The following is a 57671-nucleotide window of genomic DNA, read 5'->3' on the forward strand; positions in this document are numbered from 1 at the left end:
AATACCGTGCTGCGTCAACCCCTTCACGCTCAGCAAACTGCCCGCGGCGACGCCCGGCCCTGAAGTCGGTGACAGATCGAGCAGCGGAAGAATCGTGTCCAAAGTCCGCTCACCCGCCACCCGTGGATCGAACATGCGCAGCGGGTCGAGCGAGACAGTGGGGTTCGACAGATCGATCACGATCGCGTTGTCGATAGCGGTGGCGAAGTGCTCCCACTCCCCTACCTGGCTACGATCGATCGCGAGAAACTGACCGCCCATGTCGTGCACCAGCACCGCCATCAGTTTGAGGAAATAGGACTTCCCCGAACCGAGTTCACCGGTCACCGCGAAGGATGCCGACAGGTCGTGTAGGGCGGCCTCCATGATCCCGAAGTGAATAGGCTCGAAATTGCCGGACAGCAGATTGACGCCGATCACCGGTCCGCTGTCGTCACCGATCTGGTTCGACACGAACGGCACGAAGCCAGCCCACATATCCGAGGGCACGATGTGGGCGAAGTCGTCGTAGGCTCGCCGCGGCGGGCTGCCGGGCACGAGCATCGACCACAGGTCGACCTGGGCTCCGACAGGCGCGGTCATCTCGACCTGAAACCGCTTGTACCGTCGCTTCAGCGCGTTGACGGCATCGATGGTCTTCTCCGCCGAGGCGCCGCCCACCGCGATGACGGTGGTGAAGGTTACTTCGGACTCGCCACTGTTGACCTCGAAGTGATTGTTGTACTCGCCGAGCAGCTGCGCCTTCGACATCAAGGTGTTCTGGGCGAACGTCACCTCCTGGTCGCGCTGATCCATCTGCTCACCGAGCCGGCGTAGGCTCAGTTCGTTGTTCTTCAGCACCACCTCCGCCGGCTTGGTCGATATCCGCATCCCCCAGTCGATGGTGATGCCGTCGAATCCCTCGACCACATTGAGGAATTCGCTGCCGCCCGGAAAGTTCATGCCCGCGTAGGGGAACGAACGGGGTGTCAGCATCGCCTGATAGGACGGCGCGTAATCCGAATCCGGTTGCAAGATCTTGATCACCGGAACGAATGACGGACGCACCCGTCGCGAGCTGTCGGTTTGCGCACCCTCGTCCAGTGCCGCGGCGCGAAAGACCGCGGCGGTCGCGTCTTCCACGGTGCCGGCCCGCGTCGGCGCCACCGGATCTCCCCCCGCGCCGCGCCCGAGATAGTGCTCCCACAGCCATTGGAACAGCGCTGCCGGAACCGGTACCGGATCGAATTCGCCGCCGATCCGGGACAGAATCGTATTCGCCTGCTTCTCATAGAATTCCAGGTCCATACGTGACAAAGCTGTAGCGTCGACGGTTGCCGTACCGCCCCGCCACAGTCGCGCCAATGCCGAGCTTCCTGGATTCGCCGAACCCACCGGAATGCTCAGCAAGTGAATGCGTGTACGTGGCGCGATCGCACACACCCGGTGGTAGGAGACCACGACCTCGTCCGCGTAGTCGGGACAGTCCTCGAGATCGACACCCTCCACCATTTTGCTCAGGACGTCGAGGGTGTTCTGCTGGGCTTGGATACCGAGCAGCAGCGACCCGTCGGGCAAGTTGTTCACCAGGGCGTGGTGCGCCGACTTGACCTCGAATTTGTCACCGGCGCCGCGTAATCCGTATCCGAGCGGGTTCACGAAATAGGTGGCTGTGACCAGTCCGGCATGGGTGAACTGGAGATGGCCACGGATCGCGGCGGAGGGCTGGAGGTCGCGTCCGAACGTCATCAATCCCCTCCCGCAAGCGGAACCAGCGGTACGGAAACAGGTTCGGCTACAGCGCCGACGCCCTCCCTCGGGAGAATCAGGACCTCGGTCGCTTCGATCCACAGCGTTGCCCGCGCGGAATCCGAAGTCACCGGCATTCCCGAGGCGGAGACCGGCTTACGCAGCACTACCAGGCGGGTCAACCACACCGCTCGTGACAGCACACGGACGCCCGTGTACGGCACCAGGCCGACGGCGAATACCACCAGTACCGTGAGTCCGAGGCCGAAGCCGAAGCTCACCGCCGGATTGGCGGGCAACACCATCGCGCCCGCCGCGGTCAGCAGCAGCAACACCGCCGCTGTGGCCGCTTGTGGCAGCGTGTATGGCCCGAACGGCAGTTTCTGCCCGTTGTGCGCCTTGCCGATCATGGTGGGGACCCGCTTGATCGGGGTGTACACCTTCACCAGCACACCCATCAGTACGATCCGATGAAGGGGTAGTCCGGGACGATGCTGTTCGAGTCGGCCCGCACGAAATTGATCAGGCTCGGCAACACCCAGACCGCCACCCCGGCCAACAATGAAGACGCAACCACCAGAATTGTCTGCCCCGGTGACAGTTTCGACTGTGCCGCACGGGTGACGACGGTGAAGATGGCGATCAGCGCGATCGCGACCACCCCGCCCAAACGGACGAAGTTCAGCACTATCTGCAGGATTTGAAGCAAGCTGTACACGGATGCGCTCCTCGGTCAGTTCTGGGTCGCCGGTGGTATCCGCACCGTCGTCGAGGCTGCGGTCGTGCTGGTGCCGGCAGAGGAGTTGGGTGCGAGCTCCCGGGTCTCGTGTCCCTGCACCACGGTCACCGGATCGGCGAGAGCCGGTATCGGATCCATGGACCGCACCTGCCATTGCCCGCCGGAGCGGACCAGGGTCAGCGGGTACGCCAGCGGAGCCGTCGCGCCGCCATCGGCCTTCGGTGTCGTCAGCACCAGCACGCGAGCCTCCGACCTTGTTGCACCGCAACCGGAATCGTCTGATTGCACCGTGACCGCCTGTAACGCGGCGAACGGCGCCGGGCGCAGCGCCACGATCCCGGCCTCCGGCGACGTGTAGCGGGTGACGTCACCGGCTCCGGTCAGAAACGCGGTCAGGAAGCCCGAGGCGACCTGCGCCACCGGGGTTTCAGTGCCACAGGGTGTTCCATATGCCTGAGCCAGGTCCGCGCCGCGCGCGGGCGGGGCCACCACCGCGGGCGCAGACAAGGCGCGCAACCGGCCATCAGTCACCGAGATACCCACCCGGTAGTAATGGCGTGGTTGCTCGGCACCCGCTTTCCCGAAACGGACGGCGACCGTCACCGCCCACACCTCCAGGTTCCCGGCGGTAACCGCCCGCGCCACATGGGCGACCTCGGCGTCGGCGACCTGCCTGCCCGCGGTGGGCAGGCTCATCTGCTGCCCGAGCCCGACGAACTCGGTCAGCCGCTCCTGTTGTGCGGCACCGGAACTCACGTAGGTGGTGACGAATTCGCGGGCGAAGAAGCCCGTGAGCTGAGCACGTCCCGCCACCTTGGCCGGGGGCTCGTAAGGTGGCGCCGGGGGTTCCGAGGACAGCATGTCGAGCAGCGCGTGACCGCCGCCGAGCACTGCCAGCACGGCGAGTACCGCGATCACCACATTGTCGCGGCGGCGGCGGATCGCGAGTTGGTGCAACAGATCTGGACCTGAATCGCGCCCTCTGCCAGCAGTTTTTAGCACTCTTCAGATGTTAGGGAGATCTGCGGAGTGAGGTCTGCGACGCATTCTCAGTGGCGGGAAGACACCCGGGGCCCGCCAGTTCGGCTCACTCGACCACGTGCACTTCAGGTGCTCCGGCGGCAGCGAACCAGTCTTCCAAATGGCGGCCGCCCAAGAGCCGGTCGGCGTCGACGTAGATCGGGCCGCGCACCTCTCCATGCGCTTCGGCGATCTTCGCACCGGACAGCTGTGCTTCCGTCAAGCGAGTGGGAGTCGGACCGAAGTGACATCCGCGGAAGTCCACACCGCGCAGGTCGGACTCCCGGAAGTTCGTGGCGCTCAGCTCACAGCCTCGAAGATCGGCCTGGCGCAGATCGGATTTCACGAAACTGGCTCGGAAGAGGTTGGCACCGGCCAGGATTGCGCTGGCCGCCTCGCACCCATCCGCCTCGGCCTTGTGCAGGTGGGCAGCGGACAGATTCGCATTCCGCAGCTTAGTACCGAGCAGGGTAGCGCGGTCCAGGTCGGCCCCAGCCAGATTCACACCGTCGAGATCGGCGACCGCCAGGTAGGCGTCCGAGAGGTCCAGGTCACGCAGATCCGCACCCCGGAAATCCAATCCGGCTCCGCCGAGCGTGCCCTCTGCACTGTCATCAGTGTCGCGGACACGCAGGTAGTCCTCCAAGGCCGTCCGCGCGGCCGGGTCAGAAGGCCACGCGTGCACCTGATAGGAACGTTCCCGGAACTCCTCCACCACGCCTCCAAAGGTACTTGCTCAGTATCCGTAAATGACAACCTTGCCGGCCCATTCCGGGTGTCCGGCGAGGATCTGGCGCACGCTCTGCAATCCAGCGGCCGACAGGTTTTGCGGATCGATCATGACCATTTCGCCGGTATCGAGCTCATCCGCGACCATCCTTTCGAAATCCAGTGAGTTATAGACTCCCCGCATGGTCGGTGGCATCGGCTGACCCGCCTTCGGTCCCGCGGTCGATGGGAAGGTGTCGGTAGGCTGCTTCATATCCCAGTGCTGCTCTACTCCGTCGACAAAATCGCCGGTGTCCTTCCCGTTGTCCATCTGTGCCCGAGTCACCGGCGGCTTCAATTGACCATTGCGTTCCATCCCGAGCGCGACCTCCGCCTCTCTTCTGGACTTGGGCGTGACCTTGCCGCCATGTGCGGGGTCCTTCGCGAGCTCGTCGAGCCGGTGCGCGTATGCGACCGTTCCCGGAGTATTGCTGTCGTTGGCAGGGCTGGTTGCCTCTGGAGATCGGTGATCCGGCTGCGAATCGCCACGATGCCCCTGCGGGTCGGCTGTCCTATCCGAGTGGCTCCATATGTTACGTGCCCCCTTGGAATCGGCGTCCCGTAGTCCGGCGATGCCTTTCTTGATCGCATGCGCGAGCCCGGACACATAGTCTTTCAGAGCTCTGCTCACGTCGGTCAGTGCTGTTCGGATACGTCCCAGTATCCGCACCAGATGTCCAGATAACATTCCACCCCAGCGCAGCGGTCAAAGCTTCCGTCGGCCCGTCGCAAGCGAATGCGCAGGTGCGCCAACGGTAATCCTTCGAAATCCTGCGGCGGCTTTTTTCTCCCCACCGATGGGAATACCTGGTATCGGTCGCTCAGCTGGCCGCGCTGCGGCCGGTCAGCCAGTCGCGGACCACGTCGTCGTAGCCGATGGGCGCACCGCGGCGATCCAGTTCGGCCCATAGGTGTTCCGGGTCCAGCAATGGGGATTGTTCCGGCGCGCGCACCCATTGCGCGATCGCCAGGTGCCGGTTGGTCTGGCCCGGGTAGGGATACAGGAGCAGCAGGGTGGGGGTGTATCCGCCGCCGTGGTTGAGGACGCGCACGGTGAGGCCCACGCTGTCGCCCGCGCGGAAGCGAGTCGCCAACTCCACCAAGCGGACTCGGTCGTCGGGATGGAAGACATCCACCGGGCGGAAGAGATAGTCCCAGCGCACCCAGGGCGCGGGGTCGGTCAGCCAGTGCGCGATGGCAGCGCGGCCGAGTTGCACGAGTGCCAGGTGGGTTCCCGCGCGCCGGTGCGCCTCGCGCAGACCGATGCATTCCAGTGCGGAGACGTCCGGCGGCGCGGCGGCGTCGGGGACGTCTTCGATCAGCCACCGGACGGTCCGGGGCTGGGCGTCGTCGGATGCGCGTGCAGTGATGCGCCACCGGCTCGTTGCACCAGGGCTCGTGGTCACCGCCGCCTCGCATTGCAGCCGCTGGCCCGGGCGCGGTTCGTAGAGGAGTTCGAGCAGTTCGGCGTGCCGGGTGAACGACGGCATGCGGTGGAAGATCTCGGTGATGGAGAACGTCGGGATATGTTCGCCCGCGGGCAAACCCGGTATGGCCGCGTCCTGTGACTGGCGCAGGGTCTGGGTGCCGAGATCCCAGATGGCGCCGAGGGCGGGCCGCAGCAGCGGGACGGGCGCGGCGGTGGGACCCAGCCAGATCCGGACGGCGTGTGCGTCGTCGGCCGGTCCGAGGACCAGCCGGATCTTCAGTTGGTGCGGGCCGGAGTTGGTCGGGATCGCGATGTCGACGTCCTCGCAGCGTTCCCGGGCTGCCCGGATCGCCTCGGCGACACCGCGGGTGCTGAGGTTGTCGAACAGCGCGGGGATCTTGGTCATCTGACGCTGCAGGACGCGTTCCCAGTTGGTGAAGTCACGGGGTTGATCGCCGACCGAGGCCACCGACATGGTGTGCGGCGCCAAGGTTTCCACTGTGACCCACGGAATCACTGACCACTTCTCTCATCGCGCTCGCCGCCGCGCTCTTCCCACTACCCCCGGCAGCAGACTTAACCTTCCGTGAATGTACCGTTAAATAACGGCTCACTCAATCCTTTTCAAGCTTTCCGAGGCTTGAGCTATCGCACCCAGCGCGGTGAAGGCCAGCACACCAGCGCCCATCAACCCGGCGACATCGCCCAGATCTGAAGCCCGCGCCCGCAGACCTGGCAGATAACTGAGTTTGGGCTCCGCACCGATCGCGGCGATCAGCGGCTGCCACAGGGCGGCGCCGCCGCTTGCCACCGTGCCGCGCACTACCACGGTGTCGACATCGAGCAGCGTGGCGGCCGCGACGATCGCACGCCCGAGCGCCGCTCCTGCCCGGCCGAGCGCCGCCACGGCCACCTGGTCGCCCGCCTCCGCCGAAGTGATCAGTGCCGCAAGCGAATTCCCAGCCCACCCCTGCTCGCCAGCCCAGCGCACCAGCGCGGGCGCGGCGGCAATCGCCTGCAAGCACCCCCGATTGCCACACTCACAGGCTTCGTCGAACCCGGACACCCGGACGTGCCCGATCTGCCCGGCATTGCCGGTACGGCCCACGACCACGAACCCACCCACCATGAGTCCGCCGACCACCCGGTCCGAGACATCGATCGTCAACGCGTCCATGGCATCTCGCGCAACACCGAAATGCCGTTCGGCCAACCCGAAACACACACCATCCACCGCGAGCAGCGCCGGAGCCGAGCCGAACAGTTTGCCGACCGCCTTGACGATGCCGAACCCGGTGCGCCACTCCGGAATCCCAGGAGCGGCGACCACGCCATCGGCCATATCGATCGGGCCGGCGGCGCAGATGCCGACCGCGGCGATCGGCTCGGTGCCCGCCGCCTCCAGCATCAGCTCCTCGCACGTCATCCAGGGCGAACTCGTCGGGGCGGGCCGCTGCACCACCTCCGCCATGCCGTCGTCCACCGAGATTCGGCACGACGCGAAGCGCGCGGATCCGATCTCCAGCGCCAGGACCGTCGGAGCCTGGGCCGTCACCGGATTCACCCGCACTCCGTTCCGGTCGGCCGCAGCCGACGCCCGAGCACGAGCCGTCTTCGCGGCACCGGGACGACCGACTCCTGCTGTGGCACAAGCGGTCCGGTCCTGATGATGCGCAGCGGTCGTTGCAGATCGCCGACGCCGGTCCGGTGCCGGTCCAGATTCTCGATGACCTTGCCCTGACTGTCGTAGCCGACACCTGCCCAGATCATGGCCCGCGGGCCCTCGCCGCGTTCGAGTAAGGCGGTCACCAGCTCCCGGCATTCCCCTAGCAGCGGACAGCTCGCACAGACCTCGACGGCGGCTCGCCAGATGTCCGGAGTACCGATGTCTAGGTCCCAGTTGCCCGGCGCGTCCGCACAGGAAGGACGCCGGCTCGCAATGGGCGAATCCGAGGAAACCTCCTGTGGTACAGAAGCTCTCAGCTCGTCGTCGAGGTGGTTGCCGATGGTGCTCATAACCGTCTCCGGGGATGCCGTGGACGCACCGCGGGTAAGCGCGCGCCCAGAGTTCGGGCAAATCGTCAGGGCTGCTCGAACAGTCCCCGGAAGGCCAGCGGCTCAGCTGGTACATGCACGCTAACCGACCAGTGACCCCGCACACAAGCATCGTTACCGTTATTTAACGGCTCATTCGACTACGTAACACTTTTCTATGGGCCTTGCGCGGGTTACCGTGGAGTCATGGCGGCACAGGCGGAGTACACCATCGACGAGCTGGCGCGGGCAGCCGACACCACCGTGCGCAGCGTGCGCGTGTACCACGAGCGCGGACTGCTCCCCTCGCCCGAGGTGCGCGGACGGATCGGCTATTACGATTCCGACCATCTCGACCGTTTGCAGACCATCAGCCGATTGCTCGGACGCGGCATGCGGCTCAACGGAATCCGAGAACTGCTCGACGCCTGGGATCGCGGCGACGGGCTCGCCGACGTCCTGGGAGTGCCCGGCGAGATCCCGGAGCTCCCGCCGACCGCGGCGGACCAGCCGGCCCCGGCGCAGCACATGGACCCCGATCCGCTGCACACCTACGCGACCACCATCCCCCAATGCTGCGATCTCGCAACACGCCTCATCGATTCCGGCCTACCCGACGCCGACGCCTTCGAGGTGATCGAAGCACTGCGCGCCGATTGCGACCGCATCGCACAGCAGCATGCCGCGACGCTGTTCTTCTACTTGGCGGGCAAGCGGTTCAGCGAATCGGACGGCTCGCCGCGGGCCCGCACCAAACTGGACACCGATCTCGCCATCACCCGCCTGCTCGCCACCCGCGCCGCGGCCGAACTACTCGACCAGGCCTTCGCCCGCTATACCGAACACCCACGCGCAATGACACGCCCTCACAACAGTTCCACGCCGATCAGGTAGGGACAGAGTCCATGTGTCACTCTGCGCGCGCTCAGACCGGCGGAGTTCAGAATCGCGATCATCGCGTCGGTCATCTGATTGGAGACCACACCGGTATGCCGTAGCAGCGCGGGCGCCTGGCCGCTGCTGGCCTCCTGCGCTACACGCACCGCGGCTTCGAACAATTCTTCGCCGTCGAAATCTTCCGTCAGCCCGATCGAGGCGCGGATCATTTGATCACTCTGCCGCCATTCCACGCTGACATCCAGCTCAGCGGAGGGATGAGCGACCACCAATGCGCCGCCATAACAATGCAACTCGACATCGTCCTCGCGATGGGCCGGCAAACCGGCCATTCGCAATTCGGCACAGACATCCTCCGCGAGCCGCTTGCGCCGCGCGAACATCAAGCTGGAAACTGCCGGCGGGTTCACCTCTTCGCGCACGAGTGCATTCTATTTCGCTGGGGCACAATGTAATTCCCACCGATGGGCAGCGGCGCACCGTTTCGCACCGACACGAGACTGCCCTCACGTCCCGGCGAGCTGCTGGGGAAACCGGGACGCGAGGGCAGCGGCGCGGACCGGCTGGGGTGTAGCGCGGACCACGGCTTTCCATCAGCCACTGTCCGAGTGGCTGATCGAAACCTACTGCGGCCGAACCTGTCCAGGCTTCCCAGCAGTGGGAATATCCTTGGGGCGAAGGCGCTGGAACAGGGGAATTCTGTCCGGCATGGAACTCCAACCGATCAGTTGTGCCGCACGACCGGCCACTACCAGGCGCGACGATGTCGACGTTTAGCCATCTCGTGCTCGGCCCCTGGCACGTACGCGCCGCCGCCGACCGGCTGTCCGGAGTCGCCAACCGGACACCCGTCCTCACCTCGCGTACTCTCGACGAACGCACCGGGGCCTCGATTCTGCTCAAGTGCGAGAATCTGCAACGTGGTGGGGCTTTCAAGTTCCGCGGGGCCTATAACGCGATCGCCCAGCTCACACCTGATCAGCTGGCGCGCGGCGTGGTGACCTGGTCCTCGGGCAACCACGCCCAGGCGGTCGCGCTCGCGGCCGGACTGCTCGGCGCCAGCGCCGTTGTGTTGATGCCATCGGACGCGCCGGCAGCCAAGGTAGACGCCACGAAAGGCTACGGGGCCGAGGTGATCACCTACGACCGCTATACCGACGATCGAGTAAGGCTCGGCCGCGCGGTGGCTGCCGAGCGCCGAATGGTTGTGATACCGCCCTACGATCACCCCGCGGTAATGGCGGGCCAGGGCACAGCCGCACTCGAATTGATCGAGGACAACGGCCCGCTCGACATGCTGATCGCCCCGGTCGGCGGCGGCGGTTTGATCGCCGGCTGCGCGACCGCCGCCGCGGCACTATGCCCTGGCATAACGGTTATCGGCGTGGAACCCACCGAAGGCGACGACACCGCACGGTCATTACAGGCCGGACGCCGGGTCCGAATCCCTATCCCGCGCACCATTGCCGACGCGCAGACCACCGATATCCCCGGGCAGCTGACTTTCTGCGTCAACCGGCACCTGGTCGACCACATAGCGCTTGTCACCGACCATTCTCTGATCGAGGCCATGCGCTTCCTCTTCGAACGTATGAAATTGGTGGTCGAGCCCTCCGCCGCGGGACCGGTCGCCGCATTGCTCTCCGGCCGGGTCCAACTGCCGGGTAAACGCGTGGGCGTCATACTCTCGGGCGGGAATATCGGGATCGATCAGCTCGGCTGTCTCGTCAACGCGGGGTAGCCGGCACGAATCCTGGCGTGCCAGCGCCTTTTTCAGCACGCCGATGGTTACCGGCGAGGAAACAAAGAACCGGTCGCAGCAAAAGACCAGACAATTCGGTCTGAACGCGATACTGTCGTGCTCCTCGCTGGACGTCTGCGAAACAACCAGCGGGACAACCCCAAGGCGGTGACGTCGGCGGACGCCGGCCGAACCGAGTGCGAGCAGGTAGCAGTCGTGTCTGGTGATCAACCCATGCAGTCCCCCGCCGCGACCGAATTCGTCGGCCGCCAAGCCGAATTGCGGCAAATCGAGGAGGTGCTGGCAACCGCCGGCGCTCCGTTGCTGACGCTGGTCGGTCCCGGCGGAATCGGCAAGACGCGGCTCACCGTGGAGGCCATGCGATGCTCTGCCACCGCCGCGTCTCGCACGGTGCACTGGGCCCGGCTCGCCCGGCTCGCGCCGGATGCCGACACGGGGACGATCGCCGAGGAAGTGGTCCGGTCCATCGCGAAAAACGACGTCGCCAGCCGCTCTGCCTGGGACGTGCTGGTAAGCACGTTCACCGGCGCCGCAGCCGACCGACCACCCCTGCGTTCGGTGCTGGTCCTGGACAATTGTGAACATGTGCTCGCGGGTGTCGGACCGCTGATCGTCAATCTGCTGGATGCGATCCCGAATCTGACCGTCGTGGCGACCAGCCGCACCCCGATCGGCTGGCTGGACGAGCGCATCCTGCCCGTGCCGCCGCTGCCGACCGCGCAAGCACTCGAATTGTTCCGGAATCGCGCCGAATTGAGCGGCCAACCGATCCCCGGCGACGCGGAACACCTGGCCATCGCCGCCAGCATCTGTCAGCACATGGACAACAACCCGCTGTTCATCAGGCTGGCTGCCGCACGACTGCGACATCGGGCGCCGGCCCACGTCCTACGCGAACTCACCGGCGACTCCGAGGACAAACGCCTGTCCTGGTCCCACGGCGCGGTGCTGGGCGTCGACGACCGGCATCGCGGTGTGCACGACGCGATCGCATGGTCCTACAACCTGTGCACCGAACCTGAACAGCGCCTGGTGGAATGTCTGTCGATGTTCGCGGCGGGCTTCGAGATCACCGGGAACGAAACCTGCCATCCGGGTGCGGAATTGGACGCCATCATCGCGGTCTGCGGTGATCTGACGGGCCCGGCGGACCGGATCGAGCAGCTGCTGGAGCGCCTGGTCGAGCAGTCGCTGGTGTCCGTGCATTTCGCACCGACACATGTGCAGTTCTATCTGCTGGAAAGTGTGCGAGTGTTCGCCCGCGACCAGCTCCGGGCATACGGCGACGAGCTGGAGCCCCAGCTGCTGGCCGCGCACCGCCGCTACTACCGGGACAAAGTCATCGCCGGCCAGGCCGCCTGGTACGGAGCGGGCGAGCAGGACTGGCTGAAATGGGTGCGGTGCGCGATGGAGAACATCCTGCACAGCATCGAAACCAGTCTGAGTGATCCCGCCGAGGCCGGCATCGGGCTGGAATCCGCTGTGGCGCTCATGTCTTCACGCGCACCCTTCGTGACCGGAACCAACCGTACGATCACCCGGCTCACCGAGCAGGCGCTGCAGGCCACCCGGCTCGGTGACGCGAAACCGACCGATCTACAGCTCGCCGCGACCGCCATGCTCGGCTGGGTGGCACTGTGGCAAGGCCGGCAGGCGTTCACCGATCGGCTGCTCGACGAATGCGTGGCGGCCTGTTTACCCGCGCCCGGCACACCCCAGAATTGGCGTGCGACCGCAGCCACCGACATCGGCCTGCCCGCCCAGGTCGAGTTCACCTGGGGTATGGAGTTGCTGCTGATGGACCTCGATCCGGCGGCGGTCGACGTGCTCGCCCGCGCCCGCCTCAAGTACGCCGCGGCCGGCGACCCGGTCGGCGCCAAGATCAGCGAGATGTATCAGGCGTTGGCGCGCACCATTTTCGGCGAACCCGACGACGCGCTGCAGCTCGCCAAGGGCTATCTCGACGCGGCCGTGGCAGGCGGTATGCCGGAAGAGATCTCCCGGGCCGAGCTCACCTGGCTCGTCGCTCTCACCAAACACGGCGACCCGGATGAGGCCGAGCGAGTCGGCCGGGAATTGGTGAAACGGCACCTGCAACTCGGTGACAATTGGACCAGCAGCATGCTGGTGCACTATGTGATGGTGGCCTTGACGAGAAAGCTTGTCGCCCAAGTGGACGCGGGAACCAGCAACCGCGCCGAGCTGACCGCGGCCGCCACCCGGATCGCGCTGCTGCGAGGCGGCATCGACACCCTGCACCATTCGCAAGGCTTCGTCATCCAGGAGATGCGGTTGGTGCGCGCCGAAACCGCGCAGGCGGTCCAGGTGGCCACGGCGGTCCTCGGCTCGGATGTGTACGCCGCGACCGCACGGCGCGGCGCCGGCCTCCGGCCGGAATCGGATGAGCTGCAACGTTTCCTGCTCGGGGCGTTGGCAATGGAGAACCTGCGCGAGTCGCGCGCCGAACCGCGCGCCACACCGTCCCGCTGGTCGGAACTCTCCCCCGCCGAAGGCGAGGTCGCCGTACTGGCGGCGGCGGGCTGGCCGAACAGCGCCATCGCCGCTCGCCGCGGGAGCTCGGTGCGCACGGTGGACGCGCAGGTTGCCGCAATCCGCCAGAAGCTCATGGTGGCTACGCGATCCGATATCGTCTGGCATGTGCCCGGCAGCCTTCGCGAGACGATCCGGCTCGAGTCCGATCGCCGTCCCGCCCGCACCGCGGCTCGTTCGTAACCGCCCTCGCGATGCGGTCAGTCCTCCGGATCGCGCGGCGGCGGTCGGCGCAGCAGGCTCTGTACCCGCGGTGATCGGCACCAGCGGCGCACGGTCTCGGAGCCGCCGTTGTGGGTCCACTGGGTCACCGTCACCAGCGCCGAGCCGAGTGCCGTCCCGCCCGCCAGCAAAGCCCAATTGGTAAGTCGCGCTGTGGTATACGGCGTCTCACGAAGCCCAGGAATCGCGGGCTTGCCGTGACCTGTCGCCCATTGCAGCCACGCGCCGACATGACCGCCGAGGTCCCACGTCCGATAGGTCATCGCCTTCAGTTGCGGCCCCTTGCTGTTGATGTATACGACCGCGATCAGTACGAAGAACGCGGTCGCCACGCTGGCCGCCGCCGCCAGCCGGGCCAGCGGCTCGGTGCGCAGCCGTAGGTATGCCAGCACCGCGAACACCGTGACCAGGATCGACGCACACGCGAGAATCGCCCAGATGCCGGTGATGTGGGTGATGCCGGGTCGCGTACGTGACCAGATGTTGAGCATCTTGGTGGTCGCCTCGATCCGGCCGAAGGCGTTGGCCTGCACCTTGCCGTCCCAGCCGGAGGTCTTGATCCAGGGTTGGAACAGCAGGAAGAAGGTCACGATGCCGCCGCCGGCGCCGATGACATAGCCCCAGCTGCCGCCGACGCCGGTCAGCGCAGCACGGACTCGCCGCGCCGTGGGTTGCGCCATGGCCATCCTTCCTCGCATGGCCGGGCGCTACCGGCAGTAGTACGGATCGCAGGGTTGCCTGAACATGCCCGGACAATCCCGGTCACCCGGCCAGCCGTAGGGGCGCCGTTCGAATCGGGGTCCCGCGTTGCTGCCTTCGCCGCCGAACAACCGCCAGGGTTTGGGGTGGCGCGGGTGACCGAATCCGAGATCCTCCATGCCGTATCCGTCGTAACCCCAATGCCCGAAGGCCCAGGTTCCCGGCTCGCCCGTCGCGACAACGCCCGCGGGTTCCGCGGCCGCCGCGGCGTTCGGCGCCAGCGCGATCGTGAGCGTGGCCGCCAATCCCGCCAGCGCGCAGGTCGTTACGCGGGCCGGCGCTCGCCAGTTGGTGATCATGTAAGTCTCCTGTGCTCGGGTCGGAGGAAAGCCGCCCCCGGCCCGGAGGGGGCCGGTGGGCCGGAGGCGGCAATGGCGAACCAGCCATGCCACGCGTAGGTAGGGATCCGCGCGGGCTTGCTGGACTCGGAGTCGATGAGGGTGGCCCCGAGCCGCGCTGTGCACGCGGGATTACGTCGTGTCGTCACGGCCGAGACCTGGCCTGTTCGGCCTCGGCGCTCGGATGGTTCGTCCATGGAGAACCGTAACAACAAGGGGCACAAGGCTGTCCGGACGAAGTTCCCACTCCCGGGAAGAGCTGGTCCGCACAGCCGAGACCCCCGGGACGGCGGACTCACCTTCCCGGGGGCGGATCGATCCAGCCGCGGCAACGTCGCGTCGCCCTCGTCGCCTGCCGGGGGTACAACCGCACGGATCCGATGAGGGGGATCCCGACCTTGCCCGGCACGCCAGTTGCTTCACGATGGTGTCCCCGAGGGTGCCGGGGAACGGCTGGCTCGCGTGCAACGTATCAACCGGCGTACCCCCCACTGTTGCCATCGCTGGCAAGAGTCCGGCGTCAAGATTCGGAAACGGTGCAGTCGAGAAATGGCGCTCACCAGCGGCGGAGGGCGGATAATCAGGGTGCCGTCGGTTCGTATCGCGACGCGGAGGTGTTTCAATGCGGAGAGCGGCAAAAATAGTGGTCACGGCCATGTTGCTCGGCGCGCTGGCTTCCTGCGACACCGCCACAACGCCGCCCGGCGGGGGTGATCCCGGAGGTCCGGTGATCGAGGAAACCGGCCAGGCCGGTACCAGCACCAGCACCGGCACCGGTGACGGTCAAGGGGAAGGCAGTGGCAACGGCAATCGGGGCGGAGTCGGCGTCCAGGGCATACCCATCGATCTAGGCCCGCAGAATTTCGGCGAGGGCGTGCCCGTCGAGTCCGTCGAAGCCGCGATGCGCAGCCGGATCGCCACCGCCTGCCAGGCCGCGAAACTCGCAGCGGACTGTGTCAAGGTCGGTCGGCAGCTACAGAACTCCGCGCCTACCCCCAGCTGTTTCCCGGGTCCGGACAACCCGCAGACCGGCGCCTTCCTCGCCTACGTCGGGATGAGCAAGCAGCTGCCCGCGGCCGGTGAGGGTCCTAAGGCCGAGATCAATTCGGGGGAAACCTTGCTGATCTATGCCAAGCAATGTCAGCCGGACGAGGTCATCGAGACCGACACCGAGACGACGCCGCCGACCACGACCACCGGGGCCGAGACAACCACGACCGAGCCGACGACGACTACCAGCCCCCAGCCCAGTGGCTGACCAACCACCGCCGGAACGGCAGCCCCGCACACCCGCCTCAGCCGCCGATCTGTCGCACTGGGTGCAACTGGTCGCGCAGTTCGTCGCCCCTGCCACACTGTTGGCGGGCTTGCTGTATTACTGGGGGTTCTTCCACGCCAAGGGCTTCTGCGCGTACTTCGGCGTGGACTCGACGTCCCTGGGCCTGACCACCACCGACTACGTCATGCGCAGCGCGGACGGCTTGTTCATTCCGCTGGCGACCCTGGCCGTGGTGGCGCTGGCCGTCCTGTGGGTGCCCGCGGCACTGCCGCGGCGGCTCCGTGACGGTCCGCGCCCTCGCTGGCTGACGATCACCGTGACAATCATCGGGGCCCTGCTGCTCCTGAACGGCCTGTCTCAGCTGCGGTTCAACACGCCGCTGAATCGCGGGGTCGGTGTCGCACCGTTCTGCCTGATCATCGGCCTGCTGATGCTGTGGGGCGTCGTCCGCGCCCGGCGCGCCCGCTTCGCCGAGACCACCGGCACGCCGCGGCCGATCACCACCCCCTTCGAGTGGGCCCTGATCTTCCTGCTGGTCGGCGGCAGCTTCTTCTGGGGAGCAACCGCCTACTCCCTGGAGGTCGGCCGGGGCCGCGCGGTCCGGCTCGAACAGGCCCTGTCCAACGCCGCGACTCTCACCCTTTACACAGAGAAGGCCATCGATCTGGACATTCCCGGCGTCCGCGCAGTCCCCTGCACCGACCCCGGCTCGGCGTACCGCTACCGCTACGACGGCCTCGTCCTGGTGATGAGCACCGCCGACACCTACCTGATCCTGCCCCGCACCTGGACCTACCGGAAAGGTACCGCGATCGTCTTGCCGCGCAACGGCGTCGGCGCGCTGCGCCCCGAATTCACCCGAACACCGGCCGCCGCCCCCACCTGCTGAACCGCTAGAAGCCGAAGGCTTGGCCGACGAGCTTCCAGACGGCGAGGGCGCCGAAGGTCAAGAGGTATTCCAAGCCGTACAGGATTGCCATGTGCGAGAGGTCCTTTCGGGAGTCAGGTGAAGTGGCTGTCGATCTGGTCGATGGTCTGCATGCCGAAAAGGTCTGTACCCCAGCCGTAGATGTCGGTGATGAAGCGTTCCATGCCACAGTCGGTCGGCTGGTAGCTGACGTCCGCGCCCTGGGCACGGTAGGTCTCGGCCAGCTCACGGGCGTCGCGCGCCGGGACCAGGGACATGGGCGAGTCGTCTTTCGCGCAGGAGGCGATGATGACCTTGCCCTTCGGGGTGCCCGAGCGGCCGAGCACGTTGTCGTCGAAGACGTGCTGGAAAGCCGGTTCGTCGGCCGGGCTCAGGCCCGAGTGGAACAGCGAACGCAAGGGCAGGTACGGCGTGCCGAAGTACGCGGGGACCTGGCACTGCGTGCGGAAGACATCGGCCAGCGCCCGGCCCGCGGGGTTGAGCTTGGCGTCGACCTGCATTTCGGGGTACCAGGGCTCCAGGCCGAGCAGCGTCGCCAGCGCGAAACCGGAACCGATCGAACCGTCGGCCACGCGCATGAATTCGCGCGGCTTCACGACCATGCCTTCCAGCACAGTCGATTTGATGTCGAGTTCGGGAGCGTAGTCGGCGGCCATCTCGGCCGCGAACGCCGAACCCACACCGCCACCGGCGATTCCGAACAGCGCCACTTGCGCCTCGGGGTTCAGCCCGGCGTCGGGAAGGCCGAGCGCGGCCCGCACACCGTCGAGTTGGGCATGGCCGCCGAACTTGCCCGCGAACACGCCGTGCGGCTTCTTGTCCGCGTCGTTGCCGACGTCGGAGATCATGACGGCGTAGCCCTTGTCGAACATCATCGCCAGCGGCCCCAGGGCGGACCAGGAGGAGCCGTCCAGCGGCGCGCCGCCGGTCCACTGGGTACTCGGATGACAGTTCCAGCCGACGCTGTCGTTGGCCTCCTGGTAACCGATCACGTGGCGCTGCGCATTCGGTTTCCCGTCGACGGGCAGGAGCAGGACGCCGGTGCTGATGAACGGCTTGCCGTCGTTGCCGGTGGTGACGTACATCAGTTTGTAGCCCTCGACATTGCCGGGGCTGACACCGCTGAAGATCACCTTGACCTTCTTGGATTTCAGGATGTCACCGGGCTTTTCGGCGCCGGTCAGCGCCGGTTCCGCATAGAACGGGTCGTCGGCCATGAGCGCTTCGAAGGACTCCTGCGCCGAGGGCTGGGTGGCGCTGTTCAAGGCCGCGAGGGTGAAGCCGTTGAAGATGCGCTCCGGTCCGGGCGTCGAAGGCGGCACCTCGTCGGCCGCCGCGACGCTCACGGTGCCCGCGGACAACGCCAGTGCGGCGGCGAGCACGCCGAGCCGCTGGGTGATTCGTCTCATCTCAGCCCTCCTGGTCGATCGGTGTCACCCTGAGCTGCCGGGCCGCGGAGATCAGCAGCTGCGGAATGTTCAGTAGCGGCCGCTTCGACTCCAGCTGCACCGGATACGGCACTCGCATAGCGGCTTCCAGTGCGGGCCACTGAGATTGGACCTGGAACTGGTATTTGGGCAGCAGTTCGGTGGTGATGTAGTCCCAGCGCGCGTCCAGCACCGACCAGTTCCAGTCCGGCAGCGGCAGGGTCAGCAGGCCGGGCCGGCCGTCGGGGAGGCTGACCGGCATCTGGACCGGATGGAACTCCCGCGGCGGCACGACCCCAGCCACCGACGGCGACCCGGCCGCGCCGCTGAGGTAGGTGATCGCCTCGCCCACGCTGCCCTTGTAGCCGCGCACCTGGTCCCACTGCGCGCTCACGGCCGAGTCCTGTTCCCGGCGCAGCAGTGCGCGATTGCCCGCGGCGACACGGTTTTCGTCACCGGAGGCGACATCGCGCCAGGCGCTCATGATGTCCGGGCCGAACAGTCCGGCCGCCTGGAACTCCTCGAGCGCCGGCAGTCCCGCGGACGCGTAGGCGTCGTGCATGGGCATCAGATCCGAGAAGATGTTCTTCTGCATCACCAGGATCATCCCGTTGATGTAGTTCAGATCCTCGGGTGTGATGTGCGGTCCGGCTTCGGCCAGGGCGGCGAGACCGGGCGGCAGCATGGCCACCGCCCGCGGGCCCGCCGCGTTCCGCACCGCGCCCAGCACCGTACGCGCCGCCTCGGAGATACCGGGCAAATCGTAGATCGTGCCGAGCAATTCGAAATCGACCAGCCCACCGCCGAAATCGGCGCCCACCTGGCCACCCATTCCGGCCCAGCGCAATTCACGATGATCGAGCTGAAGGTTCTCGTAGTATCGGTAGGACTTGATCAAGTTCTCGCGATTTGCCGCGACCCCGGCCCGCGGATTCCAGGACCGCAGCTCGATGCCCGCTTTGCTGGTCGCGTCGACCAGCCAGTACTGGGACAACAGCGCCGCATAGCGAGCGGGCGCGATACCTCGAGCCCGGGCGCTGTTCAGCAATCCGCGCAGGGTCTCGGCATCGTAGGGCAGTGCGGGGTGCACTCCGCCCGGACCACTCGCGGCATCACGGTTGACCAGCGGCAAGTCCAGGTAACGGTCGAGCTCCGCGGTGGCGCCGGCCGGAGTGGCCGCCACGAGACCCAGTCCGATCGCGGCCGCCAAGCTCAGCGCTGCGGTCCGCAGCGACGCGCCGATTCGCATCTAGTCCAGCCTTTCTCATGGATGGTCACAGCTGCTGTCGCTAGACGTTAGCTCAGGTAACGAGTACGTAAACACGCAGATCAGGCCGTACCCGCGTGGCGATAGGCAATCCGCAACAGCGCGGCAGCGGTCGAATCGCCTGGTGATCACCCGATTCGACAGCGGAGGTCCGGGGCGGTGCGCAGGGCGGCTTTCATGAGATAACTCACCGGCGTTCCGTTCCACGATTCGCCGCCGCGGTTCCGTTAGTCTGCAACTCCTCCGGGAATTCCCGTGGTGTGTGCGGGCAGACCGGCCGACGTGAACGAGGGAAGCGGCGAACCTTGTGGTTCCGCAAGACCGATGAACCGGCCGTGACCAGAGCCATGCTCGTCGTGGGCGGCCTCGCCGCCGCGGTCGTCCTGGTATGGCACGGGTATGCGATACCGCTGGGCAATCCCTACTACGGATTGTTCGCCAATGATCTCGACCTGGAGGTCTATCGCGCTGGCGGCGAAACCTGGCACAGGCGTGCCGATTTGTACGGTGGACCGGTCGTCTACGAGATGGAGTTCACCTATCCGCCCTTCGCGGCCCTGGTGTTCGTGCTGCTCACCCTGGGCCCGCTGGCGGTGGTGAAAGTCCTCTGGTGGGTGGCGACCATGGTCGCGCTCGTGCTGCTGGTCTGGCGCTGCCTGCGCAGTCTGCGCTATCGAAACTGCCTGTACACCTGGATGTTCGCCCTCGAGCTCGCGGTGGTGTGCACCGCGCTCGAGCCGGTACGGTCCACGATCTGGCTCGGGCAGATCAACGTGTTCCTCGTGCTGGCGGTGATCTGGGATCTCACCCGCGATCCGTCGGCGCGGCTGCGTGGCGCCGGGGTCGGCATCGCCGCCGGGATCAAGCTGACGCCGGCCTTCTTCCTGGTCTACCTCGCCTGGACCCGCCAGTGGCGCACGCTGGCGGTGGCGGCGACGACCTTCGCCGCCACCATCGCGATCGGTTTCGCCGCCCGTCCCGGCGACGCGAAGACGTACTGGGGCAGCCGCGTCATCACCTCGGCGCGCGTCGGCCCGGTCGACTCGCCCGCGAACCAATCGGTCAACGGCTTTCTCGCGCAACTGGCGCGCTTCCTCGAATTCGAACCGTTCGCCGTGCGCACCGCCGACGCCGTGGTGTACGCGCCGCCGAACTGGCTGTGGCCGATCATCGCCGCGCCGGTCGCGGCGCTCGGCCTGATCGCCGCCGGGCGCGCCTACCGCGCCGGGCACGCGCTGCTGGCGACGACGCTGGCCGGGATGACCTCGGCGTGTGTCTCGCCGTTCTCCTGGGGCCACCACTGGGTCTGGCTCGTCCCGCTGCTGATTCTCGCCCTGCACCAAGCGCTGTCCGCCCGGTCGCCCTGGTGGTGGGCGGCGCCGACGCTCGTCGGGCTGGTCTCCTTCTGCTGGTGGTGGAACTACACCGAGCTCGAACCGCTGTACGGCGCCGACCACCCGATCGGTATCGGGCTGTTCATGCTCCCCCGCGACGACATTCCCGCATGGTGGTCCTACCTCGCGGTCCCGCTCTACGCGGGCTGCTATCCGTTGCTGCTGATACTCACCGCGCTCGTCGTCCTGCGCCGGTACCGGGGATCCACGAACGCGATTGTCCGCGAGTAGGTCGTTCGACCGATGTGCCTGGTCCGGCGGGCGCAGACCATGGAGCCACCACGTCGGATCGACCGTGTGCGATGAACCTGCCCGGGTCCCACCACGTATGCCTTGTATGCGGCTCGAGGGACTTGCTCGAGGAGAAGTGTTGCCAGGCAGATCGATTGACATTCCCGCCGCGGGGCGGATCCTGCTCGCGCTGCTCATGCTGCAACGATTCGTGTGCGTCGTCGCCCTGTTCACCAGTACCGCGCCGGCTGTCCCCGAGCTCGCCGGGCTCACCGTGCTCTGGAATGCCGGTTTGGTCGGAATCGCCGCCGCCCGTGGCACATTCGCCCGCTGGATGGTCGCCGCCGATCTCGCGCTGGCAGCGGCCTGGCTCGGCCTGACCGCGTGGTCCGGCCGGGGCGAGTGGGCGCACGCGGTGGTGGTGATCGGATTCGCGCTCGCCCTCGGCCTGAGTGCCCGCCATCTGGAACGGCTTTCGACGCCGAGGGTGCTCGGTCCGGCACAGTTGCGCCTGCTGCACGACACCGCCCTGGCCACGCTCGCGGCGATCGCCGGCGGCCGGGTCGAACAGCACTCCGAGCAGCTGCGCGCGCGGGCCGCGCAGGATGTCGCCCGCATCCGGCGGGTCCTGCTGGCCGACGACCACCGCACCGCGCCCGGCGACCGGCTGGCCACCGCGATCGCCAGGGCCGAAATGCTCGGCCTCACAGTCCATTACCGGCACGCCTCGGCCCTGCCCACACTGCCCGGCGAGGTGATCGCGGCATTCGCGGGGGCCGCGGAAGAGGCGCTGAACAACGTTGCCGCACATGCCGGCGTCACCGAATGCTGGCTGACGGTATCGCGGGAACGCCGACAGGTCGTGGTGCGGGTGGTCGACCGGGGACGCGGCTTCGATCCGGACCTCGAACCACCCGGTTACGGCCTGAAACACTCGATAGCCGAGCGTATTTCGGAGGTCGGCGGCACCGTCCGCCTGTCCGGCGTTCCGGGCGCCGGTAGCTGTGTAGAGCTGCGATGGCCCCGGTGATCACGGTCGCCATCGTCGACGACGACCGCATGCTGGTCGAGGGACTGCGCAGCTGGGTGCGGGACGCTCCGGACCTGCGACTGGTGGACGCCACCGGCACGGTGGCCGAATTACTCTCCGGCGCTTCGGATCCCGATGTCGTCCTGCTCGATCTGATGCTCCGGGACGGCTCGGAGCCGACCGAGAACGTGCGGCAGCTGGTCACGCCGGACCGGCAGGTCCTGGTGGTCAGCGTGTGGTCGGAACCGGACCTGATCGTCGCGACCCAGGCCGCAGGCGCCCGCGGATATCTCACCAAGGACCGGGGATTCGCCGCGCTCGCGGAGGCGATCCGCGAGGTCGCCGCGGGCGGCGTCGCCTACTCGCCCGAGCTCGCCGCCGCCGTCCTCGACGACGAGGACGGTAGACGCCGGCCCCGATTATCCCCGCAGGAGCGCGCGATTCTCACCGCCTACGCCTCGGGCATGACGCTGGAAACGGCCGCCCGCCATGTCGGCGTGAAACCCGGAACCGCCAAGACCTACCTCAGCCGGATAAAAGCCAAATACAACGAGGCTGGGCGGCCCACTTACACCAAACTCGATCTGGCGCAGCGGGTCCGGGAGGATTGGCCGCGGCTGTAATCCCTTTGTCGTCCGAATGCGGGACATGCGGCGCGGAAATCCAGCCTCTACCGTTGTTCTCATAAGGCCGATTGGTCGTCATCTTCGAAAAGATAGTGAAAGGAGGTGCTTCGACATGGAGATCACTCTGCGTACCCGCAAGATCAGCGTCGCCAGCGTTTCGCACGAGGGCTGATAGCGCACCTTCCGCTGCTGGGCGCACGCACTGGCGCCCAGCAGCGGACTATCACCGAAACATACACCACCCCAAAGCCTTCCGATCCTGACCGAAACAAGGAACGCCTCCCTCATGTTCGACGAGAAAACTATCAAACCTGTCCTGAAGCACACGTCGCCGCTTTCCGCCAGGGACGGCGTGCTGTATATCGGCGGTTACGGCGAGGCCGTGGAGATCCCCGATCCGGACGGCGCGATCGAGCGCCTTTTCGAATTGCTGGACGGCACGCGGAGTCTCGACGAAATTCATGAAACATTGGCCTCCCGATACCCGATGATCACCCATGCCGACGTGGCGGACGCGGTTCACCAATTCGACGAGGCCGGATTTCTGCTGGACGCTACGCAGACCGCCGAAGGACAACTGGACGACTATGAATTGGCGCGCTGGGAACGAAATGTCAACTTTTTCGGTTCCTACGCCCATCTCGCGGACAACAAATACGCGATGCAGCGGAAGTTGCGCGATACCAGGGTGACGCTGCTGGGGCTCGGCGGGCTGGGCACCCACCTGCTGCTCGACATGGCGGCGATGGGCGTGGGCCACGTGCGGGCGGTCGAATTCGACACGGTCGAGCTGTCCAACCTGAATCGGCAGATCCTGTACCGGGACAGCGATATCGGCAAACCCAAGATCGAGGCCGCGCTGCCGCGGGTGCGGGAGTTCAATCCCAGAATCGAACTGGAGGCCAGGCCCGGCCGGATCGAGTCCGTCGAGGATGTGGTGCGCGCGGCGGCGGGCTCCGATGTGGTGATCTCGGTGGCCGATCGGCCGAAAATGGAGATCGCCCGATGGGTCAACGAGGGCTGTGTCCGCGCCGGAGTCCCGCTGATCACCGGTGGCTTGGAAACCCAGCGGGTCGTCTACTACACGGTCCTGCCGGGCCGGACTGGCTGCGTCGAATGCTGGCGCTCCGGCGTCCAGCGCGAGGACGACGTGTCCACGGCCCTGCTGCAAGAGAAACGCGATCGGCGGATCAGCGGCGACAAGGCCGCGTTCTGTCCGCTGGTCACCATGACGACCGGCCTGTTGATCGGGGAACTGACCCGGCTTGTCACCGGGATCGCGCCCCTGACCGGCACTGGGCGGTTGATGGAGATGCGTTTCGACGACTTCGTCCTGCGCCCGGCCGAGCAGTGGGAGCGGGTCGCGGGCTGTCCGGTCTGCGGATCCGCGCAGGCCGCGCGGCGCGCGATGGCGGCCGCGGGTTCCGCCCGCTGAGAGTGAATCGGGCCATGGGACACCGCTATTACCTCCTGCTGACCGGGTACCTGGTGTCCGCGCTCGGCAACTGGATCTACCGGCTCACACTGCCGCTGCTGGTCCTGCATCTGACCGGGTCCGCCCTGCATACGGCGGCGGTCTACGCGATCGAATACGCGCCATTTCTCTTGTTGTCCTTACCGGGCGGGGTATTCGCCGATCGCTTCGACCGCCGCCGGCTGCTCGTGACCGGCGACCTGGCGGCGGGCGTGATCGCCGCCGTCCTGGCGGTCATTGTGATCACCGGATCGCACGCGCTCTGGCCGCTGTATCTCGCGGCGTTTCTGCTGGCGTGCGTCGAGCCGATCTACCATCCCGCCTTTCACAGCTGGCTGCCGGAGCTGGTGGACGAGGACGACTTCGCCAAAGCCAACAGCTGGATGCACAGCGTCGACAATCTGACCATTCTCGCGGGTCCGGCCGCGGCGGGCGCGCTCATCGGGCTGCTCGGGTACAACGCGGCCATCGTGATCGACGCGGCGACGTTCCTGTTCTCCGCCTGCGCGATCGCGCTGATCCGGCGATCCCCGGCTACGCCCCGCAAGCCGGTCGAAAAGAGCACGGCAGCACCATCATCCAGCATGCGCGCCGAGATCGGCGAGGCCGCGCGGCACGTGTTCAAGGAAAACCCCGTCCTGCTCGCGGGGTCGCTGCTGTTCACCGGCACCAATCTGGCGATCTGGATCGTGCAGGCCAACTTCGTGTATTACTTGACCGCGTACCGGGGCTTCAGCCCCGCCGTCATCGGCGCGGTGCTGGCCACCCAAGGGGTCGGTGCGCTCATCGGCACGGCGATCGCGCCGCGGCTGCTGGCTCGATTCGCGCCCGGCCGGTTGATCTTGGCCGCGACCGTCGGAGCGGGCCTTGCCACCCTCGCCCTGATACCGCTGCGCAGTCCCCTGCTCATCGGCATCGCCGGTGCGTGCGCGTTCGCATTCGGTTCGGTGAATGTGGTGTCCTGGTTCACCTTCCGGCAGCGGATCGTGCCGCAGCGGTTGCTGGGCCGGGTCATCGCGGTCACCAGAATGCTCGCGTTCGCCTCGATTCCGGTGGCGGCGCTGCTCAGCGGCGCGCTCGAGGACGCGCTGCGGAACATGTACATCGTGCTCGCGGTCGGCGGGTTGCTGCGGATCGCGGTCGCCGTCGCCGGCTTGCGCACACCCTTGGCTCGAGCGGAGAAGCGGTGCGCGCCAACACCATCGATGTCGCGGTGATCGGGCTGGGGCCGCGTGGACTGTCGGTCCTCGAGCGGCTCTGCGCCAACGCGGCGGAATGCCTGGACGCGGGAGTGGCGCTGACGGTGCATGTCGTCGACGAGCACTTGTTCGAGGGCGGACGAGTCTGGCGGATCACGCAGCACCCGGAAATGTTGATGAATACCGTTGCGTCCCAGGCAAGTATGTTCCTCGACGACAGCGTGGACTGCGCGGGTCCGGTGGTGCGTGGACCGAGTCTGCACGAGTGGGCGCATTCGGCGGCGATCGCCGAGTTGCCGGAGCGGCTGCGTGCCGAGGCGGCGCGGCTGGGCGCGGATTCCTATCCGTCGCGGGTGCTGTACGGGTATTACCTGCGCTGGACCTTGTGGCATGTCCTCCGGTCCGCTCCCGCCACCGTGACCGTCGTGCTGCATCGGAACAGGGCTGTCGACCTCCGTGACGGGCCGGCCGGCACACAGGAGATCGCGCTCGATTCCGGCCGGTCGGAACGGCGGTGGCTGCGCGGTCTGGATGCGGTGGTGCTGGCCCAGGGACATCTGTCGCACGAACTGGACGGGCCCGACGCGGCCCTCGCCGAGTTCGCCGAAAGCCATGGGCTGCACTACATCCCGCCCGGCAACCCGGCCGAGGCCGACCTCGCGGGCATCGGCGCGGGCGACAGGGTGGTCCTGCGCGGATTGGGCCTGAACTTCTTCGACCACATGGCGTTGCTGACGGTCGGACGCGGCGGGCACTTCGCCCGCGACCGGGACAGCCGGCTGGTCTACCATCCGTCCGGGCTCGAGCCCCGGTTGGTAGCCGGGTCCCGGCGCGGGGTGCCGTTCCACGCGCGCGGCGCGAACGAGAAGGGTCCCTACGGCAGGCACACGACGAGGTTCCTCACCCCTGCTGTGATCGACCGGCTGCGCGCGTCCGCCGACCGGGGCGCGCCGGCCGATTTCCGCCGCGACATCTGGCCGCTGCTCGAGCTCGAAGTGCGCGCTGTCTACTACGCGGCCTTGGTGCGGCAGCGTTCCGGTGCGCGGCGAGCCCGAGCGTTCACGGACGAATTCGTTTCCAGGGCAGTGCGTCGCACCCACTGCGGGATATCCGGTGTACCGGAGGACAATGGAGTTCAGCGGCTGCTCACGGAGTTCGGCATCGACGAGAGCGTCCGATGGGATTGGGCTGCCATCGAAACACCTTACGGCGCAGACGCTCTGGCCTGCACGGCCGACTATCGGCGCTGGCTGCGCGGTCATGTCGACAATGACGTCCGGGAGGCGACCCGCGGAAACGTCCGTGGGCCACTGAAAGCCGCCTTGGACGTGCTGCGGGATCTGCGCAATGAGATACGTCTGCTGGTCGACCACGGCGGCCTGTCCGGCGACTCCTACCGAGACGATCTCCAGCGGTGGTACACGCCGCTGAACGCGTACCTGTCGATCGGGCCGCCGGTCCACCGGATCGAGCAATTCGGCGCACTGCTCGACTGCGGGCTACTGGAGGTGCTCGGGCCGGGGCTGCGGGTAGCCCCCGGTCCCGACGGCCAGTTCCTGGCCCACTCGACCGAGATACCCGACATCCGCGTCCGCGCAACGGCTCTCATCGAGGCGCGCATGCCGGGCAACGACCTGCGCCGGACGACCGATCCCCTGCTCCGGTCCCTGCTCGCCCGCGGCGAATGCGCGCCCTATCGGATACCGATCCGCGGTGGCGGCTGGTACACCACCGGCGGCATCGCTGTCACTCGTGGCCCCTATCGCCTGCTGGATGCCCGGTATCGGCCGCATCCGCACCGATTCGCCTTCGGCGTACCCACGGAGACCGTGCACTGGGCGACGGCGGCCGGCGTCCGGCCCGGGGTGAACTCGGTAATCCTCAGCGACGCGGACGCTCTCGCGCGTGCCGCACTCGGAGTCGCCGATCGCAGTAGTCACCCGCCCGCGGCGGAGTTCGTCACGCCCTGACCGGGAAGGATCCCGAAAGACATGCCCGACAACGGATTACTCGCCCCAGCGTGGGCCGGAACGGGCGTGTCCGCGCTCGTAGACGATCGCGCTCTGCTGACCGCATTGCTTCGCACCGAGACCGCCCTGGCCGACGCCCAAGCCGAACTGGGTTTGCTCCCAGGCACTTCCGTGGCCGCTCTGCGTGCCGTGACGCCTGCTGACCTCGATCCGATCGCGCTGGCCGCAGGCGTGCGTGCGACCGGAAATCCGGTCGTGGCCTTCGTGCGGCAACTCAGCGCGGCCGTCGCGGCCCGCGATCCGCAGGCCGCCGAACACGTGCATCGCGGCAGCACCAGCCAGGACATCCTGGACACGGCGTTGATGGTGTTGTCGTCGGTCGCGCTGGATCGGATCCACGCCGACCTCGAAGCCTGCGCACACGCACTGGCTCCGCAGGTTGAAAAGCACCGGGGTACAACGATGGCCGGGCGCACCCTGACCCAGCACGCGGTACCCACCACCTTCGGCTTGAAAGCCGCGGGCTGGCTGCATCTGGTCTTGGACGCCACCGAGCGAGTGCGCACGACACGCACACTTCTGCCGGTGTCGATCGGCGGCGCGGCCGGAACCCTGTCCGCCTACCGCGAATTCAGCACCGGCAGCGATCAGGGTGCCGCCGCGCTACGGCTCCCCGGACTGGTCGCCCAGCGGCTCGGCTTGGCCGAACCACTCATCCCCTGGCACGCGCTTCGCACCCCGGTCGCCGACCTCGCCGCCACGATGCTGCTCACCACCGGCGCCCTGGGCAAATTCGCCGCCGACGTCCTCGTCCTCAACCGGACGGAGATCGCCGAAGTCACCGAGACCCTGGCGCCAGGGACCGGTGTCTCCTCGGCCATGCCCCACAAACAGAACCCGGTCCTCGCAACCTTGGTGGCCACCGCCGCCCGCCAACTCCCGCCCCTCGCCCTCGTTCTGCACCAGTCCCTGGTGGTCGAGGACGAACGCTCCGCCGGCGGCTGGCACGCGGAATGGCAACCCCTGCGCGAGTGCCTGCGCCTCACCGCCGGCGCCGCCGCGAACGCCGCCGCCCTCGCCCGCAACCTCACCATCGCACCCACCCGCATGCGGGCCAATCTGCGACGCACCCACGGCGCGGTCACCGCCGAACGCGTCACCGCGATCCTCACACCCCACCTCGGCAAGGAAACCGCACGACGCTTGCTGGCCGAAGCGAGCGCCACTGCCGACCGTGACGGCCGCGAGCTCTCGGACTTCCTGCGAACCATCCTCGACAGCGCCGGCCTCGACGGCTACGACCCGAGAGAACTCTCCGACCCGGCGCACTACACCGGGTTCGCGGCTGAGCTCTCCGACCGAGTCCTGGACCGATACCGGTCTGCCCTCGGCCGGCAACCGCCCGGATGACCATCGACCGACAACCGCCTGGATGACTGCGTCAGAGCAGTCGCACAACCAGCGCGACGGCGATCAGAGCGGCATCCGCGTCCGGGGCCCCGTCGGTGCACGGTCGTGCCGGGCGTGCTGCTCGAGGCCGCAGCGGGGTCGCTGGAGTCGTGGACCAGGTCCGCCGCACCGCGAAGCTGTCGGACCCCCTGGGTACTGTCGACCTTGATCTGCGGAGTGAGAAGGGTTGGGCTGGGGCATGGTTGAGGTGACGACGGTCAGCATTCCAAGGTATGCGCACGGGTATCCGGAGGTGGCGTTCGGCGGGTATGTGGCCGGTGTGCTCGCCGCGCATTCCGAGGATCCGACCGAGTTGCGGGTCGACTTCCGGGCGCCGGTGCCGATCGAGCAGCCGTTAACGATCACCGCTACCGAAAGCGGTGGGCGCGCGCTCACCGATGCCGACGGTCTGCTGCTGGCGGAGACCGCGAAGGCGACGGTGGGCATCGTCGTCCCGGCCGCACCGTCGTGGGCGGACGCGAAGGCGGGCACCGCGGCGGCACTCGAATCGCTGGAGCGCCCACGCACCGACTGCTACGGCTGCGGTGTGGAGTGCGAACCCGGGCGCGGAATGCGGCTGTTCAGCTCGAAGGTGCCTGGTCACGACCTCATCGCCGGTGCCTGGACACCGGCCCCCGAATTGGGTGACGCCGACGGCAATCTCAGCACCGAGCACGTCTGGTCGCTGCTCGACTGCCCCGGTGGCTGGGCGGCGATCACCATGCTCGGCATGCAGCCGGGCGCCGTCACCGCCGCTCTCACCGCCACCCAGTTGCAGCCGGTTTCGGTTGGCGTGGAGTACATTTCGTATTCCTGGGCAGCCGACCGCGATGGCCGTAAATACACCGTCGGCGTCGCGCTCGCCACCCCCGGCGGCGACCTCTGCGCAGTCGCCGAGGCGCTCTGGATCCAACCGCGCCAGCGCTGAGGCCTAGCCGCTGACTTCGACGCAACGCCTAGCTCCGCCGCGAGCCTCGCGCCGGTCAGAACAGGAAGTGGGAGGCGGCTCCTGCGAGGATGCCGCCCAGGGCTGGTCCGACGACCGGCACCCACGCGTAGCTCCAATCACTGGAGCCGGCCGGGTGGGCGGTTCCAGGGTCGGCTTGCGGGTGGGCGGCGCCTGGATCGACCCGTGCGCCGACCGGAATCGGGGTCCGAGCGGTGCGGCCGACCGGCAGGACGGCGTGTGCCAGCCGCGGGCCGAGGTCGCGGGCCGGGTTGATCGCGTATCCGGTGGGACCGCCCAGGGAGGCGCCGATGCCGACCACCAATAGCGCGACGGCGAGCGGCCCGAGCCCGGAGGGCGTGTTTCCGAACGACAGCACCACGAGCACCAGCACGAACGTCGCGATGATTTCGGTGAGCAGGTTCCAGCGGTAGTCACGGATTTCCGGGCCGGTCGCGAATACCGCGAGTTTCTTGGCGGCGTCCGGTTCGGCGTCGAAATGCTTCTTGTAGGCGACATAGGCCAGGCACGCGCCGACGAACGCGCCGGACAGCTGGGCGGCGATGTAGGTCACCGTGGCTTGGAATGTCACCGGAATACCCGGCGCGTAGTCGGTGGCGCCGCTGGTCAGAATGCCGAGGGTGACAGCCGGATTCAGGTGGGCGCCGGTTTTGAAAGCCAGATAGACGCCGGCCATCACGCCCAGCCCCCATCCGAAGTTGATCAGCAGCCAGCCGCCGTCGAATCCCTTCGAATTAACCAGCAATACATTGGCTACCACTCCGGCTCCGAGCAGAACCAGCACACCCGTACCGACCGCTTCGCTGACGAACAACGATCCGAGACCCATCGCTCCTCCGTTCCGCACGCACGCCAACAGACACAGCGAAACGACAGTAACCCCAATTGCTAATTAGCTAACATTCAGCACGCGCGTGGCGGCGCGGAATTCAGGAGTTTTCGGTAAATCGATACCACGCGCCGTCGAACGATTCGTACCCGATCCCCGGCCCCTGCGGCCGACCCAGCACCGGCGGCGGGCCGTCCGGGAAGTAGGCGAAGCCGGACCGATCCAGATCGGCCCCCTCGGTGTAGAACAGGCACCCGCCGTCACGGCGTTCGATGAAGCGGACCAGATAGACGCCCAGCCGGGTGCGCTCCCCCGGATGCACGCACTCGACCGCCTGGTCCTCCAGGATCCCGCGGGTGATCTCCCACCCCGCCCGTTCTGGAATCTCGTACCAGACCAGCACGGCCAGGCCCCCGATGAACAACGGCGCTGCCAGGCACAATTGGATTGCGTGATACCGCACCAGGCCGATCAGCCCGAGCGCGGCCGAGACCAGCCCGAACCCCACCAGCGCCGCCCACAGCAGCGCCTTGGCGACGAACGTGCCCTGCGCGGCGAGCACCCAGCACAACGCCAGGCACAGCACCACGACGACCAGGATGAGCAAGCCCATGACGCCGACGAACCAGCGCGGCGTGCGAACACGCTCGCCACCAATGCTCATGCCCACAACATACGACGGCGACCGGGGCCACGCATGAGAAAACCCCCGGGCCGAGGCCTCGAATGAGGGTACAGACCAGGGGGTTTCGCCGAGATTTGATCAGCTTGGCGTCACAGCGGAGGGAATCCCGCGGAGCCGGTGGCCATCCAATTCCAGAATGCCGCAACGCGGTTGGTGATCAAAGCGACAATGTCGAGCGCGGTGCTTCCCATGTTTTCCTAACCTCGAGCGATCTCTCTAGCAGCGACCAGGGTAACGGATCGCATTAGCACCTGCTCAACCACACAAACTGCTACCACCAGAAGGTCTCTACCTCCCAGTGCTGCAATGTGCCCGGAGTATCGCAGTGCGCCCAGGAGTGCTGGCCGTTCCACATGACCGGACCGCGGCGTTCATAGGTGGCCCAGCTACTGCCGAACCAGCCCCACCAATGTCTGCACTGAATCTTCACCTGGTGCGGGACCGGCCAATAACACGTCGAGTACGCCGCGCTGTTGTTGACCGGATGCGCCGAGCACCCTGGCTGCCATGGCTCCGCCTGGACCGGCGCGGCACCCATGACCGCCCCCGCGCCGAGCAGCGTTGCCGCCGACGCACCTACCACCATTCGTTTGATGAGCGACCTCATCTCGAGCTCCCGCCAGCGTGGGGCTCGACGCCCCTGACAGGTCCCACGCGGTATTCGAAGTTCGGCGGCGTACCGCCAGTAGACGACAAACCACCCTTACGTGACTTACGTCACATACCGGCCGGTTTGCGTTACAGGGATGCGCGCTACTGCGCCGAATCCGCCGCCGCCCGCAGCCACTCCCCGACTTCCTGATCCAGGTCGCCGGGTTTCCGCACTTCGAGGTGATGCATCCAGCGTTCCGGCGCGGGATGCGCTACCTCTTTGAATCGCTTGGATTTCACTTCGCGGTCCAACACGAACGACACCACTACCTCCGCGTCCGGATTCTTCAGGTACTGGCCGGGCAGCCAGAGAAAGGCGAAATTCCGCTTTCGACGGAAGGCAATCTGACTCTTGGTGACCCGAATGTCGTAGGAACCGGCGTCCGCCAAGATCGAACAAAGCTTCTTATAGACAGCCGCCGCGGTGGCGTGCCCGGCGAGGTAGTCCTCGGGAGTCGCAGATTTGTCTGCCATGTCGAGCGAGCGTAGCCGGACACGGAAATTGACGTGCCCGGTTACTCGCACGTGTGCCACAGTGGCGCACGTGACCGACGACTACCGGGCGTTGAACAAGGCCAACTGGGACGAGCGAGCGCCGGCACACGCCGCGTCGCCCGACTACTACGTGGATCGTTTCCTCCGCGAAGCGGACTTCGTCAGCGACGTGGTGCGATTCGATCAACCGCGGCTCGGGGACATACGGGGACTGCGCACAGTTCACCTGCAATGTCACATCGGTACGGACACGCTGTCGCTGGCGCGGCTCGGGGCAGAGGTGACCGGGCTCGATTTCTCACCGGCGTCCCTGGCGCAGGCTCGGCAGCTGGCCGAACGCGCCGGTACCCCTATCGAATTCGTGGAGTCCGACGTCTACGATGCCCGAACCGCGCTCGGCGCATCAGGTTTCGACTTGGTCTACACCGGTATCGGCGCGCTGTGCTGGCTGCCGAGTGTGCGGCGCTGGGCCGAGACGGTGGCGGGACTGCTGCGCCCGGGTGGGCGGCTGTTCCTCCGCGAAGGACATCCGGTGTTGTGGGCAACCGACGAAACCCACACCGAAGCACTGGTTCTCGGCTATCCGTACTTCGAATTGGCCGAACCGATGGTGTTCGCGGACCAAGGCACCTACGTCGAGACCGATGCCGAGTTCACCGCCACCACGACCCACGAGTGGAATCACGGGCTGGGCGAGATCGTCACGGCGCTGCTCGATGCCGGCCTGACCCTCACGGGCCTGACCGAGCACACCAGCGTGCCGTGGAACGCACTGCCAGGGCAGATGAAACGGGGCGACGACGGCGAGTGGCGGCTGTCGGCGCACTCGGAACGCCTGCCGCTCAGCTACACCTTGCAGGCAGGCAAGCCGGCTTAGCCCTCACGCGTGCCTTGGCAACTGCACCATGGCCCGCAGACCACCGTCCGGGCGGGGTGTGAGAGTGAGGGTTCCCGCGTGTGCCTGGGCGACGCTGTCGACGATCGCGAGGCCGAGACCGACACCGGAATGGCCGGAGCGGATGCGTTCGGTTCCGCGCTGAAACGGTTCGACCAGTGTGGAAACCAGCTCGGGACTGAGCCGGTGGCCGGTGTTCTCGACGGTGAGGACCACGGTGCCGGGGTGCAGGCTCGTCGATATCCACACGGCGCCGTGTTCGGCCAGGTTGTGGACGATGGCATTGTTCACGAGATTCGTCGTCAGTTGCAGCAGTAGGGCATGCGAGCCGAGGGTGGGTGCCAGGTCTCCGGTGGTCTGCAAGGTGACGCCGTGTTCCTCGGCTAGGAAAAGCAGTGCTTCCACCGCTTCTTCCGCGATCAGGGACAGGTCGACCTGTTCCCGGGTGAAATACCGCTGATCGGCGCGACTGAGCAGGAGCAATGCTTCGGTGAGGTCGATCGCCCGAGTGTTGACGGCGTGTAAGCGGTCGACCAGTTCGCCGGTATCGCGGGCGCGGTCGGTACGGGCGACATCGAGCAGCGTCTGCGTGATCGCCAGTGGAGTGCGCAGTTCGTGGGAGGCGTTCGCGGCGAATCGCTGCTGCTCGGCGACGTGCGCCTCCAGGCGGGCGAGCATGTCGTCGAAGCTGTCGGCGAGTTCGCGGAACTCGTCGGTGCGGCCCGGCAGCCGGATGCGGTGCGCGAGTGAGCCGTTCGCGGCCAGGCGAGTGGCGGCGGTGATGCGAGCCAGCGGGGTGAGCATCCACCCGGCCAGCAGCCAGCCGCCCACGAGCCCGAACGCCAGCAGGAACGCGAGCACGATGGCAACGAATGGCGTGAATGCGCTCAGCAGTCTGGAACGCGCGATCCAAAAATCGCCGGTCGGGGTGGAGATCCAGTTCTCCGGCAGGAAGTACAGGTAGAAGACGCAGACGGCGGCGAACAACAAGATTCCGGCGACCATGATGAAGCCGGCGTAGCTGAGGGTGAGTTTGAGGCGAACACTCAAACCCGGGGCTCGGTCCACGATCTCCGCCCTCACGTGCTGATCCGGTATCCGACTCCGGCCACGGTGGCGATGATCCACGGCTCGCCGAGGCGTTTGCGCAGCGCCGAGACGGTGATGCGCACGGCGTTGGTGAACGGGTCGGCGTGCTCGTCCCAGGCCCGTTCCAGGAGTTCTTCGGCGCTGACGACCCCGCCTTCGGCGGCGACGAGAACGTCGAGCACCGCGAACTGCTTCCGGGTCAGCGCGACGTAGCGGCCGTCACGGTAGACCTCACGGCGGAACGGATCCACCCGCAGGCCCGCGATCTCCCGCACGGGCGGTCGGTTGTGGGCACGGCGGCGGTCCAGTGCGCGGAGCCGCAGGACGAGTTCCCGGAGTTCGAAGGGTTTGGTGAGGTAGTCGTCGGCGCCGAGCTCGAACCCGCTCGCCTTGTCGTCGAGCCGGTCGGCGGCGGTGAGCATCAGGATGGGCAGGCCGCTGCCCGAGCCGACGATGCGTGCGGCGATCTCGTCGCCGGAGGGCCCCGGGATGTCGCGATCCAGGACAGCGATGTCGTAGCTGTTGACGCTCAGCAACTCCAGCGCGGTGTCACCGTCGCCGGCGATGTCGGCGGCGATCGCGTCCAGGCGCAGGCCGTCGCGAATGGCTTCGGCCAGATAGGGTTCGTCCTCGACTACCAGTACACGCATAGATTCCCGATTCTCCCAGTCCGAAGATATCGCGGGCGTATTGGAAATCGCATACGGGCCGGCAACGGCGCGCTGCCTTCACTGAAGGCATGCACACTAACCAACCAGCGACCTACCGGCTCCCAAGAGCCGCCGTCGCTGCCCTTGTCCTGGCCGGCGCGGTCTCCATCGGCGTCCTCGTTCATCAGGCGATCCGTGTCGAGCACGAGAATCCGTCGACAGCCAACCTCGACCCCGAACTGCGCGGCGCACTGCGCGAGGCGGCCGTGGATGCCGCGGCCGACGGGGTCGAGCTGGTCGTGAACAGCGGCTGGCGTTCCGCGGCGGAACAGGAACGGCTGCTGCGTGCGGCGGTTTCCAAGTACGGCTCGGCAACCGAAGCTGCCCGCTGGGTGGCCACTCCCGCCACCTCCGCGCACGTCTCGGGCGAGGCCGCCGACATCGGGGCCGCGGGCGCGGCGTGGCTGTCCGAGCACGGCGCCAGATACGGGCTGTGCCAGATCTATACCAATGAACCCTGGCACTTCGAATTCCGGCCCGAGGCCGGCGAGCACGGTTGCCCGCCCCGGTATGCCGACCCCACCCAGGATCCGAGGATGTGGCAGTGAGCATCGATTCCCTGCCCGCGCGACCCAGCGGACAGCTCCGGAGCGAGATCGCGTTCCGGTTCCGCATCCTCTACTTCGGCATGTTCTGCCTGCTCAACACCTACATTCCGATGGCTTTCCTCGGCCTCCTCAGCCGCTGGACCCGCCGGTACCACGGACCGTCCGACATGGCCCTCACCGACCCCGTCACCGGCTGGGTGGGCAACGCGCTCTTCGGGATCGACGCGGTGTCGCACCGGGACTCGGCGGTCGGTGATCAGGCGGCCTCCTGGGTGCTGGTGTTCTGCCTCGCGGTCGTGGCGGTGGCGCTCACCGCGGTGTGGACGGCCCTCGACCGGACACCCTCCCCGCGCTTGCGGGCCTGGTCCACGCTGTTCCTCCGGCTGTGCCTGGGCGGTCAGATGGTGGGTTTCGGGTTCGCGAAACTGATCCCCACCCAAATGCCCGCCCCCACCCTGGCGCAGCTGTTACAGCCCTACGGCGACTTCAGCCCGGCCTCGGTGCTGTGGCTACAGGTCGGCAGCTCCTATCCCTACGAAATGGCCCTCGGCGCAGCCGAAGTCGTGGCCGGACTGCTGTTGTTCGTCTCCCGCACCGCCATCCTCGGCGCAGCGGCGAGTGCGGCGTGCACGGCCCAAATCCTGCTGCTCAACCTGACATTCGACATTCCGGAGAAATTGCTCGCCGCGCACTTGCTGCTGATCAGCCTGCTCCTGCTCGCCCCGTACCTCCGTCGGCTGGCCGATGTGCTTGTGCTGCAACGCGGTTGCGCGCCCCTGCGGCAACCCGCGCTGTTCACCGAGCACCGGCGAAACCGGATCACGATCTGGGTAGTGGCGGCGATCGGCCTCTGGGTGGCGCTGGGCAGCGGTTACGACCGCTGGATCGTCTGGCACGAACAATCCGGCGCGGCCAGCCCCAAGTCCGAGCTGTACGGAATCTGGGACGTGCACGACTTCACTCTCGACGGCCGGCCGATACCGCCGCTGACGACCGACGAGACCCGTTGGCGGCGGCTGGTTTTCGATGATCCGCAGGCGGCCACCTACCAGCGGATGAACGGCGATCTGATCCCGGCGCAAGCCACGTTCCGCCCAGGCGGCCGGCTGGAACTCAGCACAATCACGGACCCGGCCGGTCCGTCAGCAGCCTTCGCGACGCTGTCGGCCGAGCGACCGACCCCGGACCGGCTGATCCTGCGCGGAACGCTGAACGACCGACCCGTGATCGCCACGCTGCACCGCGTGGATCCGGACAGTTTCACGCTGCGCAGCCGCGGCTTCCACTGGATCCAGGAGTACCCCTACTTCCGCTGATTGCCCGGGCACCGACGATTGATTATTGACAGGGCGATCTTCAGAGGCGAAGCTAATCGTCACCAACGGTGGGAATACCGGCGGTCACCAGGGCAATGTCGCTCGCGAACCAGGTGCTCAGAGGCGGCAATGACTGTTGTGAAAAGGCGGACAGCCGCCGGTATGACCGCCGTGCTCGGAGCAGTGGTGCTGCTCGCGGGTTGCGACAGTGCGACGCCCGATACTTCCGGCTCCCGCGTCACCTTGGGCGCCGCACTGGCCGCGTCTGCCCCACACCCCGATTGCCTTGCACCGCCACCGATCACCAATCCCGACCTCGCTGATTTCGCGGCAGCTCTCCAGCTTCCGGCCGAGGCCTACACTTTCGCGGTTCGATTCGGCGCCAGTGCCCACATCTTGCACGTCGATCTGTGCGTCCCTGCCGCCGAGAGCATCGACGACTTGCGGGCTCCGGCGACGTCGGTCGCACACGCCCTCAAGAAGAACAGCCTCGGTTCGCAAATCGACATGCTGGTCGTCACCGACGCGGGTGGCGTACGCGAGAAATACAAGTCCTATCTGGTCGACCGAAGTTTCCAAACCCATTCCTGGGACGGCACGCCGGCGGAGGAAGCGATGTGGGAGATCTACAGTCTGCCCTGACAACCGGCCATCAGTGCGGGCCGGGCTGAACCCAGCGACGCAGGGCGTCGATCGTGGATTCCGGTGAGGTGTTGAAGCACAAGCGGATTCCGGGGGCGATTTCCGTGGCGACGTTCACCAGTCGTTCGAACAGCAGCGTGTGCTCGGGCGCCATGCGGACTCCGGCGCCGATCATGGCGACCCGGAATGTTCGGCCCGCGGCGCACTCGCGCAGCTTCACCTCGGCGGCAGCCGGATCGCTGGGGACCTGACAGGAGACGAGGTCGAATCCCGCTGCGCGCAACGCTGATTCACCGGCTTCGATGCGCGCGGTGAGGGACGCCTCGTCGATACCGGGGTAGCGGCTGTAGTCGACGGCGCTGGGGTGCAGGCCGATCGACAAGACAGTGCTCGAATTACTCTGCTCCACTGGGTGATCCTCCGACTCCGCCGCGAACACGAACACTGCCAAACCTAGCGCCGAAACCATGAGCGCGATCGCCGCCGCCCTCACCACGGGACCACCCCGTTCCGATCGAAGAATCCGCCGGTGGGCCCGTCCGGGCCGATGGACGCCAGCCGGACAATGGCGTCGGTTCCTTCCGTGACCGATTGAAACCCGTTGTGGCCGTTGAGCTCCGTCGCGGTGTATCCCGGGTCGACGGCGTTGACTCGGATATCGCTCAAGGCGTGGGCATAGCGGGTTGTGAGCATGTTCAGGGCCGCTTTGGTCGTGGGGTAGCCGAGGGCGGGCGGAACGAGGTCTTGCCATCTCGGGTCCGTCAGTGTCGCGATCGAACCCATGCCGCTGGAAACCATGACGATGCGCGGATGCACCGAGGTGCGCAGCAACGGCAGGAAGGCGTGGATCACGCGGATCGATCCGAAGACATTCGTTTCGAAGACCTCGCGCACCTCGTCGACCCGGGTATCGGCCGGATGCGTGCTCGGGCCTCCGATTCCGGCATTGTTGATCAGGACATCGAGGCGCCCCACGGCCGCCCGCACCTGGCCCGCCGCCGCGGCGACCGATTCGTCCGAGGTCACGTCCAACGGGACGAAACGACACGCCAGCCCCGCCTCGGCCAGTTCCGCCGCCGCCCGGGTGCCGCGCGCGGCGTCGCGGGCGGCGAGGAACACGTCCCAACCCGATTCGGCCAGCCTGCGCACAGTTTCGCGGCCCAATCCCTTGTTCGCTCCGGTTACCAGAGCAGTCGTTGTCACCATGGCCCGAGCCTCACACCGGCGGGCCCGTCACTCCAGGGCCGGTGCGGCATGGGACCGGCAGTACCACCCCCGCCGATCGGTCCTGCGGCAGGCTGGGACGGTGGATAGAGCCGAGTTGGCCATGGTGCTGCGCACCGCGCGCTCCCGCATCACACCCGCCGAGGCCGGGCTGGCGAGCGGATCCCGCAGGCAGGTGCCTGGACTGCGGCGCGAGGAGGTCGCCCAATTGGCCGGACTCAGTGTCGATTACATTGTCCGGCTGGAGCAGGGGCGCGGCCCGAAACCGTCCGAGCAGGTGCTCGGCGCGCTGTCCCGGGCGCTGCGAGTGGGCGACGCCGACCGGGATCTGATCTTCCGGCTCGCCGGCGCCGATCCGCCGCAGGCCGGCCGCATCCCCCTGGTGATCCGGCCCAGCGTGCTGCGCCTGCTGGACCGCATGGCGGATCTGCCGGCCTTGGTGCTGTCCGCCAAATCCGATGTGCTGGCCTGGAATTCGCTGGCGGCGGGACTGTTCGGCGACTTCTCCGCGCGACCGCCCGCCCAGCGCAACCTGCTGTGGCAGCGCTTCCTCGGGACGGGACCGGACCGGCTGGTCATGACCTCGGCGGAGGAAGCCGACCATGCCGTCGACTGCGTCGGCTGCCTGCGCACGGTGCAGGCCAAGTATCCGAAGGATCCGGGCCTGGCCCGGCTGATCACCGAACTCCGGACCGGCAGCCCGCGATTCGACGAACTGTGGCGGGCCGGGCGGTCCGGGCGGCTGCGCAGCCGCGCCGCGACCATCGCACACCCCGACCTGGGCGCCCTCACCCTCGACTGTGATGTCCTGCTGGTGCCCGAAGCCGATCAGACCGTCGTGGTCTACTCCGCCGCGCCCGGCACGCCCGCCGCCGCGGCACTGGATCTGCTCCGCGTCACCGGCCTCGAACGATTCAGCCCGCTGTGACCGCCCGTCGACGCTCCGGCCGAATTGCGGGCACTCAACGCACCGCCGCCGGTTCGAACTCCGGCAGGAACTCGTAGCGGGCCGAATCCACCCGGCGCACCCGGCTGTCGGGGGTCAGCGCCAAACTGGCCAGTGCGCGATCGACTACCGGCTCCCAAATCTTGGGTGCGTCCCAACCGGCGTCGATCAGGATTTGCCCGACCTTTTTCGCGGTTCCGACACCCAAATGGCCGGAACCACCTTCCAGCACCCCCGCGATCAGCTGCTTCGCCTCGGAGATCGACTCGATCGGGGCGCGCCGGTATAGGCCGTGGCCGACATGCATCACGCCGCTGTCGGGATTGGCGGACAGGTCCCGCAGAATCGCGGTGACCCGGTCGAGGCTGTCGGCGCGGGCCTTCCAGCCGTCCTTGCGGAGGAGGTCGGCGATCCGCGCCGGCGTGTGCGCCTCATTCGGATTCCGGTGCATCGTCACCACGATCCGGTCTTCCAGATTCAGCGTCGCCGTCGTCGGTTTGGGGTGCGCGATTCCACCGCGCGGGTTGCGCTGCCTGGAGGTCCGGCGAATTGCGGTGGCGTGCTCGAGTTCTTGGTCGCGGGATTCCGCTTCCAGGCCGCGGGCTATCCGCCCCATGCGGGCGCACAATTGCGCCAGTTGCGGATCTGGGACCGGCCGTGCGCCCAGCGCCGCCAGCGCCTCGTACAGATTGCACAGGTTCGTCAGATCGGCTTTGACCTGCTGCAAACGCGATTCAGCCACTTCATCGAGGGTGATCGACGCCTCTGCTGGCTCGGAATCAGTCGTCGAATCCACGCTGTGCAAACCTCTTCTCGATTGAACTGATGTGGTCGGCGCACATCCGACCACATCCGCGGGATGGTCTCTGGGCGGCGCGCCGCCTGCACAATCGGAAACATGGTCGCTCACTCCTCGAATCGCGTAGATACCCCGTCACCCGCCCAGACCTATGGCTCATATCTGGCGCTCGACGATGTGCTCGGCGCGCAGCATCCGCGCTCGGACGAACACGACGAGATGTTGTTCATCGTCATCCACCAGGTCTACGAACTATGGTTCAAGCAGCTGCTGCACGAATTCGCGCACCTGCAAAGAAAATTGGCCGCCGGGAACACCGCGCACGCACTGCATACGCTGCGCCGGATACTGAATATCCTCAAAGTGGTCGTCGCGCAGATCGATGTGCTGGAAACCATGACGCCGCGCCAGTTCACCAGTTTCCGGCTCCGGCTGGAAGCCTCGAGCGGCTTCCAGTCCGCGCAATTCCGCGAGGTGGAGGCGGTGCTCGGACGCCGGGACGCCGGGGCGTTCGCGCATTATCCCGAGGGCGGTGCCGCCCGGGCGCAGATCCTCGCCGCGATGGCCAGGCCCTCGCTGTACGACTCGTTCCTGCGCTATTTGGCCGAGCAGGGTTATCCGATTCCGGTCGAGCGGTTGGAACGGGACGTGCGGGTCGCCGCCGGGCCCGCGCCCGAGATCCAGGAGATTCTGCTGACCGTTTACACCGATGACGGTGGACCGGCACAGGTGGCCGAACGATTGGTCGATCTGGACGAGGGACTACAGGAGTGGCGGTATCGGCACGTGATGATGGTGCGCCGCACCATCGGCGACAAGCCGGGGACGGGTGGTTCCTCGGGTGCGGAGTACTTGCGCGGCACCCTTTTTCAGCCGGTGTTCAGCGATCTGTGGGCTGTCCGGAGCCAACTGTGATCACCTTCGACGGCCTGCGTCGCAGTCCGAATGCGCTGTCCGCGTTCTATTCTCGATTCCGGGTCGGCCAGCGCCTGCTGCTGACCGGGCATTCGCATCAGGCTTGGCCCGATATCGCGCTGCGCGGGCAACTGGAGGCCTTCGACGATGCCGCCGACGCGGTGGACGGCAAATGGGAGCGGGCTTTCGGCAAGGCCGAGCAGGTGCGTGCCGGATTCCGCCGGATACTCGACGACCCGGCCGCGGAACTCGCCCTCGGCGCCAGCACGCACGAATTGGTGGTGCGCTTTCTGTCCAGTGTCGACCTGCCCACCCGCCCGCGACTGGTGACCACGGCGGGCGAATTCCACAGTGTGCGCAGGCAACTGGCGCGGCTTGCGGAGGAAGGCATCGAGGTGATCCGGCTGGCGCCGGACCCGGTCGACACCCTCGCCGCACGCCTGGCCGCGGCCATCGACGATCGCACCGGCGCGGTGCTGGTGTCGTCGGTTCTGTTCGAAACCGCGCGCATCGTGCCCGGACTCGGCGAACTCGCGGCGGCCTGCGTTCGCCGCGGTGTGGAACTACTCGTCGACGCCTACCACGCGCTCGGCGTGACACCGTTCTCCGTGCCGGAACTGGGCCTGGACTCCGCTTGGCTTGTCGGCGGTGGCTACAAGTATCTGCAACTGGGAGAAGGCAACTGCTTCCTGCGGATACCGCCGCACGCACTGTCCGCGCGCCCGGTGATCACCGGCTGGTTCGCCGAATTCGCGGAACTGGCCGGACCGGTCGAGGACCAGATGGTCACCTACGCGCCCGGGGCGGCCCGCTTCGCCGGCTCCACCTACGACCCGACCAGCCACTACCGCGCGAGCCACGTCTTCGACTTCTTCGCCGAGCAGGGCCTCAGCCCGGATTTCCTGCGCCGAATATCGCTGCACCAGAACGAATTACTGGCCCGGCTGTTCGACGACCTGGACGCGAAGCCCGACCTGATCACCCGCGACCGCACGGCCGCCCGCTCCCGCTTCGGTGGTTTCCTGGCCTTGCGCACTCCCCGAGCGGCGGAACTCCACCGCGGCCTCGCCGACCACGGCGTCCGCACCGACTTCCGCGGCGACTACCTCCGATTCGGCCCCGCACCGTACCTGTCGGACCGTCAACTCGAGGCCGCGATAGCCGCGCTCGGTGCGGTACTGCGTGATCCAGCGCGGAACTAACGCATTTCCGCGAGGCGATGGAGTTGCCCTTCGTGGATGTCGTTCACCCACTCCCAGCCGGGCGCGACCGATGCGCCGACCCTCGGATCACTGGGGACCCGGGCGTCACGCAGGGCTGTCACGTACGCCAGGTCCTGTTCGATCCGCGCGCGGACCTGATCGCCCACGCCGACCGAGCCGTGACCGGGGATGACGACATCGACGTCGTCCGCCGCACCCGCGAGCAGCCGCAAGCCGGTGAGGTAGTCCTCGATGGGATTGTCGGCGGCCAAATCGAGCATCGGGACGAAGAGGTCGGAGAGCATGTCACCGGCGGCGAGAACACGGTGATCTTCGATCAGCAGCGCCGCATGGCCCTCGGCATGCGCCGGATGCTCGATGATCCGAATCTCGGGGCCGTCCCAGGGAATCCGCGCGGTCCCGGCAGGCAAACCCGCGATGAGGCCGAATGGTTCCAGCGGAATATCCTCGGCGCATTCCGGCGGTAGCCCCTCGGTGACGCGGTCTTTCCAGTCCGTGTCCGACCGCAGTTCCCGCATGAATTCCGCGCAACGGGCCGTACCGTAGCGCGGCGCCGCACCGAATTCGTCATGCCAGAGCACGTGATCCCAATCCGGATGCGTCGCAAAGCCCGCAACGACGGTCTGGCCCATCTCGCGCAGATCATTCGCCAGACAGACCATCTCCGTCCCCGTAATCCCCGGATCGATGAGCAGCACGCCATCCCGGCCCTGCACGACAACAGTGTTGTTCTGGAGTAACTCGCTCTGATGGACGAACACACCCGCCGCGACCTGCCTCAGCATGGCGCACCTCCCACATAGGGTTTGCCTCCGCTTATCCCGCTCATATCGAGTGAGACTCCTCTGAGCAACGAAACTCATCGGGCGGCGACGTGTCAACCCAACCCGGACCGGGCGATGACCTTGGTGATGCTGATACGAACTGCGGTGAAACCTTCCTGTACGAATGATTCCGCCACCGCATCTGGAGGTTGAGCGGGGTATTAGGTGTCGATTTCAGGAATGGCGGAGGTGCCGGTGCAGCGCCGGAATGACCGTGTCCCACACGGCGGGCGGTGGGATCTCGTGACCCAATCCCGCCAGGCGCACGAGATGGGCCCCGGGGATCATTCGCGCGAGGGCCGCACCGTGCGGGAGCGGAAACATCGGGTCGTCGGCGCTGTGCAGGACGAGCGTCGGCACGCGGATCTCGGCCGGGTCCACCGCAGGGCCAGAGGCGGCGTGGAAGTGGTTCGCCATCGACGACGCCATGTTGCGAGTGCGGGTGACTTCCAGGGTTGCCAGAGCGCGTACGCGCTCCTCGTCGAGGCCGAGCGGACCGGCGTACGGCCGTTCGACCTCGACGCGATAGTCGATGACCGCGGCGAGGTCGCTCCAGTCGATGTCCGGCTCGGGCTGCTCCCAGGTGGCAGCCACCTGGGGAGCAGGCGGCGGCAGCGGGCCCGGGTCGCCGCCCGCGGGGCTGGATTCGATGAGGGTCAGGGTGCGCACTCGCTCGGGCGCGCGCACCGCGAGGTGCTGGGCGATACCGCCGCCCATCGACATGCCGATCAGGTGCGCCTGTTCGATGCCCAGGGCATCGAGGATGCGCAGCGGGTCGGTGGCGAGATCCTCGCCGGTGTAGCCGGGACGGCCCGGTTCGGAGCTGCTCGACCGACCGGTATCGCGGTGGTCATATCGGATTACTTGGAATTCGCCCGCGCCGAGCCGTGCGCAGAAGTCCGGGGTCCACCAGTCCATCGACTGGGCGCCGCCCGCGATGAGCAGGAGCGCCGGAAGACCTTGGGGCCCAGAGCGTTCGATCGCCAGCTCGACGCCGTCTAGTTCGAGGATCTCGGTGTGCGGCTGAGTCGGGTAAGTCGTCATGTGGACGAGCCTAAAATCGGTTACTCATTATGAAAAGCGATGATTAGCGATCAAAGCAATCGCTTATCCTAATGCTTATGGTCGACGTCGAGTTACGCCATCTCAGAACCATGGCGGCCGTCGCGGAGGAAGGAACGTTCGGGCGCGCGGCCGGACGGCTCGGTTACACCCAATCCTCGGTCAGCCAGCAGATCGCCGCGCTGGAGAAGGCCGTCGGAGGCGCGGTGTTCGACCGGCCCGGCGGCCCCCGGCCGGTCCGGATCACGCCCCTCGGCGAAGTGGTTCTGGCGCACGGACGCGGCCTGCTCACGCAGGCGACAGCCCTGGCCGACGCCGTCGATCGTTTCCGCGCGGGCAATGGCCGGATCGACATCGGCACCTTCCCGGGGGTCACCAAACTGATCTTGCCGGGAGTATTGCGGCAGCTACTGCAGGAGCACCCGGGCTGCGATATCCGGCTCTCGGAGGTGGACCCGGACGATCCGCAGATCGGCGACCTCGATCTGTTGTTCTACGACGACCGCATCGCGGGCGACGTCGAGCGCGTCGAACTGCTCGACGAGCACTACCTGCTGGTCGCCGGAACCGGGGCGTACCCCGCCGGCCCGGTCCCGGTCGAACTGCTCGACGGCGCGCCGATGGTCGCCTGGCCGTCCACCTACCACCAAAAATGGTTGGAGCGAACGCTTCTCGGCCACGGCGCCCGGCCACAGATCGTTTTCCGGACCACCGGCCACGACACCATCATGGCGATGGTGCGCGCGGGCATCGGCTCGGCGGTGCTGCCGGCCCTCGCCCTGCACGGCTCGGAGGCCCAATCCGATAACCGGCTCAGCATCCACCGCCTGCAACCCTCCCCTGCCCGCGAGATCTCGTTGCACTGGTCGGCCGAACGCGCCCAATCACCCCTGGTCGCCCGAGCCATCGCCATCGCCGTCGACGCCGCCGCGGAACTGGCCGGCCAGCTGTGACACCAGCGAGCTAGTCGATCCGGCCGAGCAGACGACGGAGCTCGTCGCGGGTACCGATGCCGAGTTTGCTGTACACCCGGGCCAAATGATTGTCGATCGTCCGTTTGGCGACCCCGATGTCCGCGGCGATCTCCCGGTTGGTCCGGCCGGACAAGGCCCGCACGGCGATCTCGCGTTCCCGCGTGGTGAGCGCGAAATCGTCACTCTCCCCGGGCATTGGGGATACTCCCGGGCAGCGGTCGCCGATCGCGACGGCGAAGGCCCGGCAGCGTCGGGCCGAATCCGCCTTGCCGCGGTCGCGATAGTGGCGGGACGCTTGCCGGTACACCTCGGCCGCGATCGGCAATCGGCCCGACTGTTCGAACTCGGCCGCGACAGCTTCCAGCGCCACGGGATCGCGCGCGACCAACGCTTCGGCATGCCGGAAACACCGGTGCACCGGATGCCCGGGATCGGGTTCCGCCGCCGCGAGGGTGCGCAGCCGGGCCACCGGCGCGTCGCCGCCGAGCCGCACCAGATCGTGCAATGCGAGCACTTCCACCGCGTACGCCCCGGACCAGCGGGCGCGCTCGGCGACGGCCAGCGCCTGCGCCTGCGCCGCCTGCACCGCCCCCTGAGCGGCCGACACCCAGGGCCGCGCGAGTTCGGCCCACAAGGTGAAGACCCGTCCCGGAACCCACTCGTGATCCGGGAGGCTGGCCAGCGCGGCGGCCCCCGCCGCGTGCTCACCCGCCATGGCCGCCACACAGGCCTGTTCCCCGGCCAGCAGACCGTAGAAGATCCGCCCGGCGTTGGAGGTGGGGCTGTACAGCGCCCGCGCCTCGCTCAACCAGCGCCCGGCCTCATCGATCCGGCCCGCGAACCGCGCCACCTGCGCATTGCCCACCGAGGACAGCATGATCGCGAAATCCCAGCCGAGCCCCAGGGCGGCCCGGTGGGCCTGCCCGGCCACCTCGGCCGCGGCCTCGAGCCGGCCCTCGAGCAGCCGGCGCTGAGTCCGCAGCAACGCCACAAGCGGGGTGATCCACGGCAGTTCCGCCACCTCGGGCACGCCCCGCGAATCCAGTTCCGCCGCAACGCTTCCCGCGAGCCATCGGCCGCCGAAAGTAGCCGTCAGCTCGGCGGCCACCCCGAGTTTCGGCGCCGACTCGGGATCCGCCATGCGCTGGGTGTCCTCGGCGATCGCGTCCTGCGCCTCCAGCAGGCCACCCGCCAAACCGTGCAGCAACGGGTACAGCCCGGCATGCTCCCGGCCGATGAGGACCGCGGCGGAATCCGAGTCCGCGACGCTGCCGAGCTCCTTCATCGCGCCGTCGTAGTCCCCCAGCCCCCAGAACAGCGTTTCGGCGCGGGCGATCGTCGCACCGGCGCGCTGTTCGGGCTGGTCGGCGCGGCACGCGACCGCGTCGATCAGGGCCAGCAGTTCGGTGTGGCGTTCGCCCGCGATCAGCACCCGCCACAAGGTGACCCCGGCGAGATGCATCTGCTCGAACTGCCCGGCCGACAGCGCGGCGGTCACCGCTTCCCGGGCCAGCCGCTCGGCCAGCGGCAGGTCGAGGATCGACCACGCCCGCTGGGCGGCCGCACGCAGCACATCCATGTCCACCGCCACCCCCGCGTCCAGCCGCCAGCGGGCGATCTGCAGCGCGTCGTCCGCACCGTTCGTCCCGGCGGCGGCGAGGGCTTCGCTCAGTTTGCGTTTCGCGTGCCTGGTGCGCAGCGGGGGGCAGGCCTCGCGCAGCGCCTCGGCATAGAGGGGATGGGCCAGCCGCACCGAGGTCCGGCTGCCGTCCTGCAGCACCTGCAACAGGCCCTGCCCCTCCAGGTCCAGCAGCAGGTCCTCGGTCACCAGCCGGGTCAGCACGTCGAGGCTCACCGGTTCGGACAGCGCGACGAGCTCCAGCGCCCACTGTTGCTCCACGCCCAGGTCGCCGATCCGGGATTGCACCAGCTCCGTCAGCCGCGGGGCCGCCAGCCACGGCCCGTGCCAGATCCACACCCCGTTGACCGGCGAGAGCGCGGCGCTGTCCAGGCCGGAGGTCACCAATTCCCGCAGCAGCAACGGGTTTCCGCCGGTCAGTTCGCGCAGACGCTGCACGGTGAGCACGCCGACCTGCCCGTCCAGCGCCTGTTCCAGCAACTCTTCGATCTCATCGCCGCACAGGGCAGGCAGCTCGACGCGCCGGACCAGACCTTCGGTCCACAGCGGAGCCAGATCGCGGGTGCCCGGTTCGCCGGAGCGGGTGACGGCGAACAGGAACGCGTCGTGGGCGCGCACCAGCTGACGCAACACGGCCACCGACGCGAGATCGAGCAGATGCGCGTCGTCCACGATCACCACCGCGCGCCCGCCCGCGGGCGCCGCGGCCAGCCGTCTGGCCAGTTCGGTGATCAGTACGCTCTGCCCCGGCGCCGGGGTCGCCCGGCCTTCCAGATACATCGCCAGCGCGCCGAAGGCGACATCGCTGGTCACCGACGTCGCCGACACGGTGCGGACGACGTACTCGGTGCCCGCGAGCCGGTCGGCGAATTCCCGCGCCAGCCGGCTTTTGCCCACGCCCGCCGCGCCGGCCACGATGAATCCACTGTCGTGCGGGTCCCGAAGGGCCCCGATCATGTTGTCGAGCTCGTCCTGCCGACCGACGAACGGCCACATGTGAACCCCCGGTGATTCGCATCAGTTGATGGAGAAACTTTTCCATTTCGATGCACCCCAAGCCGCGTCCCCGAGGGGCTGCGACTTGTCCCGCTTGGCATATCCGCCCCTGCCCCCGCCGCGTTACTCAGCGCCGCGGCGACGACGCCGAGCCGGATTTGAGTATGCCCATGCTCATGTGCTCACCCCTCGTCTGATCGACGATTTTCCCTGGTGCCGGATCGACCGAAACGAGGAGTTGACATGCATCGAGGACCAGATCGGGACTGTGCCGTGACCGATATCGCGATCGTGGGAATGGGGTGCCGCTTTCCTGGAAACGTCAACGGCCCCGGCGAGTTCTGGCAATTCCTGGTCGGCAAGGGCGACGGCATCGTCGACATGCCCGCGGACCGGTGGGATACCGATCTGTTCTACGATCCGGACCCGGACGCGCCCGGACGCATGTACACCAAGCGCGGCGGATTCCTGGAATCCCCTTGGGATTTCGATCCGGAGTTCTTCGGCATCTCGCCCCGCGAAGCGGTCAGCATGGACCCGCAGCAGCGGCTCCTGCTCGAGGTGGCGTGGGAGGCGCTCGACGACGCCGGCATCGCGGGCCGGGTGGGTGGCCGCCAGGTCGGGGTGTACGCCGGCGGCTTCATGGTCGACAACCTGGTCCGCCGCCACCTGCCCAGCGGGCGGGTGGCGATCGACAACCACACCCCGACCAGCGGTTCGCTGACGATGATCTCGAATCGGCTGTCCTATGTCTTCGATCTGCGCGGCCCGAGCATGACCATCGATACGGCGTGCTCGTCCTCACTGGTCGCGGTGCACGAAGCGACCCAGGCCCTGGTCCGCGGCGAGTGCGAGGTGGCGCTGGCCGGCGGGGTCAACGTCATGCTGCACCCGGAAACGTTCGTGTCCATGTGCAAGGGCCGTTTCCTGGCTCCCGACGGTCGCTGCAAATCCTTCGACGCCGACGCGGACGGTTACGGCCGCAGCGAGGGCGCCGGCATGCTGGTGCTCAAGCCCACCGGGGCGGCGCTGCGCGACGGCGACCGGATCTACGCGGTGATCCGGGGCACCGGGTCGAATCAGGACGGCCGCACCCCCGGGATCACCGTGCCCAATCCGCAGGCCCAGCGGGAGCTGGCCGAGCGGGTGTGCGCCGCGGCCGGGATCGATCCGGCCGATGTCGGTTACGTCGAGGCGCACGGGACCGGTACCGCGGTCGGCGATCCGATCGAATTGTCCGCGCTGGGGGCGGTTTTCGGCACGGCCGCGGGCCGCGAGTCCCCGCTGCCGGTCGGCTCGTTGAAGGCGGGCATCGGGCACATGGAGGCGGCGGCCGGTGTCGCCGGTGTCATGAAGGCGGCGCTCACCGTTTTCCACCGCACCATCGCCCCGCAGGCGTGGCTGCGCACCTTGAATCCGGCCATTCCGTTCGCCGAGTTGAACCTGCGGGTGCCGACCGACACCGAGCCGTTTCCCGAGGACGGAACGCGAGCGCTGGTGGCGGTCAACGGTTTCGGTTATGGCGGAACGAACGCGCACGTCCTCGTCGAGGAGGCCCCGCAAGCCCATCCGGCTACCCCGCGCCGGCAACCCGCTCGGGTACTCCCGCTGTCCGGGGCCACCGAAGCCGCGGTGCGCGCCGTCGCGAGCCGGCTCGGCAACCTGGTGGCCGGCGGGGCGGACGCGGGCCTGGTCTGCGATGCCGCCTGGACGCGCCGGGCGCACCATCCGGTGCGCACTGCGGTGACCTACACCGACGGCAAGGATCTCGCCGACCGGCTCGCCGCGGTGGCGGCCGGCGCCGGAGCCCTGGGTAAGCCGGTCGTCACGCCCGGCACCGAGCCGGTGTTCGTCTTCAGCGGCATGGGGCCGCAATGGTGGCGCATGGGCCGCGACCTGTTGCTCGCCGGTGGCGTGTTCGGCCGGACCGCGATGGAGATCGACGCGGTGTTCAACGACATCGCGGGCTGGTCGATCGTCAAGGCGCTGCTGTGCGACGAGGAGAACTCCCGGGTCGAGCGCACCGAGGTGGCGCAACCAGCCAACTTCCTGATCCAGGTGTGCCTGGTCGCCGCGCTGGCGGAGCTGGGCGTGCGCCCGTCGGCGATCGTCGGGCACAGCGTGGGCGAGGTGAGCGCGGCGTATGTCAGTGGCGCACTGAGCCTTCGGGACGCGCTGCTGGTGAGTTACCACCGGTCCCGGCTCCAGGCCCGGACCGCGGGCACCGGCGGCATGTTCGCGGTGGGCCTGACCGAAACCGAGGCGCTGGACTGGCTGGCGGACCGGTCCGACCTGTGCCTGGCCGCGGTCAACAGCCCGTCCTCGAGCACCCTCGCCGGCCCGGTGGACTCGCTGGAGGAGCTGCGCGAAAGTCTGGAACAGGCAGGCATTTTCGGTAAACGGCTGCGCGTCGAGGTGCCGTATCACAGCGCTCTGATGGATCCGATCCTCGGCGAGCTGGAGACGGTGCTGAGCGGCGTGCGGACCGCCGAACCCACGGCGGACCTGTACTCCACGGTGACCGGGACCCGGGCCGCCGGGACCCGGTTCGACGCCGCCTACTGGCGCGACAACGTGCGTGAACCCGTGCGGTTCGCCGCCACGATCGGGGCCCTGATCGAAGACGGCCATCGCGTGTTCCTCGAGGTCGGCCCGCACCCCGTGCTCAGCGGCAATATCCGCGAAATCCTGTTGCACGCCGGGGAATCCGGCACCGCGATCCCGACGCTGCACCGCAAACAGAACGACGCCGACAGCCTGTGCCGAGTCATCGGCGAGCTGTACACCGCAGGGTGCCTGGACGGCACCGAGACGCCGGGCAGCGGCGCCGGTCCCGCGATCCATCTGGACCTGCCGGCCTACCCCTGGCAGCGCACCCGGCTCTGGCATGAGGATCCCGCGGTCGAGCGGCTGCGCACCGGAACCCCGGACAGCCGCCCGCTGCTCGGCGAACGGCTCGACGCACAGGCCCCGGAATGGGAGACCGAGCTGTCCAGCGTCCGGCTGCCGTGGCTGCCCGAGCACGTCGTCGACGGCGTGGTCCTGCTGCCCGGCGCGGCCTACCTCGACGCCGCGCTGTCCGCCGCCGACGCGCTCACCGACCACCGGAGCCTGACGATCGAATCGGTGCGCTTCCGCAAGCCGCTGGTCGTCGACGCACACGACATCCCGCGCCTGCGTATGGCGATCGACGCGAGCACGAACCGGTTCACAGTAAGTTCTCGCGGTGCCGCCGCGACGGACTGGACAGTCAACTGCACGGGCCGAATCGTGGACGGGCTCATGGAATCTCGCAAATGCGAGGTCCCCGAGGACACGGGCCACCTCATCACGGGCGAGGAGTTCTACACCCGGCTCGCCGACCGTGGGCTGGCCTATGGCCCCGCCTTCCGCCGCATCGCTGAGGCCCGGGTCGATACGGACACCGTAGTCGCGACGATCGAACCGCCCACCGGCGCGAAGAACGGCCACCTCGCCCACCCCACCGTGACCGACGCGGCGCTCCAGTCCGTCGCGGCCCTCGCCGAACTCCCCGACGGCGCGGTTGTTCCCGCGAAAGTCGATGCCGTGCGGTGGTTCTCGCCGCTACCCCGCCGATCGATACTCGCGGTGGCACGACGCCTGCCGGGTCCGGTCCTGCGCGCCGACGTCGCCCTCTGCGATTCCGACGGTGTCGTATACGTCGAATTCGTCGGAGTCGAGTTCGCCCGCCTAGCTCCGCCGATCGCACCGATCGACCGGCTCGACCCATTGTTCTACGAACTGGTGTGGGAGCCACGCGAGGCTCCGCACGAACAAGTTGCCGCATCGCCCTCCGAGGGGGAAACCGCGGTCGTGATCGCGCTCGGGGAGCCCACCCGGGCGCAGGCGATCGCGGCGGCGTTTCCGGGTTCTCGATTGGTCGCCGGAACAGACACCGGGGTCGCGCCGGCGGTCCGGGATGCGCTGAGCGACAACGGGATCGAACGGGTCACCGTTGTCCTGGTGCCCGCGCCGGCGCAGGCCGATTCGGGCGAACCCGCGACCTCGACCATCGATGCCGTGGCCGGTCTGGTCGCGGTCGCGACGGAGGTGCAGAGCGTGGTGGATGAACTCGCGGCGGCCGATTCGCCGCAGGCTGACGCCGTTCGCGCGGTTGTGCTGACCGAGCATGCCGTCTGCCTGCCCGATGATCATCATGAGCCCGATCTCGTGCACGCAGCGCTCGCCGGTGCCCGGCGGGTGTTGTGCAACGAGCAACCCGGCCTGCACTGGCGGCTGCTCGATGTCGCGCCGGGACACTCCGCGCGGGACGTCGTCACCGAATTGCGTGGCGGCGGAATGCCGGAGAACAGCGACGCGGACGAGGTCGCGCTGCGGCACGGTGCCGCCATTGTTCCGCGGGGACGCCGGACGCTGGCCGACCGGTTGCGGCCCTACGCCGAGAGCACCGTCAGCCCGGACCCGGAGGAGTCGTTCGTACTCGAGGCTCCCGAATCGGGGCTGCTCACCGATCTGGCGTTGCGCGCCGCGGAGCGCCGGGACCCACAGGACCGCGAGGTCGAGGTGCGGATGGACGTGCTCGGGTTGAACTACAAGGACGCGATGAAGGTGCTCGGTGTGCTCACCGCGGAGGACTTGCGCGGCACCTACTTCGGCACCGAGCTGGGCATGGAAGGGTTCGGGCAGGTCACGCGGGTCGGCTCGGAGGTCTCCGAGGTCTCCCCTGGCGACAAGGTCTTCGTCTCGGCGCGTGACATGTTCCGCCGGTACGTCACGGTATCTCTGGACCACGCCGTCGTGAGCCCGCTGTATCCCGGGGCCCGCCCCGAGCACGCCGGTTCGCTGCTCCCGCTGTTCACCGCGCACTACGGCTTGTACCGGGCGGCGGGTGTGCGGGCCGGTGACACGGTCCTCGTGCACGGCGCGGCCGGCGGTACCGGGCTGGCCGCGATCCAGGTCGCCACAGCGTTGGGCGCCCGGGTGATCGGCAGCGCGGGCACCGACGAGCGCCGGGCGGTCGCGCTCGCCGCCGGCGCGCACGAGGTGGTCAATTCCCGGTCGCTGAACTTCGTCGACGACGTCTTGCGGCTCACCGAGGGCCGCGGCGCCGATGTCGTGTTCTCCTCCGCTCCCGGGGAGACGCTGCGCCAAAACCTGCGGGTGGCCGCGGAATTCGGCCGGATCATCGAGATCGGCAAAGCAGACATCTACGGCTCCGGGGCGATCGATCTGCGCCCGTTCGACCGCAATCTGTCGTTGATCGCGGTGGATATGGACCGGATGTTCCAGGCCCGCCCGGAGCTGACCCGCGCGGTCACCGCCGAAGTGCTGGCCCGGCTCGACAAGGGCGAGTACGAGGCGTTGCCGACGACGATGTACCCGGTGTCGCGGCTGTCGCAGGCCTTCGAGAGCGTCGCCCGATCCCGGCACACCGGGCGGGTCGTCGTGGATCTCGACGGGGCCCCGCGGGTCCGGCCGCGCCGGCCGGAATTCGTGGTGCGTCCCGACGCGACGTACCTGATCACGGGCGGATGCGGAGCCTTCGGCCTGGCGACCGCGCGGTGGCTGGCGGCCCGCGGCGCCGGCCACCTGGTGCTCGCGGCCCGCCGCGGCGCGGCCACCGACGCGGCCCGAGATCAACTGCGGGCCTGGGCATCCGCCGGTATCGACGTCACTGTCGCGCAGGTGGACGTGGCCGACCTCGACCAGGTGCGGACGCTGGTGCACACGATCCGCGACACCATGCCGCCGCTGCGCGGGGTGTTCCATACCGCGGGCGTCCTCGACGACCGCCTGCTCGGTGCGGTCACGCGGGATTCGCTGCGCCGGGTGGTGGAGCCGAAGGTGCGCGGCGCGTGGAATCTGCACACCGCCCTCGACGACGCCGGGGTGCCGGTGGACGCGTTCGCGCTCTACTCCTCGGTGTCGGCACTGGTCGGCACCGCCTCACAAATCGGTTACGCCGCAGCCAATTCCGCCCTCGACGCCCTCGCCGCGGTGCGGCAGTCGCAGGGTAAGCCGGCGCTGTCGGTGAACTGGGGCGCGCTGGCCGGCGGCGGCATGGCCGCGTCCACCGAGGAGATCGAGCGCTATCTCGACCTGATGGGGATGCGCCCGATCGACATGGATTCCGCCGCCGAGCTGCTCGGTGCGTGCTTGAGCCTGGACGCGCGCACGGGCGGCCTGCTCGTCGGCGATATCGACTGGAGCGCTTGGGCGGCGGCCAATCCGGCGTCCGCGACCTCGACCCGGTTCGCCGATCAGGTGGCCGCGGCCGGCCAGGACGTCTCCGGCGCCGACGCGCTGCGCGCGGAATTGCTCGCGATGCCGGTGGAGCAGCGCGGCGAGGTGCTGAGCTTCGTGCTCGCCGAGCAACTCGCCGCGGTACTCGGGATCTCCGCGGACGCGATCGACATGTCGGTGCCGCTGCCCGATCTGGGCTTGGACTCGCTGCTGTCGGTGGAACTGGCCAGCCGGGTCGTCACCACCCTCGGCGTGCAGGCCTCGGCCCTCGAATTCAGCCGCGGCACCGGAATTTCCACGATCGCACGCCGGATGGCCGCGGGGCTGTCCGGCGACTCGATGAGCCCGCGAAAGGTGAGCTGACATGGTTGTCGACGCGAAAAGTCTGGCCCGTGACCTGCTGTCCAGACACGCCAAACCGGCCTTGGAGCCGGTCCGTCCACCGGGCGGCCGGGGCCTGGACGACCACCCGGAAATCCGTGCGGCCCTGGCCCTGCGCGGCCGGGCGACCGCCGCGTTCGCCGATCGCGGTCTGCCGAACCCGTTCTTCCTGCCGCACACCGGCGTCAACGGTGCCACGACGGGCATGCTCGGCGGCGAGGTGGTGAACTTCTCGGGATACAACTATCTCGGGCTGGCCGGGGATCCGCGGGTCACCTCCGCCGCGAAGCAGGCGATCGACGTCTACGGCACCTCGGCATCGGCCAGTCGTGCGGTGGCGGGCGAGATTCCGCTGTACGCGGACCTGGAACGTCGCCTCGCCGGCGCCTACGGGACCGGCGACGCGGTGATCACCGCGAGCGGATACCTCACCAACGCCGGCCTGCTCCCGTTTCTGCTGGGACCGGGCGACCTGGCCGCCTGTGACGCGCTGGTACACAGCAGCATCGTCTCCGGCACCCGCTGGGCCGGGTGCCGGCGAGCCACCTTCGCGCACAACGACCCCGACGCGCTGGATCGGTTGCTGGTCCGGTCCCGCGGCAGTTTCGGGCGGGTGCTGGTCGTCGTCGAGGGCGCGTACAGCATGGACGGCGACGTGGCCCGGCTCCCGGAGTTGATCGCGGTCGCGCGCAAGCACGACTGCCTGATCATGGTGGACGAGGCGCACTCGTTCGGCGTGCTCGGCGATCAGGGATTCGGCGTGCGGGAACATTTCGGCCTCGCCGCGGACACGGTGGACCTCTGGATGGGCACGCTGTCGAAATCCTTGGCGAGCTGCGGTGGATTCCTGGCCGGCGACGCCGAGCTGATCGCGGCGATCAAGACGCTCGCCCAAGGGGTTTCGCTGTTCTCGGCGGCCCCGACGCCCGCGCAGATCGCGGCCGCGATCGCCGCCTTCGACGTGATGGTGGCCGAGCCGGACCGCCTGACCCGCCTGCACGGCAACGCCGCGACGATGGCGTCGGCCTTGCGCGCGGACGGCTGGGATACCGGGGTGAGTGCCGGAACCGCGATCATCCCGGTCATTCTCGGCGCGGAGGACCGGGCGATGGCGACCTCGGGGCGTCTGCTCGCGGCCGGTATCTACGCCGCTCCCCTGGGTTATCCGTCGGTCGCCGAAGGCGCGGCCAGGATCCGGTTGTTCATGTCGGCCGACCACACCGCCGAGCACATCGACCAGCTGGTCACCGTGCTCGGCGCCGGATAGCCCGTCCGGCCTCGGCCCGAATTCGTCTGGGGGACACCATGTTGCTGGGCAGAGCGGCCGAGGCCACGCGCTTGCTCGACCTGATCGAGCGGGCGCGGCGGGGGCGCAGCGGTGTCGTGGTGGTGTCGGGGGAACCCGGGGTGGGCAAGACCGCGCTGATCGACTTCGCCGTGCGCCAGGCCGCCGGGCTGCGTATCCGCCAGGTGCGTGCGGCCGAGGCCGAGCGCGGATTGCCCTTCGCCGGGTTGTCGGCACTGTTGCGGCCGTGGGAATCGGAGATCGACGAGCTGCCGCCGGTGCAGGCGGCGGCGCTGAAGGGTTCGCTCGCGCTGGGACCGGCGGTCGCCGGCGACCGGTTCGTCATCGCCGCGGCTACCCTGGGATTGCTGACCATGGTGGCCGAACGACAGCCGATCCTGCTCGCCCTGGACGACTTTCACTGGATGGACGAGGCCTCGGCGGAGGCGGTGCTGTTCGCGGCCCGCCGGCTCGACCGCGAGGGCATCGCGATCATTCTGAGCACCACGGCACCGATCCCGCCGTGGGAGCGCGTCGAACTGCCCGGGCTGGATGTGCGCGCCACCGCCGAGCTGGTGACCGCGCACAGCGGGCAGCCGATCGCACCCGGCGTGGCCGAACAGCTGGTGGCGGGCACCGCGGGCAATCCGCTGGCGCTGATCGAACTCGCCCGGCTACTCGATCCGGCGGTGCTGGCCGGGACGGCGCCGCCGCCGGATCCGCTGCCGGTCGGCCGGGCCACGACCGCGCTGTTCGCGCCGCGGCTGGCCGCGCTCGATCCCGGCGGGCGGGCCGCGCTGCTGCTGGCGGCGCTGACCGACACCGACGTCGACGTGATCAAGCGGGCCGCGGCCGGTCTCGGCCTGGCGGACAGTGCCGCAGCCGGTTTGGATCACGACGGCCTGGTCAGCTTCGAGGCGGGCCGAGTCGTGTTCGCCCATCCGCTGATCCGCTCGGCGGTCGTGGAACAGGCCTCCTCGGCCCAGATCCGCGCGGCGCACGGCGCGCTGGCCGCGGCGCTGGCCGATTCCGCCTGCCCGGAACGCCGCGCCTGGCATCTGGCCGAATCGGTCCTCGGCCGGGACGAGCGCATCGCCGGCGAACTGGAGCGCATGGCCGACGGCATGCGCGACAAGCGCGCCTTCCACCTCGCCTCGCACACCTACGAACGCGCCGCCGAGTTGTCCTCCGATCGGTCCCGGTATGCCCGGTGCCGGTTCCAGGCGGCCGGCGCGGCCTGGCAGGCCGGGGAGTTCGCCCGCGCTCGCGATCTGGTCGCACCAGCGGGAATCGTGGGGACGGCAGGGGCGGAGCTCGCCGAAACCAAATGTGTGCTCGGCGGCATCGAGCTGTTCCTCGGGCATACGGGCAGCGCGCGCCGGCTGCTCGCCGAATCGGCCGCGCACTATCGGCCGCTGGACCTCGAGGTGGCCATGCAGCATCAGCTCGACGCCGTGCTCGCCGCCTACGTCGGCGACGACTTCGCCGCCGCCGCCGAACTCGCCTTGGCGACCGAGAGCTGGGGTTGCCGGCACCCGGCCCTGACCGGGCTGGCCCGGCTGCTGGCCGGGGTCGGCGTGCTCGCCTGCGGTGATCCCGAGCGCGGCGCGCGGCTGCTCGCCGACGCCGTCGGCACCCCGGAGCTGCTGGGGGGCGCCGGGTTGTCCGGCCGGCACGCGATCCACGCCGCGCACGAACTGGTCCGGATCGGACTTCCGCTGGCCGCCAAGGGGATTCTCGATCCGATCGTGGAGCGCATGCGAGCCGAGACGGAACTGGGCATGCTGCCGTACGCGCTGCACGTCGCCGCGGTGGCCGAGGCGCGGACCGG

Annotated in this window: 50 protein-coding genes (2 of these 50 running past the window's edge); 24 read left to right on the forward strand and 26 right to left on the reverse strand. The window is 68.0% G+C overall.

Annotated elements, in window-relative coordinates; translation table 11 throughout:
• From AB0M14_RS33510 to AB0M14_RS33550, 9 genes are all read right to left on the reverse strand, one after another.
• On the reverse strand, window positions 1–1728 hold the 5' portion of the coding sequence (locus tag AB0M14_RS33510; protein ID WP_365002660.1) for an ATP-binding protein. 801 nt of this gene lie to the left of the window's left edge; only the first 1728 of its 2529 coding nucleotides appear in the window; its start codon is at window positions 1726–1728; its stop codon lies beyond the left edge, outside the window.
• Complete coding sequence (locus tag AB0M14_RS33515; protein WP_365002663.1) at window positions 1728–2186, reverse strand: hypothetical protein; 459 nt, start codon at window positions 2184–2186, stop codon at window positions 1728–1730. Before AB0M14_RS33515 ends, AB0M14_RS33510 begins: the two co-directional genes overlap by 1 nt.
• Window positions 2186–2446, reverse strand: coding sequence for a hypothetical protein (locus tag AB0M14_RS33520; protein ID WP_365002666.1), 261 nt, complete (start codon window positions 2444–2446; stop codon window positions 2186–2188). Before AB0M14_RS33520 ends, AB0M14_RS33515 begins: the two co-directional genes overlap by 1 nt.
• Before the next feature lie 15 nt (window positions 2447–2461).
• Window positions 2462–3424, reverse strand: coding sequence for a conjugal transfer protein (locus AB0M14_RS33525; RefSeq protein WP_365002669.1), 963 nt, complete (start codon window positions 3422–3424; stop codon window positions 2462–2464).
• 130 nt (window positions 3425–3554) lie between these two features.
• A complete protein-coding gene (locus tag AB0M14_RS33530; RefSeq protein WP_365002672.1) occupies window positions 3555–4205 on the reverse strand; it encodes a pentapeptide repeat-containing protein in 651 nt (216 codons plus the stop codon).
• Window positions 4206–4223: 18 nt separating this feature from the next.
• Window positions 4224–4886: a hypothetical protein gene (locus tag AB0M14_RS33535; RefSeq protein ID WP_365002675.1), complete on the reverse strand. Its 663-nt coding sequence runs from the start codon at window positions 4884–4886 to the stop codon at window positions 4224–4226.
• Between the two features lie 190 nt (window positions 4887–5076).
• The gene (locus AB0M14_RS33540) at window positions 5077–6201 is read right to left on the reverse strand and encodes a GAF domain-containing protein (RefSeq protein WP_365002678.1); all 1125 of its coding nucleotides are present in this window, start codon (window positions 6199–6201) and stop codon (window positions 5077–5079) included.
• Between the two features lie 93 nt (window positions 6202–6294).
• A complete protein-coding gene (locus AB0M14_RS33545) occupies window positions 6295–7248 on the reverse strand; it encodes an ROK family protein (protein ID WP_365002681.1) in 954 nt (317 codons plus the stop codon).
• Window positions 7245–7700, reverse strand: coding sequence for a hypothetical protein (locus tag AB0M14_RS33550; RefSeq protein WP_365002684.1), 456 nt, complete (start codon window positions 7698–7700; stop codon window positions 7245–7247). The genes AB0M14_RS33545 and AB0M14_RS33550 overlap by 4 nt, the downstream gene beginning before the upstream one ends.
• A 225-nt stretch (window positions 7701–7925) precedes the next feature.
• Between AB0M14_RS33550 and AB0M14_RS33555 the strand changes: the two genes are divergently transcribed.
• Window positions 7926–8612, forward strand: a complete 687-nt coding sequence (locus AB0M14_RS33555) for a MerR family transcriptional regulator (RefSeq protein ID WP_365002687.1) — start codon at window positions 7926–7928, stop codon at window positions 8610–8612.
• Here AB0M14_RS33555 and AB0M14_RS33560 read toward each other — a convergent pair.
• A complete protein-coding gene (locus tag AB0M14_RS33560; RefSeq protein ID WP_365002690.1) occupies window positions 8585–9037 on the reverse strand; it encodes a hypothetical protein in 453 nt (150 codons plus the stop codon). The genes AB0M14_RS33555 and AB0M14_RS33560 overlap by 28 nt on opposite strands.
• A gap of 341 nt (window positions 9038–9378) precedes the next feature.
• Here AB0M14_RS33560 and AB0M14_RS33565 point away from each other — a divergent pair, with 341 nt between their 5' ends.
• Both AB0M14_RS33565 and AB0M14_RS33570 read left to right on the forward strand, forming a co-directional pair.
• On the forward strand, window positions 9379–10356 hold the full coding sequence (locus tag AB0M14_RS33565) for a pyridoxal-phosphate dependent enzyme (RefSeq protein WP_365002693.1): 978 nt from the start codon (window positions 9379–9381) through the stop codon (window positions 10354–10356).
• Window positions 10357–10572: 216 nt separating this feature from the next.
• Window positions 10573–13110 (forward strand): AAA family ATPase, encoded by a 2538-nt coding sequence (locus AB0M14_RS33570; RefSeq protein WP_365002696.1) that lies wholly within the window; start codon window positions 10573–10575, stop codon window positions 13108–13110.
• 17 nt (window positions 13111–13127) lie between these two features.
• Here the strand turns inward: AB0M14_RS33570 and AB0M14_RS33575 are convergent, their stop codons facing one another.
• Window positions 13128–13829: a hypothetical protein gene (locus AB0M14_RS33575; RefSeq protein ID WP_365002699.1), complete on the reverse strand. Its 702-nt coding sequence runs from the start codon at window positions 13827–13829 to the stop codon at window positions 13128–13130.
• 27 nt (window positions 13830–13856) lie between these two features.
• On the reverse strand, window positions 13857–14207 hold the full coding sequence (locus tag AB0M14_RS33580) for a hypothetical protein (RefSeq protein WP_365002702.1): 351 nt from the start codon (window positions 14205–14207) through the stop codon (window positions 13857–13859).
• Between the two features lie 661 nt (window positions 14208–14868).
• Here AB0M14_RS33580 and AB0M14_RS33585 point away from each other — a divergent pair.
• The gene (locus AB0M14_RS33585) at window positions 14869–15504 is read left to right on the forward strand and encodes a hypothetical protein (RefSeq protein WP_365002705.1); all 636 of its coding nucleotides are present in this window, start codon (window positions 14869–14871) and stop codon (window positions 15502–15504) included.
• A complete protein-coding gene (locus tag AB0M14_RS33590) occupies window positions 15497–16414 on the forward strand; it encodes a hypothetical protein (protein WP_365002708.1) in 918 nt (305 codons plus the stop codon). The genes AB0M14_RS33585 and AB0M14_RS33590 overlap by 8 nt, the downstream gene beginning before the upstream one ends.
• Window positions 16415–16527: 113 nt before the next feature.
• Here the strand turns inward: AB0M14_RS33590 and AB0M14_RS33595 are convergent, their stop codons facing one another.
• Window positions 16528–17862 carry a lipase family protein gene (locus tag AB0M14_RS33595; RefSeq protein ID WP_365002711.1) on the reverse strand — a complete coding sequence of 445 codons (1335 nt, stop codon included), beginning with the start codon at window positions 17860–17862 and terminating at the stop codon, window positions 16528–16530.
• Between the two features lies 1 nt (window position 17863).
• A complete protein-coding gene (locus AB0M14_RS33600; RefSeq protein WP_365002714.1) occupies window positions 17864–19129 on the reverse strand; it encodes a hypothetical protein in 1266 nt (421 codons plus the stop codon).
• 353 nt (window positions 19130–19482) lie between these two features.
• On the opposite strand from AB0M14_RS33600, the gene AB0M14_RS33605 reads away from it, so the two are divergent.
• The 8 genes from AB0M14_RS33605 (at window position 19483) to AB0M14_RS33640 (ending at window position 29448) form a co-directional block, all read left to right on the forward strand.
• Window positions 19483–20772 carry a glycosyltransferase 87 family protein gene (locus AB0M14_RS33605; protein ID WP_365002717.1) on the forward strand — a complete coding sequence of 430 codons (1290 nt, stop codon included), beginning with the start codon at window positions 19483–19485 and terminating at the stop codon, window positions 20770–20772.
• A gap of 139 nt (window positions 20773–20911) precedes the next feature.
• Window positions 20912–21802, forward strand: a complete 891-nt coding sequence (locus AB0M14_RS33610; protein ID WP_365002720.1) for an ATP-binding protein — start codon at window positions 20912–20914, stop codon at window positions 21800–21802.
• On the forward strand, window positions 21790–22425 hold the full coding sequence (locus tag AB0M14_RS33615) for a response regulator transcription factor (RefSeq protein WP_365002723.1): 636 nt from the start codon (window positions 21790–21792) through the stop codon (window positions 22423–22425). Before AB0M14_RS33610 ends, AB0M14_RS33615 begins: the two co-directional genes overlap by 13 nt.
• A gap of 289 nt (window positions 22426–22714) precedes the next feature.
• Window positions 22715–23863: a ThiF family adenylyltransferase gene (locus AB0M14_RS33620; protein WP_365002726.1), complete on the forward strand. Its 1149-nt coding sequence runs from the start codon at window positions 22715–22717 to the stop codon at window positions 23861–23863.
• Window positions 23864–23877: 14 nt separating this feature from the next.
• On the forward strand, window positions 23878–25119 hold the full coding sequence (locus AB0M14_RS33625; protein WP_365002729.1) for an MFS transporter: 1242 nt from the start codon (window positions 23878–23880) through the stop codon (window positions 25117–25119).
• Window positions 25089–27071 carry an FAD/NAD(P)-binding protein gene (locus tag AB0M14_RS33630; protein WP_365002732.1) on the forward strand — a complete coding sequence of 661 codons (1983 nt, stop codon included), beginning with the start codon at window positions 25089–25091 and terminating at the stop codon, window positions 27069–27071. Before AB0M14_RS33625 ends, AB0M14_RS33630 begins: the two co-directional genes overlap by 31 nt.
• 21 nt (window positions 27072–27092) lie before the next feature.
• On the forward strand, window positions 27093–28481 hold the full coding sequence (locus tag AB0M14_RS33635) for an adenylosuccinate lyase family protein (protein WP_365002735.1): 1389 nt from the start codon (window positions 27093–27095) through the stop codon (window positions 28479–28481).
• A gap of 238 nt (window positions 28482–28719) precedes the next feature.
• Entirely contained in the window at window positions 28720–29448 is a 729-nt protein-coding gene (locus AB0M14_RS33640; RefSeq protein ID WP_365002738.1) for a hypothetical protein, read from the forward strand.
• A gap of 55 nt (window positions 29449–29503) precedes the next feature.
• On the opposite strand, the gene AB0M14_RS33645 is transcribed toward AB0M14_RS33640, so the two are convergent.
• From AB0M14_RS33645 to AB0M14_RS33660, 4 genes are all read right to left on the reverse strand, one after another.
• Complete coding sequence (locus AB0M14_RS33645) at window positions 29504–30316, reverse strand: MIP/aquaporin family protein (protein WP_365002741.1); 813 nt, start codon at window positions 30314–30316, stop codon at window positions 29504–29506.
• Between the two features lie 100 nt (window positions 30317–30416).
• Window positions 30417–30980 (reverse strand): hypothetical protein, encoded by a 564-nt coding sequence (locus AB0M14_RS33650; RefSeq protein WP_365002744.1) that lies wholly within the window; start codon window positions 30978–30980, stop codon window positions 30417–30419.
• Between the two features lie 292 nt (window positions 30981–31272).
• Window positions 31273–31608, reverse strand: coding sequence for a hypothetical protein (locus AB0M14_RS33655; protein ID WP_365002747.1), 336 nt, complete (start codon window positions 31606–31608; stop codon window positions 31273–31275).
• Between the two features lie 146 nt (window positions 31609–31754).
• Window positions 31755–32126, reverse strand: a complete 372-nt coding sequence (locus AB0M14_RS33660; RefSeq protein WP_365002750.1) for a DUF5655 domain-containing protein — start codon at window positions 32124–32126, stop codon at window positions 31755–31757.
• Between the two features lie 70 nt (window positions 32127–32196).
• Between AB0M14_RS33660 and AB0M14_RS33665 the strand changes: the two genes are divergently transcribed.
• A complete protein-coding gene (locus tag AB0M14_RS33665) occupies window positions 32197–33024 on the forward strand; it encodes a class I SAM-dependent methyltransferase (protein ID WP_365002753.1) in 828 nt (275 codons plus the stop codon).
• A 3-nt stretch (window positions 33025–33027) separates the two neighbouring features.
• On the opposite strand, the gene AB0M14_RS33670 is transcribed toward AB0M14_RS33665, so the two are convergent.
• Together AB0M14_RS33670 and AB0M14_RS33675 are read right to left on the reverse strand one after the other, a co-directional pair.
• On the reverse strand, window positions 33028–34125 hold the full coding sequence (locus AB0M14_RS33670) for a HAMP domain-containing sensor histidine kinase (protein ID WP_365002756.1): 1098 nt from the start codon (window positions 34123–34125) through the stop codon (window positions 33028–33030).
• Window positions 34122–34781, reverse strand: coding sequence for a response regulator transcription factor (locus AB0M14_RS33675; RefSeq protein ID WP_365002759.1), 660 nt, complete (start codon window positions 34779–34781; stop codon window positions 34122–34124). Before AB0M14_RS33675 ends, AB0M14_RS33670 begins: the two co-directional genes overlap by 4 nt.
• An 89-nt stretch (window positions 34782–34870) precedes the next feature.
• On the opposite strand from AB0M14_RS33675, the gene AB0M14_RS33680 reads away from it, so the two are divergent.
• The 3 genes from AB0M14_RS33680 (at window position 34871) to AB0M14_RS33690 (ending at window position 37347) form a co-directional block, all read left to right on the forward strand.
• On the forward strand, window positions 34871–35389 hold the full coding sequence (locus AB0M14_RS33680) for a D-alanyl-D-alanine carboxypeptidase family protein (protein WP_365002762.1): 519 nt from the start codon (window positions 34871–34873) through the stop codon (window positions 35387–35389).
• Between the two features lie 80 nt (window positions 35390–35469).
• Entirely contained in the window at window positions 35470–36705 is a 1236-nt protein-coding gene (locus AB0M14_RS33685) for a DoxX family protein (RefSeq protein ID WP_365003041.1), read from the forward strand.
• A gap of 162 nt (window positions 36706–36867) precedes the next feature.
• Window positions 36868–37347 carry a hypothetical protein gene (locus AB0M14_RS33690; protein WP_365002765.1) on the forward strand — a complete coding sequence of 160 codons (480 nt, stop codon included), beginning with the start codon at window positions 36868–36870 and terminating at the stop codon, window positions 37345–37347.
• A gap of 10 nt (window positions 37348–37357) precedes the next feature.
• Here AB0M14_RS33690 and AB0M14_RS33695 read toward each other — a convergent pair whose 3' ends face one another.
• Both AB0M14_RS33695 and AB0M14_RS33700 read right to left on the reverse strand, forming a co-directional pair.
• The gene (locus tag AB0M14_RS33695; protein ID WP_365002768.1) at window positions 37358–37756 is read right to left on the reverse strand and encodes a hypothetical protein; all 399 of its coding nucleotides are present in this window, start codon (window positions 37754–37756) and stop codon (window positions 37358–37360) included.
• Between the two features lie 80 nt (window positions 37757–37836).
• Window positions 37837–38553 carry an SDR family NAD(P)-dependent oxidoreductase gene (locus AB0M14_RS33700; RefSeq protein ID WP_365002771.1) on the reverse strand — a complete coding sequence of 239 codons (717 nt, stop codon included), beginning with the start codon at window positions 38551–38553 and terminating at the stop codon, window positions 37837–37839.
• Window positions 38554–38653: 100 nt separating this feature from the next.
• Between AB0M14_RS33700 and AB0M14_RS33705 the strand changes: the two genes are divergently transcribed.
• Window positions 38654–39499, forward strand: coding sequence for a helix-turn-helix transcriptional regulator (locus AB0M14_RS33705; protein WP_365002774.1), 846 nt, complete (start codon window positions 38654–38656; stop codon window positions 39497–39499).
• Window positions 39500–39533: 34 nt separating this feature from the next.
• Here AB0M14_RS33705 and AB0M14_RS33710 read toward each other — a convergent pair whose 3' ends face one another.
• Window positions 39534–40259 (reverse strand): hypothetical protein, encoded by a 726-nt coding sequence (locus tag AB0M14_RS33710; RefSeq protein ID WP_365002777.1) that lies wholly within the window; start codon window positions 40257–40259, stop codon window positions 39534–39536.
• A 156-nt stretch (window positions 40260–40415) separates the two neighbouring features.
• On the opposite strand from AB0M14_RS33710, the gene AB0M14_RS33715 reads away from it, so the two are divergent.
• Window positions 40416–41231: a tryptophan 2,3-dioxygenase family protein gene (locus AB0M14_RS33715; protein ID WP_365002780.1), complete on the forward strand. Its 816-nt coding sequence runs from the start codon at window positions 40416–40418 to the stop codon at window positions 41229–41231.
• Complete coding sequence (locus AB0M14_RS33720) at window positions 41228–42433, forward strand: hypothetical protein (protein WP_365002783.1); 1206 nt, start codon at window positions 41228–41230, stop codon at window positions 42431–42433. Before AB0M14_RS33715 ends, AB0M14_RS33720 begins: the two co-directional genes overlap by 4 nt.
• On the opposite strand, the gene AB0M14_RS33725 is transcribed toward AB0M14_RS33720, so the two are convergent.
• The gene (locus AB0M14_RS33725; RefSeq protein WP_365002786.1) at window positions 42430–43239 is read right to left on the reverse strand and encodes an MBL fold metallo-hydrolase; all 810 of its coding nucleotides are present in this window, start codon (window positions 43237–43239) and stop codon (window positions 42430–42432) included. The two genes, AB0M14_RS33720 and AB0M14_RS33725, sit on opposite strands and share 4 nt — an antisense overlap.
• A gap of 213 nt (window positions 43240–43452) precedes the next feature.
• On the reverse strand, window positions 43453–44322 hold the full coding sequence (locus tag AB0M14_RS33730; protein WP_365002789.1) for an alpha/beta hydrolase: 870 nt from the start codon (window positions 44320–44322) through the stop codon (window positions 43453–43455).
• Between the two features lie 77 nt (window positions 44323–44399).
• Between AB0M14_RS33730 and AB0M14_RS33735 the strand changes: the two genes are divergently transcribed.
• Window positions 44400–45293, forward strand: coding sequence for a LysR family transcriptional regulator (locus AB0M14_RS33735; protein ID WP_365002792.1), 894 nt, complete (start codon window positions 44400–44402; stop codon window positions 45291–45293).
• 10 nt (window positions 45294–45303) lie between these two features.
• Here AB0M14_RS33735 and AB0M14_RS33740 read toward each other — a convergent pair whose 3' ends face one another.
• A complete protein-coding gene (locus tag AB0M14_RS33740; protein ID WP_365002795.1) occupies window positions 45304–47949 on the reverse strand; it encodes an AAA family ATPase in 2646 nt (881 codons plus the stop codon).
• Window positions 47950–48192: 243 nt separating this feature from the next.
• Between AB0M14_RS33740 and AB0M14_RS33745 the strand changes: the two genes are divergently transcribed.
• The 3 genes in view from AB0M14_RS33745 to AB0M14_RS33755 are tightly spaced (at most 38 nt apart) and all read left to right on the forward strand, a layout consistent with a single transcriptional unit that may run on beyond the window.
• Entirely contained in the window at window positions 48193–54537 is a 6345-nt protein-coding gene (locus AB0M14_RS33745; RefSeq protein WP_365002798.1) for an SDR family NAD(P)-dependent oxidoreductase, read from the forward strand.
• Window position 54538: 1 nt separating this feature from the next.
• Window positions 54539–55822 carry an aminotransferase class I/II-fold pyridoxal phosphate-dependent enzyme gene (locus AB0M14_RS33750; protein ID WP_365002801.1) on the forward strand — a complete coding sequence of 428 codons (1284 nt, stop codon included), beginning with the start codon at window positions 54539–54541 and terminating at the stop codon, window positions 55820–55822.
• A gap of 38 nt (window positions 55823–55860) precedes the next feature.
• A protein-coding gene (locus AB0M14_RS33755; protein WP_365002804.1) for a LuxR family transcriptional regulator crosses the window boundary here: on the forward strand, window positions 55861–57671 show its 5' portion. Its footprint extends 970 nt past the window's final position; the window shows 1811 of its 2781 coding nt (coding positions 1–1811); its start codon is at window positions 55861–55863; its stop codon lies off the right edge, out of view.

Source organism: Nocardia sp. NPDC051832, from assembly GCF_040681285.1.
Lineage (GTDB): Bacteria > Actinomycetota > Actinomycetes > Mycobacteriales > Mycobacteriaceae > Nocardia.

What these genes read in the sequence shown, in the direction of transcription:
- AB0M14_RS33555 (WP_365002687.1), top strand. Translation starts at nt 7,926, where the DNA reads ATGGCGGCACAGGCGGAGTACACCATCGACGAGCTGGCGCGGGCAGCC.
- AB0M14_RS33550 (WP_365002684.1), bottom strand. Translation starts at nt 7,700, where the DNA reads ATGAGCACCATCGGCAACCACCTCGACGACGAGCTGAGAGCTTCTGTA.
- AB0M14_RS33715 (WP_365002780.1), top strand. Translation starts at nt 40,416, where the DNA reads ATGGTCGCTCACTCCTCGAATCGCGTAGATACCCCGTCACCCGCCCAG.
- AB0M14_RS33700 (WP_365002771.1), bottom strand. Translation starts at nt 38,553, where the DNA reads ATGGTGACAACGACTGCTCTGGTAACCGGAGCGAACAAGGGATTGGGC.
- AB0M14_RS33620 (WP_365002726.1), top strand. Translation starts at nt 22,715, where the DNA reads ATGTTCGACGAGAAAACTATCAAACCTGTCCTGAAGCACACGTCGCCG.
- AB0M14_RS33600 (WP_365002714.1), bottom strand. Translation starts at nt 19,129, where the DNA reads ATGCGAATCGGCGCGTCGCTGCGGACCGCAGCGCTGAGCTTGGCGGCC.
- AB0M14_RS33680 (WP_365002762.1), top strand. Translation starts at nt 34,871, where the DNA reads ATGCACACTAACCAACCAGCGACCTACCGGCTCCCAAGAGCCGCCGTC.
- AB0M14_RS33745 (WP_365002798.1), top strand. Translation starts at nt 48,193, where the DNA reads ATGCATCGAGGACCAGATCGGGACTGTGCCGTGACCGATATCGCGATC.
- AB0M14_RS33635 (WP_365002735.1), top strand. Translation starts at nt 27,093, where the DNA reads ATGCCCGACAACGGATTACTCGCCCCAGCGTGGGCCGGAACGGGCGTG.
- AB0M14_RS33750 (WP_365002801.1), top strand. Translation starts at nt 54,539, where the DNA reads ATGGTTGTCGACGCGAAAAGTCTGGCCCGTGACCTGCTGTCCAGACAC.
- AB0M14_RS33565 (WP_365002693.1), top strand. Translation starts at nt 9,379, where the DNA reads ATGTCGACGTTTAGCCATCTCGTGCTCGGCCCCTGGCACGTACGCGCC.
- AB0M14_RS33660 (WP_365002750.1), bottom strand. Translation starts at nt 32,126, where the DNA reads ATGGCAGACAAATCTGCGACTCCCGAGGACTACCTCGCCGGGCACGCC.
- AB0M14_RS33580 (WP_365002702.1), bottom strand. Translation starts at nt 14,207, where the DNA reads ATGATCACCAACTGGCGAGCGCCGGCCCGCGTAACGACCTGCGCGCTG.
- AB0M14_RS33675 (WP_365002759.1), bottom strand. Translation starts at nt 34,781, where the DNA reads ATGCGTGTACTGGTAGTCGAGGACGAACCCTATCTGGCCGAAGCCATT.
- AB0M14_RS33650 (WP_365002744.1), bottom strand. Translation starts at nt 30,980, where the DNA reads ATGAGCATTGGTGGCGAGCGTGTTCGCACGCCGCGCTGGTTCGTCGGC.
- AB0M14_RS33690 (WP_365002765.1), top strand. Translation starts at nt 36,868, where the DNA reads ATGACCGCCGTGCTCGGAGCAGTGGTGCTGCTCGCGGGTTGCGACAGT.
- AB0M14_RS33585 (WP_365002705.1), top strand. Translation starts at nt 14,869, where the DNA reads ATGCGGAGAGCGGCAAAAATAGTGGTCACGGCCATGTTGCTCGGCGCG.
- AB0M14_RS33515 (WP_365002663.1), bottom strand. Translation starts at nt 2,186, where the DNA reads ATGGGTGTGCTGGTGAAGGTGTACACCCCGATCAAGCGGGTCCCCACC.
- AB0M14_RS33725 (WP_365002786.1), bottom strand. Translation starts at nt 43,239, where the DNA reads ATGCTGAGGCAGGTCGCGGCGGGTGTGTTCGTCCATCAGAGCGAGTTA.
- AB0M14_RS33730 (WP_365002789.1), bottom strand. Translation starts at nt 44,322, where the DNA reads ATGACGACTTACCCGACTCAGCCGCACACCGAGATCCTCGAACTAGAC.
- AB0M14_RS33625 (WP_365002729.1), top strand. Translation starts at nt 23,878, where the DNA reads ATGGGACACCGCTATTACCTCCTGCTGACCGGGTACCTGGTGTCCGCG.
- AB0M14_RS33685 (WP_365003041.1), top strand. Translation starts at nt 35,470, where the DNA reads ATGTTCTGCCTGCTCAACACCTACATTCCGATGGCTTTCCTCGGCCTC.
- AB0M14_RS33640 (WP_365002738.1), top strand. Translation starts at nt 28,720, where the DNA reads ATGGTTGAGGTGACGACGGTCAGCATTCCAAGGTATGCGCACGGGTAT.
- AB0M14_RS33735 (WP_365002792.1), top strand. Translation starts at nt 44,400, where the DNA reads ATGGTCGACGTCGAGTTACGCCATCTCAGAACCATGGCGGCCGTCGCG.
- AB0M14_RS33575 (WP_365002699.1), bottom strand. Translation starts at nt 13,829, where the DNA reads ATGGCGCAACCCACGGCGCGGCGAGTCCGTGCTGCGCTGACCGGCGTC.
- AB0M14_RS33615 (WP_365002723.1), top strand. Translation starts at nt 21,790, where the DNA reads ATGGCCCCGGTGATCACGGTCGCCATCGTCGACGACGACCGCATGCTG.
- AB0M14_RS33655 (WP_365002747.1), bottom strand. Translation starts at nt 31,608, where the DNA reads ATGAGGTCGCTCATCAAACGAATGGTGGTAGGTGCGTCGGCGGCAACG.
- AB0M14_RS33595 (WP_365002711.1), bottom strand. Translation starts at nt 17,862, where the DNA reads ATGAGACGAATCACCCAGCGGCTCGGCGTGCTCGCCGCCGCACTGGCG.
- AB0M14_RS33645 (WP_365002741.1), bottom strand. Translation starts at nt 30,316, where the DNA reads ATGGGTCTCGGATCGTTGTTCGTCAGCGAAGCGGTCGGTACGGGTGTG.
- AB0M14_RS33740 (WP_365002795.1), bottom strand. Translation starts at nt 47,949, where the DNA reads ATGTGGCCGTTCGTCGGTCGGCAGGACGAGCTCGACAACATGATCGGG.